At 48.6% G+C, this 57,671-nt stretch carries 43 protein-coding genes, 2 pseudogenes and 1 riboswitch (1 of these 46 running past the window's edge); of the genes and pseudogenes, 29 read left to right on the plus strand and 16 right to left on the minus strand.

The window, feature by feature from the left end; all coding sequences use genetic code 11:
• Both FKW31_RS06390 and FKW31_RS06395 read right to left on the minus strand, forming a co-directional pair.
• Positions 1-618, minus strand: a 618-nt coding sequence (locus tag FKW31_RS06390; RefSeq protein ID WP_150178090.1) for an energy transducer TonB, incomplete at its 3' end; no start/stop codon positions are given.
• A gap of 579 nt (positions 619-1,197) precedes the next feature.
• Positions 1,198-1,473 carry a SelT/SelW/SelH family protein gene (locus tag FKW31_RS06395; RefSeq protein WP_035353756.1) on the minus strand — a complete coding sequence of 92 codons (276 nt, stop codon included), beginning with the start codon at positions 1,471-1,473 and terminating at the stop codon, positions 1,198-1,200.
• A 415-nt stretch (positions 1,474-1,888) separates the two neighbouring features.
• Here FKW31_RS06395 and FKW31_RS06400 point away from each other — a divergent pair, with 415 nt between their 5' ends.
• From FKW31_RS06400 to FKW31_RS06420, 5 genes are read left to right on the plus strand one after another with little or no spacing between them, the layout of a single operon-like run.
• Positions 1,889-2,872, plus strand: a complete 984-nt coding sequence (locus FKW31_RS06400; RefSeq protein WP_150178092.1) for an HlyD family secretion protein — start codon at positions 1,889-1,891, stop codon at positions 2,870-2,872.
• Entirely contained in the window at positions 2,872-5,607 is a 2,736-nt protein-coding gene (rbbA, locus tag FKW31_RS06405) for a ribosome-associated ATPase/putative transporter RbbA (RefSeq protein ID WP_150178093.1), read from the plus strand. Before FKW31_RS06400 ends, rbbA begins: the two co-directional genes overlap by 1 nt.
• Positions 5,607-6,734 carry an ABC transporter permease gene (locus FKW31_RS06410; protein WP_089178997.1) on the plus strand — a complete coding sequence of 376 codons (1,128 nt, stop codon included), beginning with the start codon at positions 5,607-5,609 and terminating at the stop codon, positions 6,732-6,734. Before rbbA ends, FKW31_RS06410 begins: the two co-directional genes overlap by 1 nt.
• On the plus strand, positions 6,735-8,186 hold the full coding sequence (locus FKW31_RS06415; protein WP_150178094.1) for a TolC family protein: 1,452 nt from the start codon (positions 6,735-6,737) through the stop codon (positions 8,184-8,186).
• Positions 8,187-8,239: 53 nt separating this feature from the next.
• Positions 8,240-8,488: a hypothetical protein gene (locus FKW31_RS06420; protein ID WP_238332752.1), complete on the plus strand. Its 249-nt coding sequence runs from the start codon at positions 8,240-8,242 to the stop codon at positions 8,486-8,488.
• Between the two features lie 118 nt (positions 8,489-8,606).
• Here the strand turns inward: FKW31_RS06420 and shc are convergent, their stop codons facing one another.
• The 3 genes from shc to FKW31_RS06435 form a co-directional block, all read right to left on the minus strand.
• Entirely contained in the window at positions 8,607-10,769 is a 2,163-nt protein-coding gene (gene shc, locus FKW31_RS06425) for a squalene--hopene cyclase (protein WP_006115473.1), read from the minus strand.
• A 55-nt stretch (positions 10,770-10,824) separates the two neighbouring features.
• Entirely contained in the window at positions 10,825-11,379 is a 555-nt protein-coding gene (locus FKW31_RS06430; protein ID WP_006115474.1) for a TetR/AcrR family transcriptional regulator, read from the minus strand.
• A gap of 168 nt (positions 11,380-11,547) precedes the next feature.
• The gene (locus FKW31_RS06435; protein WP_150178095.1) at positions 11,548-12,129 is read right to left on the minus strand and encodes a TetR/AcrR family transcriptional regulator; all 582 of its coding nucleotides are present in this window, start codon (positions 12,127-12,129) and stop codon (positions 11,548-11,550) included.
• A gap of 136 nt (positions 12,130-12,265) precedes the next feature.
• Between FKW31_RS06435 and FKW31_RS06440 the strand changes: the two genes are divergently transcribed.
• Together FKW31_RS06440 and nhaA are read left to right on the plus strand one after the other, a co-directional pair.
• Complete coding sequence (locus tag FKW31_RS06440) at positions 12,266-13,450, plus strand: lipase family protein (RefSeq protein ID WP_150178096.1); 1,185 nt, start codon at positions 12,266-12,268, stop codon at positions 13,448-13,450.
• 100 nt (positions 13,451-13,550) lie between these two features.
• The gene (nhaA, locus tag FKW31_RS06445; RefSeq protein ID WP_150178097.1) at positions 13,551-14,786 is read left to right on the plus strand and encodes a Na+/H+ antiporter NhaA; all 1,236 of its coding nucleotides are present in this window, start codon (positions 13,551-13,553) and stop codon (positions 14,784-14,786) included.
• A gap of 64 nt (positions 14,787-14,850) precedes the next feature.
• Here the strand turns inward: nhaA and FKW31_RS06450 are convergent, their stop codons facing one another.
• A complete protein-coding gene (locus FKW31_RS06450) occupies positions 14,851-16,986 on the minus strand; it encodes a catalase (protein WP_150178098.1) in 2,136 nt (711 codons plus the stop codon).
• 180 nt (positions 16,987-17,166) lie between these two features.
• On the opposite strand from FKW31_RS06450, the gene arfB reads away from it, so the two are divergent.
• From arfB to FKW31_RS06470, 4 genes and pseudogenes are all read left to right on the plus strand, one after another.
• Complete coding sequence (arfB, locus tag FKW31_RS06455) at positions 17,167-17,589, plus strand: alternative ribosome rescue aminoacyl-tRNA hydrolase ArfB (protein ID WP_150178099.1); 423 nt, start codon at positions 17,167-17,169, stop codon at positions 17,587-17,589.
• 242 nt (positions 17,590-17,831) lie between these two features.
• A complete protein-coding gene (locus tag FKW31_RS06460) occupies positions 17,832-18,050 on the plus strand; it encodes a hypothetical protein (RefSeq protein ID WP_150178100.1) in 219 nt (72 codons plus the stop codon).
• A 52-nt stretch (positions 18,051-18,102) separates the two neighbouring features.
• Positions 18,103-26,662, plus strand: a pseudogene (locus FKW31_RS06465) (GH36-type glycosyl hydrolase domain-containing protein).
• Positions 26,663-26,727: 65 nt separating this feature from the next.
• Positions 26,728-28,068 carry an amidohydrolase family protein gene (locus FKW31_RS06470; protein ID WP_150178101.1) on the plus strand — a complete coding sequence of 447 codons (1,341 nt, stop codon included), beginning with the start codon at positions 26,728-26,730 and terminating at the stop codon, positions 28,066-28,068.
• Between the two features lie 101 nt (positions 28,069-28,169).
• Here the strand turns inward: FKW31_RS06470 and FKW31_RS06475 are convergent, their stop codons facing one another.
• Positions 28,170-28,703 (minus strand): GNAT family N-acetyltransferase, encoded by a 534-nt coding sequence (locus tag FKW31_RS06475; RefSeq protein ID WP_150178102.1) that lies wholly within the window; start codon positions 28,701-28,703, stop codon positions 28,170-28,172.
• Between the two features lie 178 nt (positions 28,704-28,881).
• Positions 28,882-29,001: riboswitch (TPP riboswitch) on the plus strand.
• A gap of 62 nt (positions 29,002-29,063) precedes the next feature.
• Here FKW31_RS06475 and thiD point away from each other — a divergent pair.
• A complete protein-coding gene (gene thiD / locus FKW31_RS06480) occupies positions 29,064-29,867 on the plus strand; it encodes a bifunctional hydroxymethylpyrimidine kinase/phosphomethylpyrimidine kinase (RefSeq protein WP_150178103.1) in 804 nt (267 codons plus the stop codon).
• 73 nt (positions 29,868-29,940) lie between these two features.
• Here the strand turns inward: thiD and FKW31_RS06485 are convergent, their stop codons facing one another.
• Positions 29,941-30,243 (minus strand): hypothetical protein, encoded by a 303-nt coding sequence (locus FKW31_RS06485; protein WP_150178104.1) that lies wholly within the window; start codon positions 30,241-30,243, stop codon positions 29,941-29,943.
• A 326-nt stretch (positions 30,244-30,569) separates the two neighbouring features.
• On the opposite strand from FKW31_RS06485, the gene FKW31_RS06490 reads away from it, so the two are divergent.
• The 6 genes from FKW31_RS06490 to FKW31_RS06515 are packed head-to-tail and all read left to right on the plus strand — an operon-like array spanning position 30,570 to position 37,895.
• Positions 30,570-31,007 carry a DUF2946 domain-containing protein gene (locus FKW31_RS06490; RefSeq protein ID WP_035353767.1) on the plus strand — a complete coding sequence of 146 codons (438 nt, stop codon included), beginning with the start codon at positions 30,570-30,572 and terminating at the stop codon, positions 31,005-31,007.
• A gap of 57 nt (positions 31,008-31,064) precedes the next feature.
• Complete coding sequence (locus tag FKW31_RS06495) at positions 31,065-33,392, plus strand: TonB-dependent siderophore receptor (RefSeq protein ID WP_150178105.1); 2,328 nt, start codon at positions 31,065-31,067, stop codon at positions 33,390-33,392.
• Positions 33,322-35,082, plus strand: a complete 1,761-nt coding sequence (locus FKW31_RS06500) for an ABC transporter ATP-binding protein/permease (protein ID WP_150178106.1) — start codon at positions 33,322-33,324, stop codon at positions 35,080-35,082. The genes FKW31_RS06495 and FKW31_RS06500 overlap by 71 nt, the downstream gene beginning before the upstream one ends.
• Before the next feature lie 25 nt (positions 35,083-35,107).
• Entirely contained in the window at positions 35,108-35,854 is a 747-nt protein-coding gene (locus FKW31_RS06505) for a DUF72 domain-containing protein (protein ID WP_089179919.1), read from the plus strand.
• Positions 35,855-35,874: 20 nt separating this feature from the next.
• Positions 35,875-36,522: an SOS response-associated peptidase gene (locus FKW31_RS06510; RefSeq protein ID WP_150178107.1), complete on the plus strand. Its 648-nt coding sequence runs from the start codon at positions 35,875-35,877 to the stop codon at positions 36,520-36,522.
• A gap of 56 nt (positions 36,523-36,578) precedes the next feature.
• Entirely contained in the window at positions 36,579-37,895 is a 1,317-nt protein-coding gene (locus tag FKW31_RS06515; protein WP_150178108.1) for an Hsp70 family protein, read from the plus strand.
• A gap of 19 nt (positions 37,896-37,914) precedes the next feature.
• On the opposite strand, the gene FKW31_RS06520 is transcribed toward FKW31_RS06515, so the two are convergent.
• The 7 genes from FKW31_RS06520 to FKW31_RS16360 all read right to left on the minus strand — a co-directional run bounded on the left by FKW31_RS06520 (position 37,915) and on the right by FKW31_RS16360 (position 45,312).
• Positions 37,915-39,366 carry an efflux transporter outer membrane subunit gene (locus tag FKW31_RS06520; RefSeq protein WP_238332754.1) on the minus strand — a complete coding sequence of 484 codons (1,452 nt, stop codon included), beginning with the start codon at positions 39,364-39,366 and terminating at the stop codon, positions 37,915-37,917.
• Positions 39,363-42,407, minus strand: a complete 3,045-nt coding sequence (locus FKW31_RS06525) for an efflux RND transporter permease subunit (protein WP_150178109.1) — start codon at positions 42,405-42,407, stop codon at positions 39,363-39,365. Before FKW31_RS06525 ends, FKW31_RS06520 begins: the two co-directional genes overlap by 4 nt.
• Positions 42,404-43,498 (minus strand): efflux RND transporter periplasmic adaptor subunit, encoded by a 1,095-nt coding sequence (locus FKW31_RS06530; RefSeq protein ID WP_150178110.1) that lies wholly within the window; start codon positions 43,496-43,498, stop codon positions 42,404-42,406. Before FKW31_RS06530 ends, FKW31_RS06525 begins: the two co-directional genes overlap by 4 nt.
• A 47-nt stretch (positions 43,499-43,545) precedes the next feature.
• Complete coding sequence (locus tag FKW31_RS06535) at positions 43,546-43,875, minus strand: multidrug efflux SMR transporter (RefSeq protein WP_006115494.1); 330 nt, start codon at positions 43,873-43,875, stop codon at positions 43,546-43,548.
• On the minus strand, positions 43,872-44,453 hold the full coding sequence (locus tag FKW31_RS06540) for a TetR/AcrR family transcriptional regulator (RefSeq protein ID WP_063354076.1): 582 nt from the start codon (positions 44,451-44,453) through the stop codon (positions 43,872-43,874). The genes FKW31_RS06535 and FKW31_RS06540 overlap by 4 nt, the downstream gene beginning before the upstream one ends.
• A gap of 175 nt (positions 44,454-44,628) precedes the next feature.
• Positions 44,629-44,946, minus strand: a complete 318-nt coding sequence (locus FKW31_RS16355) for a DUF2252 family protein (RefSeq protein WP_238332755.1) — start codon at positions 44,944-44,946, stop codon at positions 44,629-44,631.
• Positions 44,947-45,033: 87 nt separating this feature from the next.
• The gene (locus FKW31_RS16360) at positions 45,034-45,312 is read right to left on the minus strand and encodes a DUF2252 family protein (RefSeq protein ID WP_150178111.1); all 279 of its coding nucleotides are present in this window, start codon (positions 45,310-45,312) and stop codon (positions 45,034-45,036) included.
• 303 nt (positions 45,313-45,615) lie between these two features.
• Here FKW31_RS16360 and FKW31_RS06555 point away from each other — a divergent pair, with 303 nt between their 5' ends.
• Positions 45,616-47,763 (plus strand): AsmA family protein, encoded by a 2,148-nt coding sequence (locus tag FKW31_RS06555; protein WP_150178112.1) that lies wholly within the window; start codon positions 45,616-45,618, stop codon positions 47,761-47,763.
• Positions 47,764-48,034: 271 nt separating this feature from the next.
• Here FKW31_RS06555 and FKW31_RS06560 read toward each other — a convergent pair whose 3' ends face one another.
• Positions 48,035-48,340: a nuclear transport factor 2 family protein gene (locus FKW31_RS06560; RefSeq protein ID WP_150178113.1), complete on the minus strand. Its 306-nt coding sequence runs from the start codon at positions 48,338-48,340 to the stop codon at positions 48,035-48,037.
• Here FKW31_RS06560 and FKW31_RS06565 point away from each other — a divergent pair.
• The 10 genes and pseudogenes from FKW31_RS06565 to FKW31_RS06610 all read left to right on the plus strand — a co-directional run.
• Positions 48,294-48,503, plus strand: a pseudogene (locus FKW31_RS06565) (helix-turn-helix domain-containing protein); the annotation flags it as partial. The gene FKW31_RS06560 and the pseudogene FKW31_RS06565 overlap by 47 nt on opposite strands.
• A gap of 244 nt (positions 48,504-48,747) precedes the next feature.
• Complete coding sequence (locus tag FKW31_RS06570) at positions 48,748-49,932, plus strand: MFS transporter (protein WP_150178114.1); 1,185 nt, start codon at positions 48,748-48,750, stop codon at positions 49,930-49,932.
• A gap of 164 nt (positions 49,933-50,096) precedes the next feature.
• Positions 50,097-51,986: an amidohydrolase family protein gene (locus FKW31_RS06575; protein ID WP_150178115.1), complete on the plus strand. Its 1,890-nt coding sequence runs from the start codon at positions 50,097-50,099 to the stop codon at positions 51,984-51,986.
• A 218-nt stretch (positions 51,987-52,204) separates the two neighbouring features.
• On the plus strand, positions 52,205-53,194 hold the full coding sequence (locus tag FKW31_RS06580) for an ABC transporter substrate-binding protein (RefSeq protein WP_089179024.1): 990 nt from the start codon (positions 52,205-52,207) through the stop codon (positions 53,192-53,194).
• A gap of 20 nt (positions 53,195-53,214) precedes the next feature.
• Positions 53,215-54,177: an ABC transporter permease gene (locus FKW31_RS06585; protein WP_150178116.1), complete on the plus strand. Its 963-nt coding sequence runs from the start codon at positions 53,215-53,217 to the stop codon at positions 54,175-54,177.
• Entirely contained in the window at positions 54,177-55,091 is a 915-nt protein-coding gene (locus FKW31_RS06590; protein ID WP_150178117.1) for an ABC transporter ATP-binding protein, read from the plus strand. Before FKW31_RS06585 ends, FKW31_RS06590 begins: the two co-directional genes overlap by 1 nt.
• 11 nt (positions 55,092-55,102) lie before the next feature.
• Complete coding sequence (locus FKW31_RS06595; RefSeq protein ID WP_006115504.1) at positions 55,103-55,582, plus strand: CopG family ribbon-helix-helix protein; 480 nt, start codon at positions 55,103-55,105, stop codon at positions 55,580-55,582.
• Between the two features lie 41 nt (positions 55,583-55,623).
• On the plus strand, positions 55,624-56,427 hold the full coding sequence (locus FKW31_RS06600) for an urea amidolyase associated protein UAAP1 (protein ID WP_063354084.1): 804 nt from the start codon (positions 55,624-55,626) through the stop codon (positions 56,425-56,427).
• A gap of 16 nt (positions 56,428-56,443) precedes the next feature.
• Positions 56,444-57,088 carry an urea amidolyase associated protein UAAP2 gene (locus tag FKW31_RS06605; protein WP_063354085.1) on the plus strand — a complete coding sequence of 215 codons (645 nt, stop codon included), beginning with the start codon at positions 56,444-56,446 and terminating at the stop codon, positions 57,086-57,088.
• A gap of 18 nt (positions 57,089-57,106) precedes the next feature.
• A protein-coding gene (locus FKW31_RS06610; protein ID WP_150178118.1) for a 5-oxoprolinase/urea amidolyase family protein crosses the window boundary here: on the plus strand, positions 57,107-57,671 show its 5' end (the start). 2,975 nt of this gene lie beyond the right edge of the window; the window shows 565 of its 3,540 coding nt (coding positions 1-565); its start codon is at positions 57,107-57,109; its stop codon lies beyond the right edge, outside the window.

The following is a 57,671-nucleotide window of genomic DNA, read 5'->3' on the forward strand; positions in this document are numbered from 1 at the left end:
CACGTAATCCAACGCAGACTGAGCAAAGGCCTGCCCCCCAGAAACCGACTGCACATGGCAGTTGCTGGTCATGCCCGAAGGTTCCACATCACATGCCACTGTCACACGGCCTTCAATATTGTCTTCCTCCATTTCTGGCGGATAGACCGGCTGCACATGGTTCAGCGGCGCCGTGCCAGCCGTGGTGTCCGGCGCATCGGATGGCGGTGCGCTGGTTGCAGGCTCGGTGGTGGCTGGTGGCGCCTTGGCCGTTTTGGTTTGCGGTGGCGCCGGGTGTTTGGGCGGCGCCTTGGCCACATGCTTGATGGGCGGCTTGGGCGGTGGCGGCACCTTGATCTTGGGCGGCGGAATGAACGGTGGTGGTGGCTCGGCCATTACCGGCGGTGGCGGCGGCGGTGGAGGTGGCGGCGGGGGCGGCTGAGGGGGTGGCAGCATCTCAGCCTTAATCGGCGGATGCTCAACAGGCACGCTTGCTGTGGTGCCCATCCCATACATCAGACCCCACACACCAGCTCCATGCAAAAGAAGAACCGCTATAAGCGCACCAGCTCCAACCGCACCACCAGCGCGAAGAACATAACGCTCCTTCCCCTCCGATTGTTGAGAGTTATCCTGCATTACGCCAGTTTCCCTCCGTTGCTTTTTGAGAAAATTTTGAAAAAGCAACTCTAGAAAAATATTATTCCTGATAAATTGTTACTTTTCGAAGGTAAGATAAATTTTCGTTTCTTACCAAAAACAAAAAATGCACTTCCTCGTTGCCAAATAGTGATCGGGAAGGCTGTGCCTGTCAGAATCATAGCAGCGCATGTCTGTTTCCACTCAAAATAACGAAACCATAAGGTTTTTATGTAGATATAACATTCAAAATGAGTCAATTGGGAAAAGACTATTTTTTATAGTTATTTTATAAGGGCCCACGATATTCTGGCAAAGCATGAGCCTTTCCGTACGGCGCAATTTTGTAAAAAAGCGTGTCAAGACGCACGGCTAGATACGCGTTTAGCAAACGCGATTTAAAAAACTTTGACAATGAAAGTTTATTTGCCTGCGTTAGTTAAAATGAGGTTTTTTAAATTGTTTCATACGACTGAATTTTAAAAGCTTAACGATGTCTTCAATATTTTGATGAGAGGGATTTAATATGGACTGGAAAGATAAAAACATCTCTCCAGCCTTGCCTCTGATGCACCAATTTTATCGATCTATGTGACCGAGGTCTTTTTCTGGATCGATGATGTTTCTTACCCTTTGTTTGAGTTCTTTAGGGTTGGGGAAGCCTCCGTCCCGCTTGCGCTCCCATATCATTTCGTGATCTACACGGATTTCAAACTTTCCGCCTGTATCAGGGCAAAGAGCGACCTCGCCAAGTTGATTTCCAAAAGTAGAAAGAAGCTCTTGCGCCATCCATGCGGCACGCAAAAGCCAATTACACTGCGTGCAGTAGTGAATAGAAACGCGGGGCAAAGGCATAAGTGTGTCTTCCACTTTTTGAGTGAGCAATATCATAAAGCGAATGAACGCATTATAGAATGGCCACAGTAGGATCTATTTTTAAATCCATATAGACGCTTTGATGTAATAACTTTGTTATAGTTTATAAGAATTACGCGCTGGGAAATCAGATTTATAAAAATGAACATAATGTCAAATTATATTTTGCACGATTTCATCTGTTTTCCCCGCCTTCTTGATCAAGATCATTGAGGTATTTTTACACTTCTCTTATTTTACATGGCCAAAAAATTATAGGTCTATAGATTTTACGGTAAGGGTTCATATGTATAAAATAATAACTTGACTGACGTGTCATTATTTAATCATATTGCCTTGTCTGCATGCTGCGCTTTAACGCATTGTGATCCGCTTTTTTTCAGCAAGGTTTATTGTGAAAGCTCCTGCCAAAATTACAATTATCGCCATTTCTCTCTTTGCGGTCGCGGGTGGAGCCTTCGCGTGGCATGAGCATCAAGTGGCTCAAAGTGTTCCTGATGGCATTATTTACGGCAATGGGCGGCTGGAATTTACCCGTGTGGATGTGGCCGCAAAATACCCCGGACGCATTACGCAATTGCTGGTGCAGGAAGGTGATAATGTAACCTCTGGCCAAATTCTTGCGCAGGAAGATAAAGCCACCATTCAGGCACAATACGACCAGACAAGAGCGCAGGAAAACCGCGCCACAAGTGCGGCTGGTCGGGCCTCGGCTGAGCTTGTAGCGCGGCAGGCCGCATTGCAACTTGCGCATGATGAACTGCGCCATGCCCAAAAGATGCGGCAACAGAACCTGATTTCCGATATGGAAGTGACACAAAGGCGCACACAGGTTGAAACAGCACAAGCAGCGGTAAATGCAGCCTCTCAGGCTGTGCAGGAAGCCTTGCATGCCAAGGAGGGAGCCGTAGCGCAGGTTAATCAGGTTCAGACCGTGCTGGATGATATGACTATCCGTGCCCCTGTTTCTGGCCGTATCGAATACCGCGTTATTGAAACAGGTAGTGTTTTACCGCCAGGTGGGCGCGTGTATTCCATGCTGGATCCAGTTGACCCTTACATGACGTTGTTTTTCCCCACTGCATCCATTAATAATCTTAAAGTAGGTGATGAAGCGCGTATCCGGTTTGATGGGATGGATATGCCTGTTTCTGCAACCGTTTCCTTTATTGATAGTCAGGCTCAGTTTACGCCAAAATATGTGGAAACAGCCACCGAGCGTGAACAGCTTGTATACCGTGTAAAACTGCGTGTAACCGCGGATGAACAGAAACGTCTTGGCGCATTGTTAAAAGCTGGAATGACGGGTGAAGGCTATATCAAGCAACGGCCAGATGCAGCATGGCCTAAAGCTGCACTGTCTGGCGATGCCAGATAATGGAGGTATCTGCTGCTGGAATTCGTGTTGAAGGCGTAAGCCATGCCTATAATGGGCGTAATGTTCTGCACGATATTTCTCTCACCCTTCCCGCAGGGCAAACCATTGCGTTTATTGGGCCAGATGGTGTTGGTAAATCAACACTTCTAGGGCTGATTGCAGGCGTTCGGCATCTTCAGCAGGGGTCTATTCACACGCTTGGGGTGGATATCAGCAATAGAGCCGAGCGGGAGGCTTTTCTTTCACGCCTCGCTTTTATGCCGCAAGGGTTGGGCAAGAACCTCTACCCTACCCTTTCCGTGCGCGAGAATATCGATTTTTTTGGTCGGCTATTTGCGTTGGATGCCACAACCCGCGCCAACCGTATTACGCATCTGCTGGATGCCACGGGCCTTGCCCCTTTTCCCGATAGGCCTGCAGGCCATCTTTCTGGCGGTATGAAGCAAAAGGTCAGCCTGTGTTGCTCTTTGGTGCATGAGCCAGATCTGCTTATTCTGGATGAACCCACAACGGGGGTGGACCCACTTTCTCGGCGTCAGTTCTGGGCGTTGGTGGAACAAATGCGGGCTGAACGGCCCTCCATGACGGTTATTGTTTCTACCGCGTATATGGATGAAGCCGAGCGCTTTTCATGGCTGGTGGCCATGAATGATGGGCGTATTCTGGCTTCTGGCCCTACGGAGGAAGTTAAAAAGCAGACCCACACCACAACGGTGGAAGCAGCTTATATCTCTCTTCTACCTGCGGCAGACCAAAAAGAAATTTCGGATTTTACAATTCCGCCTTATCAGGATGATGGCAGCTCTCCCGTTATTGATGCAGAAAACCTGACACGCAAATTTGGATCTTTCACAGCGGTAGATCACGTTAGCTTCCGTATCCGTCGGGGTGAGATTTTTGGCTTTCTGGGTTCTAACGGGTGCGGTAAATCCACTACCATGAAAATGCTGACAGGGCTGCTGGATATTACCAGTGGCACGGCAACCCTGTTTGGCCGCCCGATAACACCGGGAGATATGAAAACGCGCATGCGTATTGGCTACATGTCTCAAGGTTTTTCTTTGTATGAAGAATTGACGGTACGCCAGAACCTTATGTTGCAGGCAGAGCTTTTTCAGCTTCCGCCAGCCGAGGCCAAACAGCGTGTTGACAACATGCTCCAGAGCTTTCAGTTGGGGGCAGAGGCCGATAGTCGCCCAACAGGCCTGCCCTTGGGGTTTCGGCAACGGCTGCAACTTGCGGCTGCCTGCATTAACAACCCCGATATCCTTATTTTGGATGAGCCAACGTCTGGCGTAGACCCGGCTGCGCGGGACATGTTCTGGAAGCATCTTGTAGCGCTTTCACGCCAGAAACATGTGACCATTTTTGTTTCTACGCACTTCATGAATGAAGCCGCCCGGTGTGACCGCATTTCCCTTATGGATAAGGGCAAAGTGCTGGCCATGGGCACCCCGGCAGAAATTACGCAGGAGGAAGGTGCTTCCACTCTGGAAGATGCTTTTATTGCTTGCCTAGAAAAAGCGGGCAATTCCATAGCTGTTGCCAAGCCTCAACAGGCCGCTTCAGAATCAACTGCTGCAATGCGGACAATACCGCCTTATATACGCTGGTTTTCACGCTGCTGGGCTTTTGCGCGGCGTGAGGCTGTGGAACTGATGCGTGATCGCCTGCGGCTGATGTTTGCCATTCTTGGCCCGACTATTTTGCTGTTGATTTCAGCTTACAGTATTTCGTTCGACATCAATACCATTCGCTACACCGTGGTAGATTACGATCATACCCACGCCAGCCGTGAACTTGTGGAGCAGTTTCGGGGCTCCCGCTATTTTCAGGAAACTGCGTTCTCGCCAGATCGCGAAACACTGGAAACGCGCATACAGCATGGACAGGTTGCAATGGGGCTGGATATTCCCCCCGGTTTTGGGCGTGATGTTGCTGCACGCCGTAACCCTGCCATTGGTGTGGTGATTGATGGCTCCATGCCCTTTTTAAGCGCCAATGTGCGTTCTTATACAGATGCCGTGCTGTTAACCTATATGGCCAATATGCAGAAAACCCTGCCGACATCCGTAACATCTGGGTTGATACCCGTCAGCATTGTGCCGCGCTTTGTGTACAATCAGGAATTTCGCAGTATTTACGCCATGACTCCCGGCACTATCATGCTGGCGCTTATTCTTGTTCCCACCATGCTTACAGCCCTTGGTGTTGTGCGGGAAAAGGAGATTGGTTCTATTATGAACCTGTATGCCTCCCCCGCCAGTTCCGGGCAGTATCTGGTGGGCAAGCAACTGCCCTATGTGGCCCTGGCTGTTATGGCTTATCTGGTGCTGGTAGCACTTTCTGTTACCGTTCTGGGTGTGCCTCTTAAGGGCTCTTTTATCGGGCTGAGTATTGGGGCTACGCTGTATATTTTGGCCAGCACCGGGCTGGGGCTGCTGATTTCTACTTTTGTAAGTTCTCAGGTGGCTGCCATTTTTGGCACGGCCATTATCTGTCTGATTATGTCTGCCAATTTTTCGGGTTTGCTTTATCCGGTTTCAACACTTACGGGCTTCACCTACTATCTTGGTAAAGCTTTTCCGGCTTCGTGGTTTCAGCTTATCAGCCTTGGCAGTTTTACAAAGGGGCTGGGCGTTCAATCCTTTCTTGGCATGTATCTGGCGTTGGGTGGTTTTGCGGCCCTTTACATGGTGGGGGCGCGCCTTTTCTTGAAAAAGCAGGATACGTGATGCTGCGCTGGCTTATGAATGTCGGCCTTCTGTGCCGCAAGGAATTTCATAGCCTGATGCGCGATTTTGTGCTGATGGGTCTGATTGTTTTTGCATTTTCTGCGGCTATTGTTCTTGTGGCGCATGGGGTGCGCGTAGATGTTGCAAACGCAACAGTTGCGTTTATTGATGAAGACCACTCAGCCCTTTCCCGCCAATTGCGGTCTGTTGTGCTACCGCCTTACTTCAAACCCCCTACCCTAACCAACCGTATTGACGGCAAAACGGGTATGGATAACGGCACGTACAATTTTGTTATTGATATTCCGCCCCGTTTTGAGGCCGATGTTCTGGCAGGTCGCACGCCGCAGATACAGGAACTGATTGATGCCACAGCCATGACACAGGCTGGACTGGGCAGTGTTTATCTGCAACAGATTTTTCTGGGTGAAGTACAGGCACAGCTTCATTCCCCCGATATCAATAAGCTGATGCCATTTCACCCTGAAAGCCGTATCCGTTTTAACCCGAATAGTGAATCTGCATGGTTTACATCTGTTATGCAGGTTGTCACCAATGCAACAATTCTTTCCATTGTGCTGGTTGGGGCAGCTGTTATTCGTGAGCGCGAGCATGGCACCATTGAGCATCTGCTTGTTTTGCCTGTTTCTGCCAGCCAGATTGCTATTGGGAAAATTCTGGCAAATGGTGCTGTTATCTTTGTAGCCAGTATGCTTTCCCTTTGGATTATCGTGCATATTGGGTTGGCCGTGCCTATTTCTGGCTCGCCGTTATTGTTTGCTGCCTGCCTTATTCTATACCTGTTTTCTGTAACTTCGCTGGGGATGATGCTGGCCACCATTGCGCCCACCATGCCGCAATTTGGGCTTTTGGTGGTGCCTGTTTATGCTGTGGCCTATCTGCTTTCTGGCGCAGCTACGCCGGTAGAAAGCATGCCAGAGGCTGTGCAATCTCTGGTGCGGTTTTTTCCGACCACGCAATTCGTCAAAATTTCACAATCCATTTTATATCGCGGTGCTGGGCTGGAAAGTATCTGGCCTTCGCTGCTGGCTATTGTGTTCTCTTCTACTCTTTTTCTTGCCATGGCGCTGCTTCGCTTCCGCTCCATGCTTGCCCGTCAGGATTGAATGCTGATGTCTCTTTCCTCATTTTCTGCGCGCCTATTGCTCAGCACTTTTCTCTGCGCTGGTTTGGTAGCGTGCTCTCCTTTCCATACCACGCTACCACCTTCGCATGTGGCTATTCCGGCTCAGTTCAATGCCGCGCCACAGGATGCACAGCCTACGGACTTAACAAACTGGTGGACAGCGTGGCAGGATCCGTTGCTTGATCAACTTGTGCAGAATGCGCTGGCTGCTAACCCCGAAATACGGATGGCGCAGGAGCGCGTGCAGGAATCTCGCGCCTATACACAAATGGCCAAATCTGCCTTGTATCCCACCATTGGGGCCACAGGCGGCATGATGGGCGGTGGTGTGGATTGGCGGCATCCGGTGCCTCCGCTCATGAAGATGGCAGATCCGGATATTCAGGACCCAGCAACAGATGGGCATTTGGCTGGCATAACCATGGCGTGGGAGCCAGATATCTGGGGCCGCAACCGTGCGCGTAAACGGGCTGCGCAACATATGGCTCTGGCAGCGGCAGACGTGCTACATGGCACGCATATGGCTATTGCAGCAGATGTGGCTGCCAACTATCTGACAGCCCGTGGGCTGCAACAACGCATTGTGTTGCTGGATCAATCTGCCCGCACGTTGCAGGAGCTTGTGCGGTATGCCACGGCCCGGTTTGATGCAGGCCAGACCACACGGGCTGATCTGGAAACCATAACAGCGCAGGTTCAGCAAGTGCAGGCGCAAAGGCCATTATTAGTTGCCGCATTGGATGCGTGCCGCCATCGGTTGGCTATTCTATCCGGCTTACCCCCAGAACAAGCGCCAGATCTCACCGCACCGGCTCAATACCGAGTGCCCGCGCCGCCTGCTACGGAACTGCCTTCTACAGTATTAGACCGCAGGCCCGATGTATTGCTGCAAAAAAACATTGTGCAGGCCAATCTAGAACGGTTGATTAGCACTAAAACAGACCTTTTGCCGCGGTTTGGGTTAGAGTTTTTTGGTGGTGATGGGCGTTTGCGGTTTGATGGCATTCCGGGTGTATCTGGTTCTGGTGGGCTTATGGCTGTGAATGCCTATCTGCCTCTTTTTACGGCTGGGCGCATACAGGCCAAGATACGCGCGGCGGACTCTCAGCTTAAACAGGCTGTGGCATCGTATGATCAAACTGTGCTGACAGCTTTGGCAGAAGTAGAAGATGCTTATGAAAGCCGTTCCAGCGCAGACCAGAATATTGCCAGCCTGAGCAAAGAAGTTTCATCCCTCACCCTCGCCACAACTCAGGCGCAGGGGCTTTATGAGGGCGGACAGTTTACCATGCAGGATATTCTGACAACCCGGATAAAAAAGATTTCTGCACAAGATGAACTGGTAAGTGCGCAAACTCGGCAGGCCCTCTCAACAGTGCGTCTTGCCCGTGCTCTTGGTGGCGGTTGGGATACGCAAACAACCAAACGGTAAGGCCAGCACCTGATTGTTGTATTTTTAGGTATACTGTTTGCCGGATTGTATCCTTGCGCAATTTTGTAAGGCAGGCGCTGGATCTTGCCCCCATTCCATCTGATCTGAGTATTCCCACACAAGGGCCAACCCGCGTGCAGGCATCTGGCGGCAAAGGGAAAGATGGCGGATCAGAAAAAGCTGGTGGCGGTGGTGGTAATGGAGGAGGTGGTGGAGGCAGTATGCAAGGCGGCAGTGATATGGCTATGACAAGTAGCCAAGCTGCGGAGCATCAGGACCAGATAACGCCCTCTGGCCATTAAAGCCAAGATTTGTAGCTGCAACATCTTACCCGCGCTGCGCAGTGTTATGTGTGCAGCATTTCACGCAATAAGGATACAGGAGAGTAATCCTGTATCCTTATGGGCCAGCATTGCAGCATCAGTTCCCGATTTTGATTAAACGGGAAGCACGACTAAGTGCAATAATCGGGAAAAGCTGCCGGTAAAGATCATAACGCAGCATAAAGGCGCGTGAGAGTTCGGCCCCCTGCATCAGGCGCTTTGAAATGGCTGGATCATCCAGTTTGATGGTTTGGCCCACGCCGTAGCCGGGAAAGCCCGTGCCAGTGAATTCCTTTTCATTCCAGCTTCCGTCTTCTTCTTGCAAATCAATCAAATAACGGCAGCCTTTGGCGATGGCATCATAATCCTGGGGTCGGTTGGCGGCTATCAGCCCCATAAGCGCCCATGCCGTTTGAGATGGTGTTGTGGTGCCGCGGCCAATGGATTCCACTTCCATGTAGGAAGCGCAGCTTTCGCCCCAGCCACCATTTTCTTGCTGGGAGTTAATCAGCCAATCGCACGCCTTGGAAATGTAGGGCTGTGTCATGTCCTCACCCAAGGCAGCCAGAGCGGGCAGAACGGCCCCTGTGCCATACAGGTAATTCACACCCCAACGGCCAAACCACGGCCCTGTGGGGTCTTGCTCCTTGCGGATATACGCAAGCCCACGCTGAATACACGGCAGATCACGCGGAAGGCCCAACAAGCCAAACGCTTCCAGAACATGCGCTGTTACGTCTACCGATGGCGGGTCTAGAGCTTCCCCAAAATCGCAGAACGGAATTTTGGCAAGAATGCCCTTATTGTTGTCTTTGTCAAAAGCACCCCAACCACCGCAAGAACTCTGCATAGCTACCAGCCACCGAACACCACGGCCAATGGCTTCTTCTACGCCTTTGGCTTTCCATTCTGGCCTGTTGCGGCAGGATGCAAGGGCAATGAGTGCAACGGCGGTATCATCTGTATCGGGGTATCTGTCATTGGCGTATTCAAACGCCCAACCGCCGGGTTCTGTGTTGGGGAGCTTAACAGACCAATCCCCTTTTACGCGCACTTGGCGGGATAGCAGCCAATCCAGAGCTTTATCCATTTCTGGGGTAAAGCGTTCTTCGGCATTGGCATCATGCAGCGCCATAAGGGAGAGCATAGTATCCCACACCGGGCTGTTTGTGGCCTGAATCCAGCTGGCATCTCCTTTATCATGCCGCCAACCGGGATCATTTAGCGCATCAAGGGCCTTGGCCATAACAGGATGATGGAATTGGTAACCCTCACCATGCAGGGCCATCAGACCATACACCCACGGCGGCTGAATGCCCCCCCATCCGCCATCTGCATCCTGATGCCAGATAATCCATTCCAGCACGTCTTTAATGGCGGCTTCCCGCGAAGGAGCGCGCTTGAGGAAAGAGGTTTGGAGCCAATGCAGCCCTTTGTCAGCCATACGGAAGAAATCGGCAATAACATCCCTGCCCTCTTTGGTGGGCAGTTCGTAATCAAAGTTTTCCCGGCCACCAGGGAAAAGGGCATCCAGCCGATCCTGCGGACGCAATGGACGGGATGGACGACGCGCAGACAAAATAGCCAGCGGCATCATGGTAGCACGGGCCCACTGCGCAAAGTTGTAAATGGAAAACACAAAATTATTGGGGAACCAGATAATTTCTGGCGGAAGATTAGGTGTTTTCTCCCACGGCCATTCCCCAATCAGGGCCAGCCAGTAACGGGTGAATACACGCACATTCTTCAGGCCACCTTTGCTGATAATCCACGCTGCGGCTTTACTAACTGTTGGGTCATCTTCTGCGTAACCCAAAGATCTGAGTGCTGCATAGGCTTCCACCGTTGCGTTGATATCACCACTACCAGCGCCATAATATGTGCCCCAAGATCCATCCGGACGCTGCATTTCAAGTAGCGCCTTACCCAGACGTGGCCGCAAAGGGTGGTCTTCCAGCCCCAAAAACCACAGGGCCAAACACCATTCAGCTTCCATGGAGGCATTGGAACCAACAGATCCAACCCAATGTCCATCGGGCTTTTGCTGTTTCATCAGCCATTCACAGGCAGAAGAGAGCGTATGGGTCAGGCTGTTTCCCATTGCCTTAAGGGCGGACAGATCTGCCGGAACCTGTGGAGCAGGTTTTTGACGCACAATATCCGAGCTTCCAGACTGAATAAGGGTGTTAACGTTTGTTCCCTGAGTGTCTGAACCAGAACGCAAAATCTTCTTTAATGAAAAACGGCTTGCCATATTCATTGTGTCATACCTGCGCGAAATATCATGAAAGACTCATTGGTTCCTGTTTTAAAGATCACGGTGTTTCTGCTTGGGGCGTAATAAGCCGCAGGCAATCTGTAAACACTGTATCCCATCCAGACTGATCCATAGCGATAAAGCCGAAGCTTCTGAGAAGAAAAGCCCCTTCCGCGGCAAAAATTGCCGTACGCGCCTGATGCGCATCTTCCGAGGTGGCGTTACAATCCCCAAACCATCCGGCGTACCATTCCCGTATCCGGTTGAGGTATTTGGGAGATTGCAACAAGGTAATGAGCATTCCCACCATTCTGGCTTGCGTGGCGGCATCTATCTGGCGGCAGGCCATAACATAGGCGCGTGCCCGCTCTGCCAGAGAAGCCTTGGGCCCCACATATTTTGCTATTTCCAGATCAAACGCTGCTATCCAGCGATCAATCATGGCGGTAATCAGATCATCCTTATTGCCAAAGCAATACTGTAGGCCGCCTTTGGTAATTCCTGCGGCCTTGGCTACGGCATCAAGCGTTAAAGCAGTTGCCCCGCCCTTCTGAACAAGCTGTTCCGCGCTGTCCAGAACGCTCTCCCGATCAATGGTTCTGCGGCGGCCCATGCACCGTCCTTTATTATTTCAATCCGTCTGGATGGAATTAAAATGGGAGCGATGATTGTGCAACCGCATTATTGGAATGCACGGATGCATTTTTAGAATAGCAGAAAGCTATTCATTCCAAATGAAGAATCATTCATAACTATATGATAATAAATATAAAAACAAAATTTACAGTCTAAGAGCATCTTCAATAAGCGCATCCGGAGTCATGCCCTCGCCTTCTCGCGTCAGCAAGGCTTCCAAAAGGCCGTCTATCGCCAATACAGCTAGGCCATGCACCTTGGCCCACAAGGCTGCGCGTGCGCCAGCACGTGTATGGGCGGAATGCTTGCCTTTTAGGTCTCCTACACATTGAGTGAGCATGGCGGATGTTTTGGCCGCAGCCGCAGCCAGATGCGGGTCTTTTCTATCAATTACATCGCTACGGAACATAAGGGTAAACAGGCCCGGATGTTGCATGGCGAATTGTACATAGGCCACGCCAACAGCGTGTGGCCCTTTATTAAGCAGCGGTGTAAGCGTTGCCGCCAGTTCTTCATATCCTATTGTTGCCAGCGCACTGAGCAAGCCTGTTAAATTTCCAAAATGCGGAATTGCGGCTGTTTGTGAGACACCCGTATGGCGCGTAATGGCCCGCAGCCCTAGGGCTGTAATGCCTTGTTCCTCTAGAATGGCGCGCGCAGAACGCAAAAGAGCGGTTGGCAGATCTCCATGATGGTAAGCTTTTTTAGGCTGAACAGGCTGGGCCATGATGTATTTTCCGGAATATTCGCGATAGCCATTAGAACACTTGACTTTCTTTTCTCATGCTCCATTCTTAACGTTGTTAAGTTGCAGCGTATCGGGCGGTCAAACACAAGACCAATAGCCTGAAGAAGGATATCTCTTGCGTTTTCTCCCCTCTGTTTATCATGTTTCTCGTTTGGTTGCTGGTCTTTGCCTTATGGGTGCAAGTTCCGGCGCCATTGCTGCATCGGCAACTCCATCTGGTGCGGCTGGTACGTTGACATCGTCTCAATCTTTGCCTGTGGCTTTTACATTGCCTGATGCTGGGCGATCCTTGCGCATCACCTACCTTTCCACCAATGGTATTACGGGCAAAGGGCTGGTGCCGGTTACGGCAGAAGTTATTCTACCACAAGGCAAGCCGCCTGTTGGTGGGTGGCCCATTGTTGCCTGGGCGCATGGTACGGTAGGTGTTGCAGGCCACTGCGCGCCCTCTAACAATCCGTGGAGTGCACGTAACAAGCGTTATCTCTCTGAATGGATGAAACGTGGCTTTGCCGTAGTAGGTACGGATTATCAGGGTTTGGGAACCTCCGGTATTCATCCGTATCTTAACGCGCGCGTGGAAGCCTATAACCTGCTGGACAGTGTGAAGGCGGCCTTGGCCTCGGTGCCAGATTTGCAGAACAAAATCATGATTGTTGGGCAATCTCAGGGTGGTGGGGCAGCGTTTGCCTCTGCTGCGTTTGCACCAACATATGCGCCAGATTTGAATATCCGAGGCACTGTGGCCACGGGTGCGCCGTATATTACGCCAGAACTGCTTAAGCAAATAGCAACCGCGCCGGATAATGCGCCGTATAATCCTGTTATGGTTTATACGCTTTATCTGGCGCAGGGGCTTTCTGGGTATGATACAGCCTTTAAGCCAGAAAGCGTTTTTACAGCTAAAGCCATGCCAGCCTACCGTGCCGCAGCCAATTTATGTGTGCATGAGCTGACAGATAAGGTGAAGGCAGATGGGTTGAATTTTAGCAATTCACTTCAGCCTGACTTTGCAAAAAATCTCGCTCCAGCCTTAAAGGCCATGCAATATCCTACCATGCATCTGGCGCAACCACTGTTTATGGGCACAGGAGAGCTGGATAAGGATGTGCCACCACAGCTTCAGCTCGGGCTGGTAAAAGCTGCCTGTGCTGCTGGCACAGTGGTGCAGGCACATATTTACAAAAGCCTGAACCATGATCAGACGGTAAATGCCTCGTTGCCAGATTCAGCTTCTTTCACGCAGGATGTTATGAACGGGCAAGCTGTTACGCCGCAATGCACCCCAACCCCGGAATAAAATTACCCAGACATATTGGGGTTTGCTGATAGGAAGAGAAGTGGCGGTTTTACGCTTTTCTTCCCTTGTGTGGGGTATGTAACGCTTTCAATATGCACGCATGACAGATACTTCTGCTGCGTGTGTTCACCGTATCCAACGTTTTTTGCAATCTCCCGCAGGAGGTGCAACAGCCCTACTTCTAGCCTCGCTTGCAGGATTTGCCCTAGCAAACTCGGCTTGGTCTGATGGTTATGAAACCCTGATTACAATGCCTATGCGGCTGCCTTTTTTAGAGCAGCATATGCCAGATACACTCACGACATGGGTATCTGATGGGTTGATGACGCTGTTTTTTCTGCTGATTATTCTGGAAATCAAGAAAGAGATGGTTTCGGGCCATCTTTCATCCATGCGCCAGATTGCCTTGCCATTAATTGGCGCGTTGGGGGGTATGGTTGTGCCAGCGCTTACCTACCTTTTGGTAACGCATGGGCATGCAGAAGCATTTCATGGATGGGCCATTCCTGTAGCCACTGATGCTGCATTTACACTGCCCGTTATTATGGCGCTGGGGGCGCGTGTTTCTGCGGGGGCGCGTGCGTGGCTTATGGCTCTTGCCATTTTTGATGATGTGTTGGGCATTGTTGTTATTGCCCTGTTTTACGGTTCTGCCCTTTATTGGCCCGCGCTGGCAGGTGTGCTTTTTGTAACCATGGCCATGATTGCTGCAAATCGGTTGTTGGATTGCAGATCTGTGTGGGTTTACGCCCTTGGGTGCTTGCTGCTTTGGGGCATGCTTTTATCTTCTGGCCTGCACCCAACGCTTGCCGGGGTTATTACTGGTCTTTGCCTGCCCGCCCAACCATGTGCAAAAAATACAGAACAAATAACACCGCTTGAAAAAGTATCCTCCGCACTAACACCTTTTGTTACGTGGTTGGTGCTTCCCCTATTTGGCTTTATGAATGTTGGGGTTTCTCTTGCTGGCGTGCATCTGAGCAGGCTTCTTGCTCCTGTTCCCCTTGGCATCATATTGGGGTTGGTGGTGGGAAAGCCCGTTGGTGTGTTTGGAGCAACCATATTGTCATTCCAGTTGCGCATAGCCCCTGCCCCAGCGGCAACATCGGTGAAAATGCTTTTTGGGCTTTCCTTGCTATGTGGCATTGGTTTTACCATCAGCTTGTTTATTGCCGGTCTGGCATTTCAGGATATGGATACGGTAGTATCAGCAAAACTGGGGATTTTTGCCGGGTCTGTTATTGCGGCCTTGGCGGGCTGGTGCTGGTTGCGCTGTTCACCCGTTACACAGCGCAGCCAGTATCCTGCAAATTATGAGGCTATGAGTAACAAATAGCTTTTGGAAAAATGGGCAGCCCTCACCCACGTTTATAAACGCGTGTGAGGGCTGATGTGTATTCTTAATCCAGCTTTTCACGTTGCCAGAAGCGGAGTGCGCCGCAGGTTTTTACAAATGCAGTGGCATCGTTTTTGCTCTCAAGTTTGATGCAGCCTTTATCAACATCTTCTGCCAGACCTGCCTTTTTAAACAACGTGCCAGCTTCTGCAGAATAGCCAATAAATTTGTTATGCGTGAAAGCATCGCTCAGGAAATCTTTGGCTGCTGGATTACCGGCCAGCACTTTTGTACCTTCCTTGGAAGCAAGAATGGCTACGGCATCGTAGAGTACAGATGGGCCGCCATCTATTTTCTGTTGCGCCGTTATCTTGGTGCCATCCGATAATGTAATGCCGCCAATTTTGGGAGCAACGACTTCATAATCGGCTTTTTCTGCCTGAAGGGCGGCAATAAGTGCAGCAAAAAGCTCTGCATCTATACCATCTGTCACCAAAATACCCATTTTTCGGCCAGCAAATGTTTTTGGCCCATTCTTAAGGATGCTGAGCGCATCAGATGGCGGAAGATCTGTGCGTGTAGGCTGTGTTCCCTGTGCGGGTTCTGGCAATGGTAAGCCCAGCCCGTCTGCTACCGTTATTGCCAGTTCCTCATCAATATGCAGCAGATGCGACACAACGCGAGAGCGGATATCTGGCCGTTCCACCTTGCTCAGCTCAAACGTAATGGCGTCTGCTATATGCTTCTGCTCAATGGGTGTCTGGCTGATGTAAAACTGCCGGGCCTGGCTGTAATGGTCTGAAAAACTTTCAGGCCGCAGGCGCCGTTTGGGGCCAGTTTCCTCGCTCGCAAAACTGCGAAAGCCCTGTTTGGGGTTTTCACGCGGGCCACCTGCTGCCCCCCAGCTATTCGGCTCATAATTGGCGCGGCCTACGGGATTGTGCATGGCCATATGCCCATCTTGCTGAAAATGCGCCATGGGGCATTTAGGAGCATTAATGGGGATATGCGTAAAATTGGGGCTACCAAGCCGTTTGACCTGTGTATCCAGATACGAGAAATTTCGGCCCTGCAGCAGGGGGTCGTTTGAGAAATCAATGCCGGGTGGCACATTCTGTGTGCAGAAGGCCACCTGCTCTGTTTCGGCAAAAAAGTTATCAACAACGCGGTTCAGTACCAGGCGGCCCACTATTCTGACAGGCACCAGTTCCTCTGGAATAAGTTTGGTGGGGTCCAGCACATCGAAATCAAACTTTTCGGCAAATTCTTCATCAAAGAGCTGTACACCAAGTTCCCATTCGGGAAAGTCTCCGCTGGAAATTGCGCTCCAGAGGTCTCGCCGATGGAAATCAGGGTCCGCCCCGTTGATCTTAACGGCTTCGTTCCACACAACAGACTGCAAGCCCTGCTTGGGCTTCCAATGAAACTTCACAAAGGTTGAGCGGTCATTGCTGTCTAAAAAGCGGAATGTATGCACCCCAAATCCTTCCATAAAACGGAAGGAACGCGGGATACCCCGATCAGACATCACCCACATGATCATATGAAAGCTTTCTGGGCTTAGCGAAATGAAATCCCAGAAGTTGTCATGGGCAGACTGCGCCTGCGGAAAATCACGGTCTGGCGCTGGTTTTACAGAATGCACCATATCCGGGAACTTGATGGCATCCTGAATGAAAAATACCGGAATATTATTGCCAACCAGATCCCAGTTGCCTTCCTTGGTATAAAGCTTGACAGCAAACCCACGGACATCCCGCGCGACATCAAATGAACCTTTAGAGCCTGCAACCGTAGAAAATCGGACAAAGGCAGGCGTGCGTTCCCCCACATTCTGAAAAATGGCGGCCCGCGTAACGTCTGCAAGGCTGTCTGTCAGTTCAAAATACCCATGTGCGCCATAGCCACGAGCATGCACAACGCGTTCGGGAATACGCTCGTGGTCAAAATGAAAAATCTTTTCCCGAAAATGGAAATCCTCCATTAACGCCGGGCCACGTGCACCGTAACGCAGAGTGTTCTGATCATCCGCTATAGGAATACCCTGAGCAGAGGTAAGTGTTGCCACATCACCACCAGCTTGCTGGTGTGTTTCTCCCCCATTACCTTGTTGCTCGGTATAGCTTGGTTCAATTTTATTTTTATCTGTTTTTAAACCATGTTTAGCAGTCTTGCTTGGCGTATTTTTTTTGACAACCATGATCTTCTCCTCGCCCGTGTTTCGGCGGGAGCGTCGTCCCTTTACATAATCTTAAATCGCGCGTTTCTAAGGTTTCGTCGCTCCCCGTGTTCTTAATTTTACGCATGAGATGCAAAATGGTTCCAACGGCAGATTTTGGGCACACAAGCATAACAACACAAAACGTGTTATGCTGACCTTATGGCAATCTCTATCCTCCCCAACATTTCTCTGGCCGATTCCGAATTGGAGGTCACTTATATTTTAGCGTCTGGCCCTGGCGGGCAAAATGTAAACAAGGTTGCTACGGCTGCCCAATTACGGTTCGATGCGGCACATTCTGCTTCTTTGCCAGATCGCGTGCGTACGCGCTTGCTGGAACTGGCCGGAAGTCGGGCCACGCGTGATGGGGTTATTGTTATTACAGCACGACGGTTTCGCACTCAGCAGCGCAACCGTGAAGACGCAGTGGAACGTTTAGCCGTTTTAATACGTGAGGCTGCACATCGTCCGGCTTTTCGTGTTGCCACCCGGCCTAGTCGCGCAGCGCGCCAACGGCGGTTGCAGGGAAAAGCGCATCGCGCACGTATTAAACAGGGGCGCACAGTGCGGTTTGATGATTGATATTGTAAAATAAGCCAATGTGGATGGGCTGGCATTTCCTTTGAAAATTATTTTTAGCTCTGCCTTACATAGAGCCCAATCCGTTCTGGAACGTTTCATCCGTTCCTGCGTTGAATAACGGCTCAATACTTGGCGGTTAGAATTATATTCTATCTGTCTGGTTACATGATTTTCTTTCTCGAAATCTACCTAAAGTACAATCGAAACATCTGCGGCTGACTTCTCTTGGATGGAGAAAGAATATGCGCACTCACTTTGTAAACAATCAGGCTCCTTCTGCTCCTTCAAAAACAAAAAAGAAGGTGGAGCAGAATATAACTGATGGTGGCAACGCAGCCAGTAAAAATGTTTTGCCAAATTCCACTAATACAGAAAACAAAATGGTGAAAAACCATACTTTGTTAGAAGAAAAAGTGCCTTTTCCCAGCGTAAAAACAAGAAAAAGCCTGTTCCGTAAATAACGAATAAAGGCCGCATTACAGCTTTGTACGGCCCTTATCAGGGAGTTGGTACATGCATACAGAACAACTATCAGATACTGGCCCCAAAAATGCCCGACGTTCATTTTTGCGCCGTTTGTTTGGGGGGCATATTCACGTTCACATACAGGCTGACCTCTTCCCGATAAAAAGCGAAATTTTTGGTATTGAACGCTTGGAGGCTCATGCCAGAAGCCTGGCGGCCGCACAGGCTGTTGTACCCGCCAAGCATAACCGGCGCGGACAACCCCTTAAACGCAGGTTAGCTGAAAATGCCGCCCTGCTTGCAGCGGCCAATGAAACTGTTACCAAGGCTAGCCAAAGGGGCCGACTGTTACCGCCAGCAGCCCAGTGGTTGGCAGATAACTATGCCCTTATTGATATGCAGATTAGAGAGACCAGTCTGGATCTGCCGAGTGGGTATTATACGCGCCTTCCCAAACTTGCGAATGGCCCTTTTGTTGGTTTGCCGCGCGTTTTTGGCATTACGTGGGCTTTTGTTGCGCATACAGACAGTTACTTACAGCCAGATTTTCTGCGTAAGTTTCTGCTTGCCTATCAAACGGTTGCCCCGCTTACGATAGGTGAGCTTTGGGCTGTTCCCATTACCTTGCGCATTGTTTTAATAGAAAACCTGCGCCGCATTGTAAGTGCCATTATAGATAGCCACGCAAGCCAGCAAGCGGCTGATCTGTTGGCAGATCAGCTTGCATCCACCCGAAAGAACGATGCTGCTGCATTGTCTGCCATATTATCCCAAATAGACCCACGCATTATTACGCCAGCATTTACGGCGCAGCTTGCGCATCGTTCACGCGGTATAGATCCAGAAAAAAACCCTGTTCTTGTGTGGTTAGAACAGCGCTTGGCAGATAAAAAAACAGATATTGAGCAAGGAATTCAAGAGTATTTACAAACGCAGGGCGCTTTTAACGCCACTATTCGAAATATTATTACCAGTCTGCGACATATTGCAGAATCTGATTGGGCAGAGATTTTTGAACAAGTTTGCTTGGTTGATACAGTATTTGCAGAATATGCAAGTTTTACATGCGCAGATTTTGCCAGCCGAGATCTCTACCGCAAAGCTATTGAGGATTTGGCTTATGGCAGCACTGTTGATGAAATTGATATTGCCAAGAAGGCTGTTTTTTTAGCGCAAGAAGCTGCTGCTTCCAATGCGTTTGATCAACGCAAGAATGATCCCGGTTATTATCTTGTGATGGAAGGGCGTTCCATTCTGGAAGCCTCTATAGGTTTTCGTCCTAATCTTTCCAGAAAACTGGCCCAAACATTCTGCCAAAGCGGCATTACAGGCTATGCCGTGGTTGTGTTTATGCTGGCGCTTATTTTTCTGACTGGGCCAGTGTGGCTTTCTTTTCAGGAAAATGTTTGGTCCCCGTGGATTTTGTTGGTGGCTGTTCTGGCCTTTTCACCCGCATTGGAAGCAGCCGTTGCATGCATCAACTGGCTGGCTTTGCGTGTTACCAAGGTAACGGCATTGCCGGGGTTGGAGCTTTTAGATGGTATTCCCGTAAAATTGCGTACAATGGTGGTTATTCCTGCCCTTCTTACCAACGTCAAAACGGTGGATGAACTTTTATCCCGCTTGGAAGTCCACTATCTGGCCACTCATGATAGCGGTGTTTACTTTGCGCTTTTAACAGATTGGTCTGATCATTCAGAGGCATCTGCACCAGAAGATGATGCACTTTTCCAGTTAGCTTCTGCCGGTATTCACCATCTTAACGAAAAATACGGATCTGTGCCTGATGGCAACAGGTTCCTCCTTCTACATCGCCACAGGGTTTGGAGTGAGAGTGAAGGTGTATGGATGGGGTGGGAACGTAAGCGCGGAAAACTGCATGAACTAAACCGCCTGTTGCGCGGTGCGTCTGACACCACTTTTTTGGCAGAATGCTGCCAGAATATTCCACAAGCTGTAAAATATATCGTCACGCTGGATGCCGATACACGTCTGCCCCTTGAAACAGTAAAAAAACTGGTGGGTAAACTGGCGCATCCCCTTAATGCGCCGCAATTTAATGCAACAACCGGGCGTGTGCAGCAAGGTTATGCCGTTTTGCAGCCTCGTGTTACGCCATCTTTGCCTATCGGGCATCAAAGCACTTTGTTCCAGCGTATTTTCTCCGCGTCTAGCGGTATAGATGCCTATTCATCTGCAATATCAGACCTGTATCAGGATATGTTTGGAGAAGGGTCTTATGCAGGCAAAGGTATTTACGAAATTGATGCGTTTGAAGCCGCTTTGGCTGGGCGTGTGCCAGAAGCAACCCTTTTAAGCCATGATTTGTTTGAAGGTATTTTTGCGCGCGCCGGATTGGCTTCTGACATTGAGGTGATAGAGGAATTTCCAACAGACTATTTGGTTGCAGCCCAAAGGCTCCATCGTTGGACACGAGGAGACTGGCAGCTACTTCCCTGGATTGTTTCAGGCATATTTCGCACCCCTTCCCCACGCAACAGTTTATCTGGAATTGCGCGTTGGAAAATGGTGGACAATCTGCGCCGCACCTTATGCGCACCCTTTACGCTTTTGGCTTTGATTATCTGCTGGGTTTTGTTGCCAGAAAACGCTGGTATCTGGACACTGTTTATCCTTCTGATTATGGCGATACCTGCTTTTTTGCCAGTTATTCCCGATATTGTGCCACGCCGGGAGTGGATCAGTTTCCGTAGTTATTTTAATGTTTTGGGGGCATCCATTTCCAATGCCGTTGTTATGACGGCACTTAACATCACGTTTCTGGTGCATCAGGCTTGTTTGTTAGGTGATGCCATTATCCGTACCCTTGGGCGTGTTTTTGTAACAAGGCGCTATTTGCTGCAATGGGTGCCAGCAGCGCAAACGGCGGATCTTCTACAGTCCGGATTGCAACAATATTACCTGAAAATGCTCTCTGGCCCACTTATTGCGGTTATTCTTGTTCTACAAGTTACCATGCAGGATGTGGGAAACCTGATTTTTATTGGTCCTCTGGCTATTCTGTGGGCGTTTTCTCCTGCTATTGGGTTATGGACAAGTCGCGCAGCCGTTTTAACGGCCCAATCGCGCCCTTCCCGCACAGATATTCGCACTTTACGTCTTACAGCCCGCAATACATGGCGCTTTTTTGAAGAATTTGTAACGGCGGATGACCACATGCTTCCGCCAGACAACTTTCAGGAAGTTCCTTCTCCTGTTATCGCCAGACGTACATCGCCTACCAATATAGGGCTTTATCTTTTATGCACAGTTAGCGCCTATGATTTTGGCTGGAACGGCTTGGCTGATACAATAGATCGGCTTGAAAATACTTTTAAAAACACTAGACAAATTAGAAAAATATAAAGGGCATTTATATAACTGGTACAGTACGGCTGATCTGGAGCCGTTGGCTCCTTTATATGTTTCTACTGTAGATAGCGGTAATTTTGCTGGTCACCTTGTCGCGCTGGCACGTGCTTGTTGTGAGTGGACTGCATATACAGCCCAACCCTCCATGTGGCGCGAAGGTATAGCAGATGCCATTACCCTTGCCATTACAGATCTTACCTTCCGCAATGGAGAACGGCTGCAGAATACAAAACAGCAAAAAGTTCTTATCCGAGCCCTCGCGCGGTTAAAAACATCTGTTCTGGCAGCCCCTGAAGTCAAAACAGAGGAGAGTTTGCAAGCATTATTGAAACAGGCGCAAACTATAGCAGAACACGCAGCCCATCTTTATGCAGAAACCAATGCAGCCGAAGAACAAACAACGTCAGGCCCACTTTTCTGGTGTGTGGCGCCATTAAAAGCGCTTGAAAGCCATTTGCGTGATTTGGACTATACGCATAACACAACCTTTGAAACCCGGCTGAAAGCATTGCAGAGCAAAGCAACCATGCTGGCGTACGGCATGGACTTTGCTTTTTTGCGTGATCCTGCACGCAAACTTTTGTCTATCGGGTTTGTTGTTACTGAAGATATCTCCGATAGTAACTGTTATGATCTGTTGGCCTCTGAATCTCGGCTCGCAGTCTTTTTTGCCATTGCAAAAGGAGACATTCCTGCGCGGGATTGGTTCCGTCTAGGTCGTGCCCTAACCTCTGCTGGCAGCGGAGCAGCATTGGTCTCATGGTCGGGTTCCATGTTCGAATATCTTATGCCCTCTCTGGTTATGCGTGCGCCTATAGGTAGCCTGCTCCAGCAAACCAACGCGCTTATTGTGCAGCGCCAGATTGCTTATGGGCAATCTCACAATATTCCATGGGGGATTTCGGAATCCGCCTATAATGTGCGGGATGTTGATTACACCTATCAATACTCAAACTTTGGCGTTCCGGGGCTGGGGTTAAAACGTGGCCTTGGGCAGGATAGAGTTGTAGCCCCCTATGCCACCTTGCTGGCCGCTATGGTTGATCCGCAAAAAGCTGTTGCCAATCTTTTTGTTCTGGAAAAAACAGGGGCACACGGTCGTTACGGTTTTTACGAAGCGCTGGATTATACTCCGGAGCGTGTGCCGGATGGGCAGGAAATGGCTATTGTGCAGGCTTACATGGCACACCATCAGGGCATGTCCATTCTTGCCGTGGCAGATGCAGTTCTGGACGGTATCATGAGAAAGCGCTTCCATGATGACCCCGTGATTGCCTCGGCCGAACTGTTATTGCAAGAACGTGCGCCACGCACAGGCGCTGTGGCTCATCCTCTGCCAATAGAAGAATATCCTCTGCCGCGCTCGGAATTACCACAAGCGGCATCTGGTAGGTACTACGGCACGGATTATACGCCCGCACCCATTACGCACCTTCTTTCCAATGGTCGTTATACCGTCATGCTCACAGCAGCGGGGTCTGGCTACACAATGTGGCAGGGACAAGCCGTTACTCGGTGGCGGGAAGATCCAACGCTGGATAACTTTGGGTCTTATCTTTACCTGAAAAACGTAAAGACCGGGAAAGTATGGTCTGCTGGCATTCAGCCCTGCGGAGAGGAGCCGGATGATTACGTAAGTGTTTTCCATGAAGATCGCGCCGAATTCACCCGGCGCGATGGCTCTCTAACAACAACTGTGGAGGTCATGGTTTCTGCTGAAGATGATGCTGATGGACGCTATCTGAGCGTTTTTAATGCTGGCTATGATAGTGTTGAAATAGATATCACATCCTATGCAGAACTGGCTTTGCTTGCCCCAGATTCAGATCTCGCGCATCCGGCCTTCACCAAACTATTTGTAGAAACAGATTACCTGCCGGAAGCCAAAACCCTTATAGCAACCCGTAGGAGGCGTACCCCCGATGAGCCTGAAATCTGGGCTGCGCATGTAGCCGTGTGCTCTACCCCCATCACGGTGGAAACAAACCGTGCGCAGTTTATTGGACGCGGCCGCACAGCGCGATCTCCTGCGGCTTTAACGGGTAAAACACAACTATCTGGGCAAACCGGCACGGTGCTGGACCCCTGCTTTGCTATTCGTAGCCGCGTAAGCATCAAGCCCGGTGCTACAGCACGGATAACGTTTTGGACAATGGTTGCTTCATCCCGTCAGGAACTGGAGCGCTTGATTGAGGTGCATCAGGATGATACCGCGCTGGATCGCGCACGCACACTGGCCTGGACACAAGCGCAGATTCAGTTCCGACATTTTGATATTACCCCAGCAGAAGCAGATCTGTTCCAGCGTTTGGCGGGCCATATTCTGTTTGCAAATGCTGCTTTGCGCGCATCATCCGCAGTTATCATGCAAGGGATGGCTGCCCAGCCAATACTATGGGAACAAGGTATTTCTGGTGATCTGCCTTTAATGGTTTTGCGTGTAAAAGATACGCCAGATACAGATATTATCCGGCAGGTTTTGCTGGCGCATGAATACTTGCGGCTCAAACAGGTTGCTGTTGATCTTGTGCTGATGAATGAGCACCCATCGTCCTACTTACAAGATCTACAGAACACGCTTGAAAATCTTGTGCGCTCTATGCCCAAAAGGGCAACTGTCGCGGGCTCTATCTGCATTTTGCGAGCAGATCTGATTTCCGTACCGGTAAAGAATCTTTTATTGGCGGCTGCCCGCGTTGTTCTTTCGGCAGATAAGGGGCTGGCAGAACAGCTTGATCAGGCCAATGCGGCCGAAGCTCCTAAATCTGTTCTGTTTCAAACACCGCATGTGTTTACACCCAGTGCGTTCAAGGTGCCCGATATTCCTGAGCTTGAATTTTTCAATGGTCACGGTGGGTTTGCCCAGAATGGACAGGAATATGTGGTTGTACTCGCTTCCGGTCGCACAACGCCAGCCCCATGGATTAATGTTATTGCCAATGATACTGCGGGCTTTCAGGCTTCTGCCGAAGGAAGTGGCTATACATGGGCGCTAAACAGCCGTGAGCACCAGATTACTCCGTGGTCTAATGATCCTGTCAGTAACCAACCGGGCGAAGTTTTTTACTTGCGGGATGAAGATACAAAAGTATTATGGAGCCCAACGGCTGCTATCCGCCGAGATATAGATGCCACCTATGTCAGCCGGCATGGGTATGGCTATACGCAGTATGATCGTATTGCACACGGCATAGCCAGCACGCTTTTGCAATATACGCCGGTAAAAGACCCTATAAAGATTTCTCGCATTCAACTGCACAACCTATCAGGCCATGCTCGCACGCTTTCTCTTACCGGATATGTTGAGTGGGTGCTTGGGACGGCACGCGCCAAAACAGCATCTTTCATTACAACGCAAATAGATGACGCTACGGGAGCACTATTTGCTTACAATCGCTGGAGTGCCGTTTACGGAGGCCGCGTTGCCTTTGCTGATATTGGTGGCTACGTAACCGCCATTTCGGGAGACCGCACAACCTTTGTTGGCAGAAATGGCACGCTTGATAGCCCGTATGCCTTAACACTAGCCGATACCGTGCAGGGAAGCACCGGTGCTGGGCTTGATCCATGTGGTGTTTTGCAAACCATAGTTACCTTGCCTGCAGATGGCCGCGTAGAAATTGTTTTTCTGTTAGGAGAAGCGGAAAACGAGGCAGAAGCCAGGCAGATGATTGCCCGTTATCGGACGGTTGATCTGGATACCGTTCTGGATGATGTCAAACAGCAGTGGCGCAGCATTTGCGGTTCTGTTCAGGTTAAAACCCCAGATCGCAGCATGGATATCATGCTGAATGGCTGGTTGTTGTACCAAACACTTTCCAGCCGCGTGCGCGCACGCGCAGGCTTTTATCAGGCCAGCGGCGCTTATGGTTTCAGAGACCAGTTACAAGATGGCATGGCCCTTGCGGTTTCGTGCCCTGCTCTGGTGCGAGAGCATCTGATACGGGCCGCTTCCCGCCAGTTTGTGGAAGGCGATGTACAGCATTGGTGGCTCCCGCAGACAGGAGCAGGCGTGCGCACCCATATTTCGGATGATTGCACATGGCTTGGTTACACGGTTGCGCATTACGTTAACACAACGGGGGATCTTGCTGTTCTGGATGAAACTATTGGTTTTCTGGAAGCCCCTCCGCTGCCCATAACCGAGCATGATAACTTTATGGTGCCAGCACACTCGGCACAAAGTGCTACACTGTTTGAGCATTGTGCCCGTGCGCTTGATCGGAGCCTTGCTGTAGGCGTTCATGGCCTTCCCCTCATGGGCACGGGAGACTGGAACGATGGCATGAACCGTGTAGGAGAACAGGGCCGAGGGGAAAGTGTGTGGCTTGGCTGGTTCCTCTACACCACACTTGAGATATTTATCCCCATTGCCCGTGCTCGGAATGAAGATATGCGGGCTGATAAATGGCAGCAGCATACCCGCAAACTGGCCAAGGCGCTGGAACACACATGGGATGGAGATTGGTACCTGCGAGCCTATTTTGATGATGGCACGCCGCTGGGCTCTCACACCATGCCGGAATGTCAGATAGATGCCATTTCTCAATCTTGGTCTGTACTTTCTGGTGCAGCCACGCCAGAACGGGCCAACCATGCCATGCGCTCTGCCGTTCATCGGTTGGTACGGGAGCAGGACGGACTTATTCTTGTGCTTACGCCACCGTTTGATAAAGCCATGCCAGACCCCGGTTATATTCGAGGATACCCACCCGGCATACGTGAAAACGGCGGCCAGTACACCCATGCAGCGTTATGGACAGTTATGGCCATTGTAGCTTTAGACGATGGCAATCTGGCCCAAACATTATTCCATATGCTTAACCCCATCACCCATAGCCAAACACCGGAACAAGCAGCACGTTACAGGCTGGAACCCTACGTTATTGCGGCTGATGTATATTCTGAAGCCCCGCATGTTGGGCGTGGTGGGTGGTCTTGGTACACAGGCTCTGCCGGTTGGATGCAACGGGTGGGAACCGAAACCATTCTTGGTGTACGCATTCAGGGGGACAAGCTTTTGATAGATCCCTGCATTCCGCAGCATTGGCCAGAGTTTGAGGTAACATTGCAGTGGAAAACAGCGCGTTACAGTATTCTGGTAAAAAACCCGGATCATGTTTGCCGTGGTGTAAGAAAGATCACCATAGATGGCATGCAAAGCTACATGACGCATCAAATAAATATGAAAGATGATGGGCTTTTACATAAAGTAGAAGTGATCCTTGGTTCATGAATATCTGATAAACATAGAACGAATATCACTTTCTTGCCGTTTATGACGCTATTAGGGAGATCAATATGCGCCGTATGCTTTTCATCACAACTGCTCTTTTTATAACAACGCCGGTGCTTGCTGCCTCATCTCCCCCTATTGCGCTTACGCATGTGCGTATTGTGGATGGCACCGGAGCAGCCCCCATAGAAGATGGAACGCTTGTGATGCAGGGAGAGCATATTCTTGCGGTGGGCAAGAATGTGGATATTCCCAAAGATGCCAAAGTGCTGGATCGTGCAGGAGATACCGTTCTGCCCGGTATTATTTCCGATCACAGCCACGTTGGGCAGTATGAGGGCGTTACCACGGGTTCTCAATTTTATACACGCGCCAATATTATGGCGGCGCTTGGTCAGTATCGTCGTTATGGTATTACCACGGTTACGGCGCTGGGTAATAACGTGCCAGATGTGTTTGATCCGCTCCGTAAGGAAGCACATGCGGGTAAAACCCCGGCTGATCTGTTCGGTGTTGATCAAGGTATTGGTGTTCCCAATGGTGCGCCGCCTGTGAATGTGGCACCCAACCAGCTTTTCCGCCCGAAAACCGCCAATGAAGCCCGAGAAGCCGTGGACACAATGGCAGATGAAGGCACGGATCTGGTTAAAATCTGGGTTGATGATTTTGATGGCACACTGCCTGTTAAAATGAGCCCAGATGTTATTGCTGCCGTTGTAGAGGAATCCCATAAACGCAAGCTACGTGTGGCGGCGCATATTCATGATCTGGAAGATGCTCAGCATGTTGTGGCCGCCGGAGTGGATATTTTGGCCCACGGCATACGAGACAAACCCGTTACACCGGATTTGATTGCAACGCTTAAAGCCCGCGGGATCTGGTATATTGCCACCCTTCAGCTTGATGAAGCCACCACAGCTTGGGCTGATCGCGCACCGTGGACGCAAACACCCTTTGCAACAGCCGGTCTTTCTGGCCCTCTACAAAAACAGATTAACGATCCAGCATGGCAGGCGCAGCACAAAACGGGCAAACAGGCCGATTTTGCCCGCACATCTTTGGCAATGAACCTACAAAACCTGAAAACATTGCATGATGCGGGCGTAAAAATCGGCTTTGGCACAGATAGCGGCGCCACCCCTTTACGAGTGCCCGGCGTAGCAGAACATCGGGAACTGGCCCTTACAGTGCAGGCCGGCCTGACACCTTTAGAGACTATTCATATCGCCACACAGAACGCAGCAGATCTGCTGGATCTTTCTGACCGTGGCGTATTGGCGCCGGGCAAACGGGCTGATGTGTTAGTTGTTACCGGTAACCCCGCAACCAACATTGCAAATGCCGACAAAATTATTGAAACATGGGAAAATGGCGTCGCCATTTCTGCGCCTGTACTGCAAAAATAAAAATCTGTGTGAATATCCCAGCCATTTCAATATATAAGGCTGGGATATTACGCTTTGCGGCTGCTTGATTGCCATTTGTGCTATAATAGGCTTGTAGCAGATTATGCGGGCTTAAAGTGGCTCAGGTTCAATTGCATAGCGCAGCGGGTTTGTTTGGAAAAACCACTTTTTACCTCATCCTGTAATATAGCAGCTAACCTTGGGCTTATTAAGCCTTCTGGAAGTATCTTGAAACCGAGACGCGCATAAAAAGGCGCATTCCACGGTAGATCACGAAAAGTCGTCAGAGTGACGGCTCTAAGGCCATATGCTTTTGCCCAACTACATGCCGTGTAAAGCAGCGCGGTGCCTATGCCCCGCCCCTGCTCTTTTTTGCAAACGGATATTTCAAGAATATGCAATTCCTGCGCGTATATTTGCGCACAAAGAAAAGCAATTGGGTGGCCCTGCTTATCAATAGCAACCCAGCTTGTGCCTGCGGTTATGGCAGCAAGATGCGTATCCACCGGCAAAACCGCGTGATCGGCTATCCAGCTTAATGAAGGAATTTGCCGAAAAATCTGCGCGGCGGATTTTTCAATGAGCGGAAGAACAGGCGCATCCTTAATACACGCCGTACGTATGCTAAAAGTCATGGATAGTCATTATTCCGTAAAAAGCCTGTTCTAACCTCTTTTATACCGTAATTCTAAGAACACCTGCCTCTCATGGTGTCAAAGATACGGATATCACGCAGGCCGCTGTAAAACTGAAGACGCCCTCCAAACCTACCGTTAATATTACGTGCATAAAGCCCCTTGCCCTGATACGTTGCGTGTTACCGAGGGGGGCTCCGACATGGAGCTGAGATATTGCAGGGCCAAAAGGCAGCGCAATGACCCTTTGAACCTGATCCGGGTTATGCCGGCGAAGGGACAGGTTTGGCCACCCTATCCTTTTTTGCTGGAGTTTCGCGGCAGGAAGCTACGTTCTTGCGAAAAGGGAATTGCCTGACCATGATCGCCAATGTTTTGAGTATTGCCGGCACCGACCCCACAGGAGGCGCTGGAATTCATGCTGATATTAAAGCATTTTCGGCTATGGGGGCGTATGGCATGGCGGCCATTACGGCTGTGGTGGCCCAGAATACTCAAGGCGTACGTTCTTTTGTGGCCCTAGACCCACAATTTGTGGGCGAACAGATTGATAGCGTGTTTGATGACGTGCGGGTGGATGCGGTTAAGATAGGGATGGTTCCTAACAGCAGCATTGCTGAGGTTATTGCAGACCGCCTGCATTATCATGGTGCAAAAAATATTGTGCTTGATCCTGTTATGGTGGCCAAAAGTGGAGATCACCTGCTGGAAGGCAACGCGGTAAGTGCTATCAGAGACTTTTTGGTGCCGCTTGCAACGCTTATTACCCCCAACCTGCCAGAAGCAGGTGTTTTGCTGAATGCTCACCCCGTATGGACGCTGGATGAAATGCGCTTACGGGTAAAAGAGTTGGCCAAGCTGGGTTCGGAATGGGTTTTGTTAAAGGGGGGACATCTTGAAGGATCAACGCAGAGTGTTGATCTGCTTTATGGTTCTGCTGGAAAAATTATTGAGTTTGCAGCACCACGCATCTGCACACGTAATGACCACGGTACTGGCTGCACGCTTTCTGCTGCAATAGCGGCTCTTCTCCCTTCTAAATCGGTTGAAGAGAGCGTGCGAGGGGCAAAAGCATATTTGCATGGTGCGCTTGCAGAGAGTGATATGCTTGATGTCGGGCATGGGCACGGTCCCCTGCACCATTTCCATCATCTGTGGAAATAATGTTTAGTCATCTGGTAACTGTATAAGGGTTTTATCGGCATCAAATTAAGTGATGCCGATAAACAGGGCGATCTTAAAGTTCGATATCCACTTCACGAATACCAGCGCGCTGTGTGGCATCCGGGTGGCCTTGGTGAAACGGCTCGTCAGCAAGCAGCTTCACATCGTTCAGGTCAGATACGGCAAGGCAATCCCACTGCCCTTGGGCAGGTACACGCTTTTCGTGTGCATCTACACCACGATACATCAGCACCTTTTCTACGCCATCCCCTTTCCCCAGAGCATGAGGTGAGCCTAGCTGCGGCTTGTCATGAAGCGTAAAAGCAACGGCTTTTTTCTGTTCAATGGCAGTCCGTAAAATGCTGTAAGCTGACATGGTTTGTTTCCTCTTTGTAGGAATAACAATCAGGCCTGAATTCGGTTTCGAAATACAGGAAGCCGATAAAAGCCTCATGCAGGCCTTTTATTGGGTTACGCTCCTTCATTCGCAAAAGCGATAGACTTGATATAGGAGCAGCTATACCTGCCCACACAACAGAACAGCCCTGCTGACCCCTGGCTTGTGCCAGATTATACCGTGCTTTTTACGTGTAACATGATCACGCCAACCACTCTTCCTTGACAAAAGGCAAATTATCTTCCTTTAACAAGTACACAATTTGGAGAGGATTTTTGTCTAGATCAGCCACCATGCACGCAAAAATGCGCCTGTTTGCCAGCCGATGGCTGGTGGCCATTTGTGTAATGGTGGGGCTTGTCGGGCAACTTTTTCTTCAAAGCCATGCGCAGCTTGGGGAAATGCCCCGTGTTACGCTTGAACGCCTTACTGGCCTTCATATTGGCCCTGCACTTAAAAGCCCGGCATGTCCTGATATGGATGATGCCATGGTAATGCCTGCGGATGATGAAGGGCATGATCCCGCACACCATTCGCATGATGATAACGGGTTCTGCCCTCTTTGCCCCTTACTGCAACTGCCCGATATTGTCTTTATTGGCGTTTTTGTTGCTTTAAGCATTATGCTGTTGGCAAAGCGGCAGATCTATCATGATCGTGCACCACGGGCCCCGCCTGCTGGTGTTTTTACGGGTCTTCCTCATACACGTGGGCCGCCTCTGCTCCTGTCATGTCTTTACTGACAGGAACACGTTTTTGCGGCTGCTATTTGTAATATAGCAACTGTTATTCCCGCCTTAATGCGGGAACCAGCCTTATGTGCTGGATACATCAACCTGCCCTGTCAGCCTTTATGTATGACGCTGTCAGGACAGATATGTATGTCTCGTATTTTTCGAATACTCCCATGTTTTGGGGTTATGGTAGGCAGTCTTTCGCTTATTTGTGCGCCAGCCTCGGCTGCTTCCCTGCCTACTTCTTGCAAGCCAACCTCAGCCAATGCGCCTAAAAAGTGTAGTGCTTCTGGGTCTTCATGCGCGTGTTCATCTTCGGTAAATCATGCGTCTGCTGAAACAACCCATCAGAATATTACCGTATATGGATCTGGCACCCGGCATTCCTACACCGTGCCAACAATAGAAGCATGGGGGAAAACGCCAGTTGCGCTGAAGGATATTCCGCAGTCTGTATCTGTTATTACACAGCAGCGTATGGAAGATTCCAACATGCTGACAATGACAGACGCCATGCGCCAGATTAACGGTATTCGCGTTATGCCAGCGTCTACGGCCAATTCAAATTTCTACTCACGCGGGTACCAGCTTACAACTTCTGTGGACGGCACGCCAAATGCTTCCGGAACGCTGAATAACGCTAGTTTTGATCTTTCCATGTATGATCGTATCGAGGTGTTGCGTGGGTCTTCGGGCCTTTTGCAGGGGGCTGGTGGCGCGGGTGGTGTTGTAAATGAAGTTACTAAAAAACCGGGGCAGGATTTTGCGCTAACCGGCGCTGCCAGTGTTGGAAGTTTTAACAACTACCGTGCAGATGTGGATATGACGGTAGCGCTCAACAAATCCAAAACCCTTCGTTTCCGCACGGCGGATCTGTTTGAAGATAATAATTACTTTTACAAATACGCCCATACCCGCAAATGGCAAACCTATGGGGTGTTGGAGTGGGATATAACCCCGCGCACTACCTTTATGGTTTCTCACGCTGCGCAACAGCAGGATAATCAGACCCCTTATTACGGTTTACCGCTTACAACGGCCAATACGTTATGGTCTGGCAGCCGCTCTGCAAACCCCAGCCAGCGCTGGGGATATTCCAATTACATGACGCAGCAGACCATTGCCTCACTTAACCAGAAACTCTGGGGGGATTGGTCTGCAACCGCGCGTGGCACGTTTTATGATCAAAGCTATAATACGCTTTATAATGAACCATGGAACCAGATAGACCCCACCACAGGAACCCTACAGTATCGGGATCAAGGTATTTCCGCTTTTAAGGGTACGAACGCATCACGCTCTGCAGATATTTATGCTCAAGGCAGTTTCCATTTTCTAAACCGCATGCATCATGCGCTTTTCGGCTTCAATTATAATTCGTACGAACAGGTTACGCAGTATGCCAACAACAACTGTAACGCCATCTATAACGATGTGAGCATAAACAACACGGATGTTGTTAAAAAACCTGCGGCAAGCTGTTTTAACTATGCCACAAACGCCAATGGCTGGGGTACGGATGATTACGCCTATCAATGGGGATTTTATGGCCAACTGCGGTTTGAGCTGACTAAAAAGCTCTCTCTTATTCTGGGCGGGCGTGCCTCACGCTATTACGAGAAACTCCGCGATATTGCTCCTGCACCAGCCACACAATGGCAGACAACATCCAATATACATGGAGAGCTGACACCTTACCTAGGATCTGTTTACCAAATTACGCCCCATATCTCTTGGTATGCCAGTTACTCCAGTATTTTCACTCCTTCTGTGGGGAAGGAAACCTATCGCGGTGGCGGGCTAACGCCCCAGCGTGGCAACCAGATTGAAACGGGCTTTAAGGCAGAATATTTTCATGGCCGGTTGAATGTTTCTTCTGCACTGTTCCGGATGGAGAGCGTAAACCAACCGGTGCAAGATCCGCTGCATTCGCAATTTTACGTCACTACCGGGCCTATTCGCCGCCAAGGGTGGGAAATGCAGATTGATGGGCAAATCCTGCCTAATCTGGATGTGTCTATTGGTTATACGTACCTGGACACCAAAGTTTCCAATTCCCGCGTAAGCGATTTTGGCGGTGTTTATTCCCCACATCACATGTTCAAATCTTGGGTGCATTACACTGTGCCAGATGGACGACTGAAAGACCTGAACATAGGGGTTGGAATAGATGCCAACAGCAATCTACGCGGAAGTTACGCCACAACCGTACAGGGCGGATACATGACAATGGACGGCATGATTGGTTATAAAATCAACCGTAACCTGCGCCTGCAACTAAATGCGTATAACCTGACAAACCGCCATTATTACGAACGCGCCAGTGGTATATGGCAGTTCAACTTTCCCGCAGCCCCTCGTAATTTTATGGCAACGCTTCGTGCTACGTACTGATAAACCTTCTCCTTCCCACTCTCTTTCGGACTGGAAAATCCTGTTTCCTTTTTGGATGTCCGCAGAAAAGTGGAAAGCATGGGGCCTGCTGGGCCTGATTATTGGGCTTTCTCTGCTTTATGTGCGTACGGCCGTATGGTTTGGTATTTGGGATCAGAAATTTTTTGATGCCTTTTTTGCGTTCCATGTGCGCAACGCCTTGGGCATGTTACCGATTTATATTGCGGCTTGCGCTCTTTCTGCTGGCATTTACGTGCTGCAAACTTACCTGACACAGATCCTTTCCATGCGTTGGCGCTTATGGAACACAAAGGTCTATCTTCAACGCTACCTAAAAAATGCCACCTATTACCGTTTGGAGCATGATGCCACGCAGGCAGATAACCCAGACCAGCGTATTGCAGATGACCTTGCGCAAATGACAACCCTTGTCCTCAAACTGGGGTTGGATGCTATTCAGGCGGTTATGACGCTGCTGTCATTCTCTATTGTTTTATGGGAAATCGGCGGCGCGTTATCTGTGCCGCTTTGGGGGCATGTTTATCATATTCCCGGTTATCTGTTTTTTGGAACAGTTATTGTTACCGTATTGGTTTCTTTGCTTATAGAAAAAGTAGGTGGCCCCTTAGTTCATGCCGATTATCAGCAACAACATTATGATGCTGATTTGCGTGCAAGCCTGCTTGATTTGCGGCGTAATTCTGAGCAGGTTGCTTTTTATAAAGGGGAAGACGCTGAACATCTGCGGTTTTCTACCCATCTTGCACACATCGCCAAAAATTGGCGCAAGGTTGTGCATTACACATGGCGCGCTAATTTTGTAGGAACGTTTTATAATCAAACAGCTTCCATTATTTTATGGGTTTTGCTTGTGCCCAAAATTATGGCGCATGCACTTACGTTTGGCACTTATGCGCGTATTAATGCCGCATTCATGCAGGTTCGAAGAAGTTTGCAATGGTTTATTGATAATTACACGGATCTGGCCGGTTTACGTTCTACATTGCAACGTCTTGCTGAATTTGAACGCATAATACAGCAGAAGCCTACTCAAGGCATTGTGTGCAAACCCACAAATGAAAATACAGTTTCAACCCATAATCTGGTTCTTAATCTGCCTTCCGGGCAAACATTGCTGGACTTTGGCAGCCTAACATTTCAAGCGGGTGAGCGATGGGCTATTTATGGTGCATCAGGCAGCGGAAAAAGCACGTTTTTACGCAGCTTAGCCGGATTATGGCCTTATGGCAGTGGAGATGTGTGCCTTAACAGCGCAAAGGCTATGTTTGTTCCACAGCAAAGCTACGTACCAACGGGCTCTTTACGGCAAGCCCTTTCCTACCCCTTACCTCTAGAGCAACATAATCTGCACGCCTATGAGGCCGCCCTTCATGCGGTTAATCTGGGGGAATACGTGTCTCGTCTGGATGAAGAGCAAGTATGGGAGAATATTTTGTCTGGTGGCGAACAGCAGCGCTTGGCCTTGGCACGGGCCTTTCTATTTCGTCCTTCCATTCTGTTTCTGGATGAAGCCACGTCTGCCATGGATACTGCCAATGAACGCTGCCTTTACGATGCGCTGCTAACCCTCTTGCCGCAGTGTACAATTATCAGCGTAACTCATCACAGAGCACTGCAAGATTATCACCAGAAACAAATTATTTTGCAAAATGGCAGGGCCTTCTTTTAACCTTAGGACATTAAGGCAGATTATTATGCCTATTCGCATCGGTGTTGCGGGCTGGTCGGTTCCAAGCAAACTTGCCGCAGAATTTCCTTCAGCCGGCACGCATCTTGAACGCTACGGTACGCGTTTTTCTGCTGTGGAAATTAACAGCAGTTTCTATCGTCCTCATCAGCAAAAAACTTACGTGCGCTGGGCAGCAAGCGTACCGCCAGATTTCCGCTTTTCCATCAAACTCCCCAAGGCAATTACGCATGAGCAGCGTTTTGTGGGATGTCAGGATCTTGTTACACGTTTTGCTGAGGAAACCAGTGGTTTAGGCAATAAGCGCGGCCCCATTCTAGTTCAGCTACCTCCAAATTTTGCTTATCCTGGAGAGATTGCAGAACAGTTTCTTCATGATTTGAAAGCTATAATCAACGGCCCTGTTGTGCTGGAACCAAGGCATGAGAGCTGGTTTCAGCCAGAAGTTGATAAAATGCTGAAAAGGCAGCATGTCTCACGGGTTGCGGCAGATCCGGCCAGATTTGCTTCTGCCGCACTGCCCGGAGGTTGGAATGGGATCGCCTATTTTCGGCTACACGGTTCTCCGCGCATTTATGAGTCACTGTATAGTGTAGAAACTGTGCAGGCGCATGCAAACAGCGTTGCTACGTTGAACGCAGATGGCGCAGATGTGTGGACAATTTATGATAATACCACATTTGGTGCAGCCACACAGAATGCACTTGAACTGATAGAAGCGTTAAAGCAGCCGCATGGTCATCTTATGGATTAATGCGCCTTTGGAGCAAGCAGATGTGTAATCTCTATTCCATGACATCCAACCCACAGGCCATTCGCAAGGTTGCAAAGGTGGCGGTAGATCTCACGGGCAATCTTCAGCCTTTGCCAGATATTTACCCCAACACAATGGCGCCAATTGTGCGCAATACTGCGCAAGGGCGAGAATTGATGATGGCACGCTGGGGTATGCCTACGCCTCCAAATTATCTTAAGGGACATAAGGTAGACCGGGGTGTGACCAACATTCGTCACCCAGCCTCTCTGTGGTGGAAACGTTGGGAGCATGTAGCGCATCGCTGTCTTGTGCCACTTACAGCTTTTTCTGAACCCACGCGCCTGCCAGATGGTAAATCACAACCCATATGGTTTGCTCGTAATGATGATGAGCCTTTGGCATTTTTTGCAGGTATCTGGTGCCAGTGGACATCCGTGCGCAAATTGGCGGACGGAGAAACAACGGATGACCTCTTTGGGTTTTTGACCACAGAAGCCAACCGAGAAGTTGGGGCAATCCATCCCAAGGCTATGCCAGTTATTCTCACACAGCCGGAAGAATTGGATATATGGATGAATGCGCCAGCAGAAGAAGCCCTTCAACTGCAACGGCCCCTGCCGGATGGTGTGTTGAAGGTGATTGTTCCAACTCATGCCCTGAACTAATATCCCGTTCTCTATCGAGAAAACGCAGATATCTGGCGCAGTAGCGCATCAGAGGCATAGACAGTATGCCAAGTGGGCACTATTTTCCGCCAGCCATGACTATTTCAGCCCGCCCCATCCAGATCGGCATTGATTTCGGTACGACCAATAGCGTCATCGTTATCGCACGTCCTGATCGTACCATCCAGACCATTTCATTCCCCACACCGGATGGTGGTTCCTCTGAAACCTGCCCCACACTCCTTGCTTTGTGGCAAGAAATGGAAGGTGGCAGGCGGCTTCTCCAACGTGCCGTAGGCTCTTATGCTGTTGAGGCGCATCTTGATGATCCGTCCGAAACGCGCCTTATCATGTCCATGAAGTCCTACCTGGCTCAATCCAGCTTCCGTGAGACACAGGTATTTAGCCAGCGCCTTTCGTTGGAAAATCTGATTGCTACTTTCCTGCGGGAATTGATGGCACTTACAGATATTACCCCGGCAGAATGCCATGTTACGGTTGGGCGGCCAGTCCATTTTGTGGGCGAAAACGCAGATAATGCTTTGGGTGAAGCTCGGTTGCGGGCGGCATTTGCGCAAGCAGGCTTTGCCGATGTTAGCGTTATGATGGAGCCAGAAGCGGCTGGCTGGCGCTTTATGCAGCGGTTGGATCGGCCCGCAACAGTGCTTGTGGGAGACTTTGGCGGCGGCACGAGTGACTTTTCGATCATGCGTTTTGACCCCGCCAGCAACCAACGGGCGCAACCTCTTGGCCATACAGGTGTGGGGTTGGCTGGGGATCAGTTTGATTTCCGTATTATTGATAATGTTGTGGCCCCTTACCTTGGACGTGACTGCACGTTCCGCATCATGGGCGGCGAGCCTCTTCCGGTGCCTATTGAGTGGTATCATTCTCTAGCACGCTGGCACCGTCTCTCTCTTATGCGCACACCGCGTATTCTTAACGAGATTGCAGATGTTGCCCGAACAGCTTCTGAACCGGAAAAGTTAAAAAGCCTGATCGAGCTTATTCGTGAACAGCATGGGCAGGAACTTTACAATGCAGTTTCCGCTACCAAACGCGCTTTGTCCTCTGCTGAAAGTGCTGAGCTTTCTTTCTCGCAGCCCGGTCTAGATATTAAAACAACCGTTTCTCGTGCAGATTTTGACCGCTGGATTGCCCCAGATATTGCCAAACTGGGTGAAGGTATTGACCAAGCGCTTCGTCAAGCCTCTCTGGCTCCAGAGCAGATTGACCGGGTGTTTCTAACTGGGGGCACATCTTTTGTGCCAGCAGTTAGGCAACTCTTTACCTCTCGGTTTGGAGAAGATCGGGTTGAATTGGGTGGGGAGTTTGTTTCTGTTGCTGAAGGGTTGGCGTTGGCTTCTGTGTAGCTCTTGATAGAGCTACACTTTACCCGCCTGAAACGACATATAGGCGGATGTAATTTTCCATCAAACGTTGCTGCATGTTCAAAAGCTCGATCTCACAATCTAGGCTTGCGAGCTGGCTGACAAGAAATTCTACTTTGGATTCATCTCCTCGACGGTAAGAAGCCCCTACCCTTTTTTCACTTATTTTTGCATTTTCAGCCATCTGCGCAGCATCGCCGTACTGTGCGCGTGTCATATTGTAATTGGCGAGTGCATCTTCTGTTTCTTTCCATGCGTTCAGCACTGTTCGTTTATATTCCAGCCCAGCGTTTTTGAGTTCGGATTGGCGCAATTCCACTTGCCGCGCAATTTTGCCACCTTCAAAAATAGGTAAAGTCAGCGTTGGGCCAAATTGGGTATTTCGTGCCCCCCACCCGAACTCGGTTAATGTTAACGCATCTATCGACAATTCGCCGGAAAACGTAATGCGAGGGTAAAAGTCTGCCCTAGCGATACCAACCATAGCCGAAGCCGCGTGCAATCTTTGCTCAGCCGCACGAATATCTGGCCGACTTTGCACCAATACGGACGGAATTTTTAAAGGTGCTGGTGTAATCTGAGTATAATCAATAGGTGAGAAACTCTGATCATTCACAGATAAAGCATCAGGGCGATTGTATACCAGCGCGGAAAGCGCCCGACGTACAGCCTGTTGCGCATTATCCAGTTCCTGATACTTCATAAAAACCTTATGAAATTGATTGCTTTGTTCAAGAAGAACTGTTTGTGATATCAAGCCCCTTTGGTACGAGGCGTGATTTATGGTCTCTATTTCTTTTAAAATATTCGATGCTTTTTTTTCAACCTCTACCATTTGGGTAAGGTTGACCCAAAGAAAATAAAGACGGCAGATTTCTGCCTCAAATGAAAGAGACACAGCCTCAATATCATCTTGAAAGGCCTGACGGTTGGCATCAGCCACCTTTCGCATCAATTTATAGCGGCCCCATAAATCTAGTTCCCATGATGCAAACATACCCGTATTAAAATTACTATAAGAAACTCCTTTAGGTTCTAGGTAAGAATCACCTTGATCTAGCCCTAATAAAGGCCGCAATACATCTCCTATGCCTGCTGTAGATGTATAATTTCTGCTATACCCTGCTGTGCCGTTAATTTCGGGCATATTTGCTGCATAGGCTATTTTTGTTTCAATACGAGATGCTTGCAGTTTTTCATACGCAATATTGATATCAATATTTTCCTGCAACCCAATACTTACAAGGTTATTCAATTTTGGCTGATGAAAGTTCTGCCACCAGCCTTTTTGTGCTTTGCCATAAAACTGTTGGGCCGGTGTATTCTCCCAAGCTTGTGGTAATGTTACTTTTGGGAGTGATGTTTTAGGCTGTAAGGAGCATGCCTCCAGAAATGCGACTGGCAATAACAATGCAATTTTATTTTTCTGGGATTTAGAAAACATAAAAATCATTGTGCAGCCTTATCTTTTTGTTTGTCACTAAATATAACCAAGTAAAAAGCTGGCAAGGAAAGAAGAGTAAGAAATGTAGCAACACTCAATCCCCCAATCATGACAATGGCCATAGGCCCCCAAAAAATATTAAATGCTAACGGAATGAAGGCAAAAACAGAGGCCAGAGCTGTAAGTATAACAGGGCGTGCACGCAATATTGTTGCATCAATAACAGATGCGTTTAGCGTTAAACCATTGTGTTTGTTATATTCTATTTGATCTACCAGTAAGATGGTATTGCGCATAATCATTCCGGCCAAAGCAATTAAGCCTAACAAGGCAACAAAACCAAATGGTGCTTTAAAGATAAGTAAAGCCAATACGGCACCTATCAGCCCCAAAAAGCTGGAGCATAAAACCAGCACAACACGGCTGAATTTTTGCAATTGCAGCATTAAAACAAGCAGCATGATACCAATTGTGGGGGGCAATAAAGCAAATATGGCATCATTTGCTGTTTGAGAAAGTTCGGCGTCTCCCCCTACTTCTACCCTATAACCATATGGAAGATGCTTTTTTATGTTATCTATTTTCTGTTTTATCTGCTCTACAATTTCCAAGGGCTCAACACCCGGCATAACATCAGATTGAACTGTTATGCATGGTTCTCCATTTCTTCTCCATATCACAGGGAAAATCTGTTTAATTTCCAAAGACCCTAATTGGCCTAGAAATACATTTCCCATTTGCGTTTGTATTGGAAGCAGCCCCCATAATTGTGGATTATGACGGAATTTTTCTTCTGCACGGATAACTAGGCTGCGATGATTATCCGCATTAAAAATTTTACCTACCTCTTCTCCAGAAAGAAAAGCCTGCATTTGTTGTGCAATAGCAATACGGTTACTTCCAAAATGAGCTACTTTTTCTGCATCCAGTTGAAATGATTCAGAGAGTGTACGATTGCCCCAATCAATCTGTACATCAGATGTGCCGGATGTATTTTTAAGGATATCTCTTATTTCATGCGATATATTTATAATTTTATCTATGTTTGAACCAATAATGCGATATTGCACGGGAAAATCAGCCGTTGGCCCCAAAGAAAGCCTTTGCACATGAAGGCTTGCGGGAATAGCATTCGCGAAATTTTTTATACTTTTGAAGAGCTCTTCCCGAGCATTTAAATCTTTAGCAACTAAAAGCAATGTTGCATGTGAAGCACTTGGGCTGGCTGGTATATAAGGCAGGTAAAATCTGGGGGCGCCATCTCCGATATGTGTTTCAATATGAGCCAAAGATGGCAAGTATAATATCTTGCTTTCAATATCGCTTACAATTTTATTGGTTTTACTAAGTGAACTTCCGGGGGGTAATGCAACATCAACAATCAGTTCTGGGCGATCAGATAGAGGAAAAAACTGCTGATTAACCAAAGATGTGCCCAATATTGCCATAACAAGAAGGGTAAGAGTTACAGCGCAAACGGTTTTTTTTCTAACAACAACCCATTCAAGAATTTTACGTAAAGCAAGAATGCTTTTTGTTTCTAAAGACGGTGTATTTTCTAATGTATTTTGCGGTTGTGGTAAAAACCATACTCCAAGCAAAGGTATAAAAATTACGGCTACAACCCAGCTACAAAGCAATGCAGCAGCACTTACCCAGAAAATCTCACCAGCATATTCACCTGTTGTAGATTTGGCTATTCCAACAGGTAAAAAGCTTATAATTGTTATTAAAGTGCCTGTAAGCATAGGAAAAGCCGTGTGTTCCCACGCGTAGGATGCAGCATCCTCTCTGCTAGCACCGTTGGATAACTGCACAATCATGGCTTCTATACTAATAATAGCATCATCAACCAATAGGCCGAGGGACAGTATTAAAGCACCCAGAGAAATGCGCTCTAAACCAATTCCAGATATTTTCATGTATAGTGCGACAAAAGATAAGGTAAGCGGCACTGAAAATGCCACAACCATTCCGCTTCGAAATCCGAGTGTTCCAAATGCCACTACCAGTACAACCAGAAGCGCAAAAAAGAATTTTAACAGGAATGTATTTACGGCTTCCTTAATAACCTTACTTTGGTCTTCAACTTGAACAAATTTCAAACCTGTTGGCAGTTCACTATTTATTTTATCTAGCTCGGTATTTAGTTTTTTACCTAAGGTAAGGCCATCACCATCTTTTGCCATTGCCACGGCGATAATGAGTGCTGGTTTGCCATGATACCGCACAATACTGGATGGCGGATCAATATAGCCCCGACTAACAGTTGCAATGTCTTTGACGTGCAAGTTGCCAGATTTTGAAGGCAACATGATCTGTTCTATGGATTCCTGATTATAAACGGCACCAGAAACATCAATAGGCATGTCAATGCCAAAATCCAGCATACCGCCTGATGCAATAAGGCTATGTTGCTGTATGGTCTCAGAAAACTGCGCCAGGCCCATACCTACATTTTTTAGCCGAACAGGATCTATATCTATATTAAATGTTGCTGGAATTTCCCCAATAATTTGCACCTTTGCAACATCGGGAATTCTCTGAAAACCAGTTTTTATTTTCTTGGCGATCGGAGAAAGACTGGAGACTTCTGGCCCTGTTAGCGCAAAGGTATAACCATAAACATCTGCAAAATCATCATTTACAGATAATGTTCCTCCTTCTGGTAAAGTAGGAGAAACGTCAGCTACTTTGTTACGAACTTTTTGCCAGATTTGTGGAACCTGCTCTTTGGGCGCATTATCATTTAAAGAAACCTGCGTAACACAAAAAGACTGATTACAGTATGTGGAAAGAGTATCTAAAAAATCTATACCACGTAATTCTTGTTCCAATGGATTTATTATTTGTGCCTGCAATGCATCGGGGCTTGCCCCAGCCCATTGGGCCGAAATTGTCATACTCTTTAATGTAAAATTAGGATCTTCAGCACGCCCCAGATTGATAAACTGCCATCCCCCGGCAATGACGGAGATAATCATCAGAAAAGCAATAAGTTGAGGATGTTCCACAGCCCAACGAGATGGATTGAATTTTTGAGACATCATGAATGCTCATCCATCTGCACAATTTTTACGAGGTCTTCATGCTGAAGAAGGTCTGGGCCACTTGAAACCACAAGCTGTTCGGGTAAAAGGCCTGTTACAATAGCATCTTGCCCTTTCAAGCTTACAATTGTGATGTTTTGCTCCTCAATATGCTGTTTATTTTCACTCACCACCCAAACAAGGGGCGTATTTTTTGTGTAAAAAATTGCAGTAAGAGGCACACGAACAAAATTTTTTACTTGTTCTGATAAGAGTGTAACAAAAACAGAAGTGTTCAATGGTATTGGTAACGGATTTTTTAATGCTAGCCGTGCATGTCTTACTTTTGTATCAGGATCAAAATATGGGCTGATACGCACAACCTCCCCTTTCACAACAATGGGGTGTGTATCTCCTATAATCGTAATTTTGGCTTGCTTACCAATGTTTACGGACTTTGAATCATATAATTCTACGTCAATTTCGGGGTTGCCTGCTGCCATTACAATAATCTCGCTTCCAACCCCGGCTAATGCACCGGGTTGGGCTGAAACTTTTATGATAATTCCATCCTCTGGAGCCCGCACCATGCTTTGTTGTTCTTGGCTTTCAGCCAGTTTTTCGGCTTCTTTTGCAATTTTTTCCTTTGCACGGGCCATAGAAAGAGCTGATTGTCGGTCTTTTATTGTGCTTGTCGATAAAGCGCCAATAGTATCCAAACCGTTACTACGTTTTACAAGATCAGAAAGCTGAAGCGTATTGGCGTGCGCTGCTTCAAACTCACTCTGCGCTTGTGCCAGAAGAAGTTTTGAATTTGTATTGTGCATAATAGCTAAAATATCATTTTTATGTACAAATTCTCCTTCGCTGACAGAAATACTTTTAATTTTTCCTTCTCGTAGCGTAGAGACAGATATTATATGCTGAGCAGTATAAAAACCTACATATTGTGATAAATTATTATCAGCAGGGACAACCTGAACGGCCTCAACTGGTTTTGGTTGTGGTGCCACAGGTTTACTGTATTTCTCTTTACAAGCACTCATAGATATAAGAGTGGTAATTAAGAAAGCCTTATAGAGCACTTTTGTTTTTTTGATCTGATACCACATAATACTTACAACTATGCACTTGCACTATTTTGAGAGTTTCAGAAATTTTACGTATTGTGAACATTGGTGCCGTTTGACAACAAGACACCAAAAAATATAAGAATAATACCTAATATTTGCGAGTAATCCAAACTTTGATTGAAATAGAACCGGCTAATAAGACAAGAAAAAATAATACCCAACCCAGAAGATACACTATAAACAACACTCATAGGCGTAACTTTTAAGGCAAGGGATAGAAAGAGAAACGATAGCACATACCCAACACTCATTACGCAAATTGGGAGAGGTTTTGTAAAATTCTGTGCTTCTTTCAGTGCAGCCGTGCCGATTACTTCGGAAACCACCGTAAAGAAGATGTACAAAAATCCCTTCATTGGTCTATCCGTTTAGAATATGTAATTTTTTCAATAATGCTCTGAATATCTTCGTAATTAATGCTATTCAGTTTGTCAGCACCTAATATTTCCCATAATGACAACCCATCTGCTGCTAAGCAGCATAAAATCATTAACGGCGAACTTTCTTCAAAAAGTCCGGTAGATTTTATTGTTTGCCAATAAATGCGCGTCCATTCTTGAGACAATGTATTGTCTGACAGCATGATAGATAGCAACTGGCGCAGAATAATATAGCTTTTATCCTGCGGGTTAGATGCATTACCCAAGCCAATATAGGCACGCGCTGCCCGCCCTGTTTCAACAGGATCTTTTTCCATAGCAGCCTGTATTTCATCCCGAAAAAGATTGAGTTCTCGATGGAACAACCCATCAAGAAGTTTCTCTTTAGAGGGAAAATGATGGAGCAAGCCGCCTTTGCTAACACCCGCCTTTTGCGCAACCAAATTTAGTGTCAGTTTTTGTGCGCTTTCATGAATCAGTATTTCAGCAGCAGCATCCAAAAGATTGCTTTTTACAGATTCCGGATTGTTTGTACGTGTCTTATGGCTTGTCATGAGCAAAACATACCGTCTGGACGGTTTCTTGTAAAGCCCAAACCTATAGCCCTAAAAAATGGCTAAAAAGCCGAACTTATGATGTGTTGGGTAAAAGGCACTCCTATTTAATGTGCTCTTCTTGGTAAGAGATGCACATAAGTCCTACACCCTCTCACCAGAAAACATTGTGAAATTAAGATTTCTTCTTTGAAGATACGTTTTCTTTGGATGATAAGGCAGAAGGGAGAGTAGAAATGCGCCCTGCTTTAATGGCTGCACAGAAGGTTTTCCAATCAGCTTTTGTCTGATCTGCATAAGCAACAGAAAAACCCGCAATGGCATCTGCAAAAGCACGTCCTCCACCCAGATAGCCCGCCAAAGTGGCAACATCACCAGAACGCGCATGAGCGCGTGCAAGCGTGCGACCACATAAAAGCGCATAATCTGGCAGACCAATCTGTGCAAATTCTGCCCCAATTGCAGCCAAACGCTGATCTTTCAGTCGGCACACATAAAACTGACGCTGCCCAACAGGAAGGCTTCTCGTTTCGCCATCTACTTCATCTGTGCGCTACTATGCGTCCAGCCTAAAAACGCGTCAGATGCTGTTTGCATAATACGTCGCCATAACAGCAGACGCGCCGCGTAAAAAGGCAAAGGGAGAAACGGCCATGCGTGCATAACGCGCTGGTAATAATGCGCTGATTCGATGCTCCCCTTGCGTAACAAGGATAGACACCGGATCTATCCTTGTTTTTGGGGGATGCCATTCTGCCTGTTGGGTACGTGGCGCAACCTTGCGCAGTTTTATGCCATTGGCATGGCGAAGGGCGCGAGGAATAAGGCTGGCGGTCTGTGCTGGAAGAGCTGATGTCATAGAACATTTTTAGGCATAGCTCTTAGAGTAAACCAACAACTCAAACGAAAAGCGTTGCAGGTATGCAGTATTCTCGTATCTCTGGCCATATTTAGAGCCAGTGTCTTTTTTAGGAACATACCTTCTCTTTCTGCCGTTCTCTGACAGGCGCATCGTGCCAGACTGGTAACGGGCAGGAACTTCGCAACCAAACATAACGTTTGCCTTGTTATATAAATGCAATACCGGGATAACCCTTTCTATCCCTGATATATTTTAAGTTTTTATCTGTTTGTGGCCTTATGCCTTCAAGGAGCACGCTTTATGACTGAAACACCCCCTCAGACACCCGCAAAATCGCACCCGGTGCTGATAGGGTTAGGTTGTTTTCTGCTGGCCATTATGCTGTTGATTGTATTCTGGTCATGGGATTGGTTTGTACCTTTGGTCAATTCCCGTGCCACGGCAATACTCCACCGCAAGACCACTATTGAGCATCTGCACGTTGCGCTTGGACGTGTGACAACTATTCGGGTGGAAAACCTTAGGATAGAACAGCCCAAGACCTTTGATCAGGAAAAAGATCTGTTTGCTCAATCTAAGGAGCTAACCGTTTCAGTTGATGTCTGGTCCTACCTATGGCATCGCGCGCTTCATATCCCGCTGATAGCGCTTACTGAGCCCAAAGCAGACATTCTTGCTCGCAAGAATGGTGAAAATAATTACACCTTTACGGAAGACGGAAAACCCGCCCCAGCAAATAAGAACAAGACGGAGCAGGCCAGCAGCCTTCCTGATATTGGAGAACTGCGTATTACCAATGGTGCACTGCATGTCCGGCATGATCCGCTACAGGCTGATATGCAGATGGGAGTGGAAACCACGCCTCCGCAAGGCAACAACCGCGGATCTTTGCGTCTTACAGCTAAAGGACGTTATGCGCAGCAACCTATTACAGCCCGCTTTGTAGGGGGCACTGTTCTCTCCTTTGTTGCTGATAAGGAGCCTTATCCGGTTGATTTGTTCGTGCAAAATGGCCCTACCACAGCCACGCTGAAAGGGGATGTTGTGCATCCGCTCACACTCAGTGGGGCGCATCTCAAACTGCACTTTGCCGGGCCTGATATGTCTTTGCTGTATCCGCTTACCGGTGTACCCATTCCACGCACACCTGCGTACAGCATTACGGGAGCCCTAAACTATACGCGCGAACATGTTGTTTTTAAAGATTTTGAAGGCAAGATGGGCACCAGTGATATTGGTGGCACCATTGAAATCAACCCACATGAAAAGCCCATATTCGTACAGGCAGACCTCCATTCCAAACAAGTAAACCTTGTTGATCTGGGAGGTTTTATTGGTGCAAAACCTGACAAGACAAAGGCAGAAGAAAAAGCGGAAGCTAAAAGCAACACGGTGCTGCCAGATACCCCTATCAACATTCCCAAACTGAATGCTGTAAATGCACATGTTACGTATCATGGTGCGCACATCGAAAATCAGAAAGTACCGCTTGATAATATTGACGCCGAATTTTTTGTGACCGATGGCGCCATTGATCTGAAACGCCTGAATTTTGCAGTGGGGAATGGCACTCTGGCCAGCTCTGCTACCCTCAAGCCAGACGGCAAGTTATTTGATACAACCGCGCGTATCGATTTTGCCCGCATTGACCTTTCACGCATTATGCAGGCTACCGCAAATTCAAAAGCCCAAGGTATTATTGGCGGGCATATGACACTCAAGACGAAAGGTAATTCCATTGCCTCTCTGATGGCCGCAGGTAATGGGGGCCTTACGCTGGTTCTGGATCAAGGGGGGGATATTACAGCCATCTTGCCGAGTGTATTGGGTCTGCAACTGGCTAATGCTGTTCTCAGTGCGATTGGTCTCCCATCCCATACAGATATTCGCTGCTTTATTGCGGATATGCCGCTCAAGAATGGTATTGTCTCAACCAATACCTTGCTGCTTGAAACGGGCGAAGCCCGCACATTGGGTAAAGGCACTATCAATTTCCGCACAAACAAGCTGGATTATGAACTCACCACGCGTTCACAACATCCCACAATTGCTTCGCTACCAGGTGCATTCCATATTACCGGGCCTATCAAATCCCCCATGGTTCTTCCCGGTGCCGAAATTATTGGCCGCGCAGCCGCAGCTACCGGGCTTGGATTTGTTTTTCCGCCGCTTGCCTTGCTTCCAACCATTCAGTTCGGTGTAGGTGACAAATCTCTGTGCAGCCGCGCTGTTCAGGAAGTGAACAGCAATCCTGCCGCCGGGATTGCACCTGGAGCACTCTCTCATGCACGCGCTTCAGTAGGAAAACAAAAGCCTTCCTCCACGCAAGCCCGCACAACAAACGGCAAGAAACCTGCGCCTGCTGAAAGGCCAAAAAAGGGACAACAAAAGCAAATGACACCTGCCGAAGTGCGGGCCGCATGGGAGGCAAAACTTAAGAACAAGTGATAGGAAACCGCTGTTTATGCAGGGCTCTTCTTCCTGTACGAGCAAGACTTATTGATTTTTATTAGTGGCTACGGATCCAAGCAAGCAGCTTGCCCGTAGCCATCGGCAGCACAATCTGTCTTGCGCTCAAAAATTTTGCAAAATTTTACCTTTTGTTTCTGGTAAGCAAAATACAATCAGTAATGCCGAACCATAAGTAAACCCCTGCCCGTTTGCCCGTAATGCCTTAAGCTCTGTCTGCGATGAAGGCTGTACGAATAGAGCTTGTTTTTCATTGTAATGCTCCAAGGTTTTGGTCTTTCTCGTTGCCTTTCAAAAGATGGGTTAGTTCATCAACAAGACAGATGCGGCCTTCTCTGAACTGATAAAAGGCAACAACTTTGATCAGACTTTCCTCACCAGAGAGGTGTGTAATACGTGCTACGTGCACTGTGGCCGCTTTATTACCCTCACACACTATGTGCTGGATATCGATTTCCAGCCGACTAAGGTTGGCACGCAAAGCACGTGTGTGAGTTTGAAAGGCGCTTACGGGAATGCAGTTTTCAGCATGGTGCCAGCGCTTACGTATTCTCAATGCTCAGGAAAAACTGGCACGAGGTGATCATGTTACCCATGTTGCCGCTGCTGTGGGTTACGAAAGCCTGGGGGCATTTGCCGCAGCTTTTAAAAAGAACACAGGATATAGCCCCAGTGCCTATGCACAACGCTGCCGTGCTAAAGCTACTCCCCCAATGTGAATAGAAGCTGCATGAGATGAAGTACGTCTGGATCTCATTATAGCCCCATCATCATGTTTACAAAACAGTTTGCGTGCGTTCATCACAATATCGCGCAAGGAAAACCGGCTCTTGCGTTTACTCTTTAATTCATAAATCTGTTGTACTGAATAATAGCAATGACACGTCTTAGAACGTGCGCCCAAGGCCCTGTCTGCATGGATATTTTTACGAGGTCGATCATGAACTGTTGCGGGGGCATGTAATGAGGAATGAAACGGGCGCAACCACACAGATCCCTCTTCGTAAAATAATAGCTCTTTTTGCTTTAGGTAGTTGTGCGCTTCTGAATATTTATGCCACTCAGCCTATCCTGCCCGATATTGCACGGCAATTTGGCGTGAGCCTGGGGGCCAGCACCTGGACAATCAGTGCCTCCACGCTAGGCGTTGCAGTTGCTGCCCCGCTGGCGGGTGCTATCTCGGATCGCTTTGGGCGCAAACACATTATGGTAATTGCGCTTATCGGGCTGATTGTCACAACCGCTAGCTGCGCTCTGGCATGGAACTTTGCTGCTCTTTTTTCCCTACGGTTTGCACAAGGGTTACTGGTTCCGTTTATCTTTACCGCCGCCCTTGCTTATATTGCCGAGGAATGGTCGGGGCGTGCCGCAACCATCATAAACGGTGTGTATGTTGCGGGTACGGCGTTCGGTGGGTTCTGTGGCCGATTTCTTGCAGGTGCAGCCGCTGCATTAACGGGATGGCTTTCTACATTTCTTGTCTTTGCTGTTTTGCTTTCTTTCGTGCTTGCTCTTGCCGTGTTTTGTTTACCTACAGAGCGCCATTTCAAACCCAGCCCTTCCCTTTCTGAAAGTTTAAAAAGTGTCATAAAAGGTGCGCAGGACTGGCGGCTACTAGCCACCTGTTTTATCGGTGCCAGCTTGCTGTTTCAGCAGGTCACCTCCTTCACCTATCTGAGCCTACGTTTGGGGGCGCCACCGTTCAGCCTGACCTCTCTGGAGGTTGGCGCCCTATTTGTGGTCTTTCTATTGCCAGTCTTGGTTACACCTTTCTTTGGGCGCCTTATTGGCAGGATTGGACGCACACAGGCTTTTCTGCTCTCACAAATAGCCGGAATTGTAGGAATTGTTCTCACACTTCCCCTCTATCTCCCTTCTATCGTGGTTGGGTTGGCTCTTTCCTGCATGGCCGTTTTTGCCGGACAATCCTGTGCTACTGGTTACACGGCGCGTCATGCCAAAACGGGCCGGTCTGCGGCAACTGGCCTCTATCTTACCTGCTATTATCTAGGTGGGAGTGTTGGGGCTGTTGCTCCCGCTCCTTTTTTCGCGCGTTATGGATGGCTTGGTTGCGCAGCCCTGATTTGTCTGGTTGCCCTTGCCAGTGCTGCACTCGCACGCGCAGCATGGCAAGAAATGGTTAATTGATTAATATGTAAAATCCACGATTATTTACTCATATATAAATTTATTTATTCAGAAACTAATTTTCTTCAAACCTGTTGTTATTAGATAAGTGGTGGCTGGCAAAACGACCATTATACGCAGAGCTCTGTTCTTCATGTCTCCCTGCGCCGCTTTCGGAGATATATATGGTTGATATTATTTGCCGAAACAGCATTTTGTTCGATGGCCGTGGAAAATCTCCCGTCATTGCAGACGTTGCCATAACCGATGGCAAAATTACTGCAATCGGCACTCATCTTGAAGCCATACACGGTGCTATCGAGATGGAATGTCAGGGTTTGTGGTTAATGCCAGGATTACTGGATATTCATACACATCTTGATCTGGAAATCGAACTTGCCCCTGAATTGCCAGAAGTAGTATGCCACGGAACCACAACTGTTGTTATAAGCAATTGCTCCATTGGCGTGACGTATGGTCATCAGCGCCGCAATGGTGAAGACCCTATTGTTGATTGCTTCGCAAGGGTTGAGAATATGCCAAAGTCTGTTCTAAGCCGGGTTGCGGATGCCTGCTCATGGTCAGATTCACAAGGTTATCTTCACCATCTGGAAAGCCTGCCACTGGGGCCTAATGTGGTGCCGCTCATACCTCATTCCATGCTCAGGATTGAAGTCATGGGGTTAACCGCATCTATCAGCAGAGAACCAACAAAGCAGGAGCTTGCCCAAATGGCGCAACTTCTGGAAGCCGGTATGTCTCAAGGTTATGCTGGTTTCTCAACCGATGCACTGCCTTTTCATTTCCTTGCCAACACACCAAACACAAAGAAAAAAATCCCGACCCAGTATGCGCGCTTTCCAGAATTATCCCGGCTTACAAATATTGTAAGACGTTATAATCGCGTTTGGCAGGCCACTCCCCCCAAAGACGATATTTTTGCCGCAGTACGCAGTTTTATGCTGACCAGCGGACGCCTTTACAAACAACCGCTTAAAACAACAGTATTGGCAGCGATTGACCTACAAACCAATCGTTCCGCCATGTACCTTTGCCTTCTACTATCTTCCATTCTGAATTCCCCAATGCTGAAAGGAAATTTACGCTTTCAGGCTTTATCATCATCATTTCGTATCTGGAGTGATGGTGCCATCAATCCGATAGCGGATGAAGTGCCAGAGTTTCGGGTTCTCAACGAACTGGAACTTGATGACCGTCAAGGACGTGGCCACATTCTCAATGCCCCCGCATGGGTCAAAGCATTCCGAAAAATGTGGCTTAAGGGAAAAAACGGTTGGTCTCTTGCCAGAATGTTGCGGAGGCTCCGTTTGGAAGATGTTGTGCTAACTCGGCAACTCAATGACATGATTGTAGCAGAATGCCCACTGACCGATTGGGTTGGAGACGCGCTGGAAGCCCCTTATCGCAGGCTTCTCAAGTATCAAGCTTCAAATGGTCATGATGTTTTTCAGCATGATGAAGAAACGGAATTTTTCGCAAGCTTTCCAAACCCAATCAAAGATGATGCAGCATTTTTCCTCCATTTGCTGCGGGCATGGGATACAGATTTACGTTGGGAAACAACTTTTGCAAACCGTAATGCCAAAACACTCAGAAAGCTCCTGTTTCACAATCAAACCCTACCGGGTTTTAATGACAGTGGCGCACATCTTGCCAATATTGGTTTTTATGACGGAAACCTGCGTGCATTAAAAATTGCACAGCAAGAAGGATTGCAGCAGGTTTCTTGCATGGTTCATCGCCTGACAGAACTTCCTGCAAAATTTTTCGGAATCAATGCAGGATTGGTGTGCCTCGGTGCACAAGCTGATCTTTGTATTATTGACCCTGTCGCTCTTGCACAATGGAACCCAGAAAAAACCTACCACTTCATGTACCGCCCTGAATTCGGATGCAGGCAAATTGTTAATCGTCCAGATGCCGTTGTACGGAGCGTTATTATCGGCGGGAAAGTAGCATGGGATAACGGCACGTATTCAGAAGAATTCGGGAAAACTGCATACGGACGGGTAATCAGGGCAAAAGACCATGCGCAGGAAGGAGGATCTAGGTAACTATTTGATTATGTAGTATTTATTCAGGAATTTTCTTTCTAGAACTGATACTGACAGCAGTTCTGAGCATGTGGCTAAGAAAAAATAAATAAAATCAATACGTTAGTGCATATAAAAAAATAGTTCCGGATTAGGAACATTTTTATGTTGCAACCAAAGCAGATACGCTAGAGAATGAGTAATACGATTTTACATATTCGTATTACTGGAGTTCTCACATGCATCTGCTCTCGCCTCTCCGGAAAGCTCTCTTGGCTGGTGTTTGTGCTGCGGCAACTTTTGTCTCGGCCTCCGCATCTGCTGCAACACTGAAAGTTGGTTATAGCGACTGGCCCGGTTGGGTTGCATGGCAAGTTGCCATTGATAAAGGCTGGCTGAAGGAAGCTGGCGTGGATGCCGACTTCCAGTGGTTTGATTACAGTGCCTCTCTGGATGCCTTTTCTGCACACAAGCTTGATGCTGTTATGGCAACAAATGGTGATGCACTGGTAACAGGCGCAAATGGCCACAAGGGGGAGATGATCCTTGTAACAGACTATTCCGATGGCAATGATATGGTGGTGGCCCAGCCGGGAATTACCGATATGCAGGGCCTTAAGGGCAAATCTGTTGCGGTTGAAGAAGGATTGGTAGATCATCTCCTTTTGCTCAAAGGTTTGGAAAAAGCCGGTATGAGCGAGAAAGATGTCAAGCTAGTTAATACCAAAACCAATGAAACCCCTCAGGTTCTGGCTTCTGGCGAAGTTGCAGCCGTGGCTGCTTGGCAGCCTAATGCAGGCCAAGCCTTACATATGGTGCCCGGAGCGCGCCCTGTGTTTACATCGCATGAAGTGCCCGGATTGATTTATGATACTATCGTTGTTGATCCACAGTCCTTGCATGATAACCGTGATCAATGGCAGCGGTTGGTTGGTGTGTGGGATCGTGTTGTTACTTACATTCAGGATCCCAAAACGCAGCCTGATGCCCTACGCATTATGGCAACCCGCACAGGGGTTTCTCCAAACACTTACAAACGCTTCCTAAAAGGCACGCATCTTCTGACACTTTCAGATGATAAAACTGTCTTTACAAAAAAGGATGGTTTGGACTCTCTCTACGGTTCTTCTGCCATCTCTGATGCCTTCAATGTACGTTACGGCGTGTATAAAACGCCGCAAAATGTGGGCAGCTACATTGATCCATCCTTTGTAAACGCCGTGAAATAAGGCTGAGGTAGGAGACCGCGATGCAAGGCCTTGCCGCCTCATGGAGATTGTATGGCCGGACAGACCGAACGGCACGTGGAGTGTTCGGTATTCTGGCGGTTCTCCTACCTTTACTAACATGGAGTGCTGTAAGCTACCTGCCTTTTATATGGCATCCGCAGGTGCTCATCACTGATCCCGGTGGAGAAGATTATCTTGAATCCGGCATGAGGATGAAGCGCGCAGACTTCAACCGCGCTGTGGATGAGATGCGAGCAAAACAACTGCCCGCTCCACAAGGAATTGCAACAAACCCTGTTTATTTCCCATCCCCTGGAGAGGTGCTGTCAGCCTTCATGCATGCGTTTACCTCTGCGGCTCCAACTGGTGCAGAGCATTCCATCACGCAGGCTTTCGGGCACAGTATTCGGATTATTTTCTGGGGTTTTGTTATCTCGTCACTCATCGGGGTGCCGTTGGGTGTGTTGTGTGGCGCTTTGCCAGCCATGGCGCGCCTTATTGAGCCATCGGTAGATTTTTTTCGCTACCTGCCTGCCCCTGCCTTTGGCGCACTCGCTGTTGCTATTCTTGGTATTTATGATGCGCCCAAGATTGCTATTATTGTTATTGGCACGCTGTTCCAGCAAATACTTGTTATTGCCAACACAACCCGCAAACTGGATTTTGCCCTTATTGAGGCGGCACGCACACTTGGTGCACGCGGATTAAGACTGCTTTTTCGTGTGGTGATACCGGGGATTCTGCCTGATCTGTACCGTGATCAACGCATCCTGCTGGGTTGGGCTTGGACGTATTTGATCGTAGCGGAGCTGATTGGCACATCATCTGGTATTACGTGGTTTATTACACAACAAGCCCGCTACCAGCATTTTGATAATGTGTACGCGGCTATGGCTCTTATCGGAATTGTCGGGCTGGGCACAGATATGGTTCTGGGCCTGCTGGCACGTAAGTTCTTTACATGGAAAAGGGAGAATGCCTGATGACCCAAAATTCTCTCCCTGACTATCGCATTTTACCGCCAGATGTGGCTGAACGCATGGCGCACATCAAACAGCGTGAATGTGTATTGAAAATTGACCATGTTGGAAAAGTATTCACCCAAAAGCGTAACCAGACCATAGCGCTGGAAGACATCAAATTAGACATCCATCGGCGTGAATTTGTATGTGTTGTTGGCCCATCCGGTTGCGGTAAATCTACACTTATCCGCATTCTTGCCGGGCTGGAAGACACGACCACAGGGCGTATCCTTGTGGATGGAAAACCAGTAAATGGCCCCGGCCCTGATCGCGGCATGGTGTTTCAGAAATACACGCTCTTTCCATGGATGGATGTATGCCGCAATGTAATGTTTGGCATTGAAATGGGCGGAACTTCCAAGGTGGAAGCGCGCCGAGAAGCCATGCAATGGCTCCAGATTGTGGGGCTGGAACAATTTGCATCTTCTTTCCCGCATCAGCTTTCAGGCGGCATGCAACAACGCGTTGCCATTGTGCGCGCATTAGCTGCACGCCCACGCGTGCTGCTGATGGATGAATCCTTCAGCGCGCTGGATGCCCAGACACGCCTGAAAATGCAGAATTATCTGATGGAGATCTGGCGCAAAATAGACATTACCATTGTTTTTATCACCCATGATCTGGATGAAGCCATTTATCTGGCAGACCGGATACTTGTGCTTAAGCCACGTCCGGGCCGGGTAGAGGAAGTTATCGAAGTACCGCTTTCCCGCCCCCGCCGGGCTACACAGATGACCTCAGACGAATTCCTCGCGACAAAAGCCCATCTGGAGGCACTCATTCGCTCCTTTGGTGATAACACCGAGGAAACGGATGAAGGAGCGGAAGATTTCAACATCCCCCTCCTCACCCTCGTAACAGATAAGGCGGAATAGGACGAACACTCATGAGCAGCCGGGAAACAAAAGAACAGGTCAGCCGTATCAGCGTTTCTCTGCCACCGGGGATCTTGCACGAACTGGATGCCATGGTGGCCGAAAAAGGTTATGCCAGTCGTTCACAAGCCATACAGAACATCCTGCATCAGGAGCTTATGGCATCACGGAAAGACTGTGCTGAAGAGTTGATGGCTGGTGTCATCATTCTCTTTTACAACAACGCCGCAACGGGTCTTTCCCAAAAACTGGCTGAACTGCAATACGAAAATCTGGCTGAAGTTATCAGCTCCCTGCATGTCAACCTCGTACGCCGTCAGACACTTGAGGTGCTTCTGGTGCAAGGGCAGGTCAAAAAGCTTCAGGAAATTGCAGATCAGTTTATGACGCAATCTGGGGTTATTTCGGGAAAACTCCATCTTATTGCGTCTCTTATTCCGCCTGTTCATGAAAAAGGCCGTCCCCCACAGCTCGACACTGTGCCGTGCTGAATATCATTTTTTCAATTCACTCCACAACACAGGAGCGTTCCATGCAGATAGATCAACAGACCCCCGAATGGTATCGCGCCCGCTACAACCAGCTTCGCGATCAAGCATTGCTCAAGGAAAATAGTGCACGCCCTGCTGCTGCGCCTATTGAAATGGCAGAAGGCAGCGTTCTGCACCGTGAAACCATACCGGGAGGTTGGTACTGGAGCACACTTTTACCACGTGGGCAGGCGCTGCGGCTGATCAATACCCATGGCAATAATGGTGTTTCCGTAGGCATTTGGAACGCAGATGATCATAGTGAACGTTACAACGCGGGTGACACCATCAAACTGCAATGGACCACATGCCTGACAACAGGGCGTGTTCTGTTCTCTGATATGGGGCGTGTACTTGCTTCCATTATCAATGATTCCTGCGGCTTTAGTGATACACTCATGGGTGGCAGCACGCCGCAAAGCAATGCGCGCAATTTTGGTAATGCGGGCTTGCGTAATACCCGGAACAATCTGCGCTTGATTGCTGGCAAGCATGATATGGCCCAGCATGATGTTACATCCTGCATCAGTTTTTTCTCTCATATCAGCACGCAAGCAGATGGCAGCTTCCGCTGGGTTGAAGGCGATGTGCAGCCGGGGGACTATGTAGATCTGCGTGCAGAAATGAATCTGCTTGTTGCTGTCTCCAACTGTCCGCACCCATTGGCACCAGATAAAACCTTTGCCCCTGCCCCAATTGATGCCGTGCGCTGGCAAGCTCCTGCTTTTAAGCCAGATGATCTTTGCCGGACATTTTGCGAAGAAGCCCGCCGTGGCTTCGAAAACACAGATCCCCTCTTTGCCTGATCCAGGAACCAGACCCATGCCAGAATATGATATCAGCAAAGTTTTCTCTGCCATCACTCTAGATCAGGTTGTGCCTGCCCGCGTGCCGTGGTCTGGCGTTGTGCGCAAGGGGCAGGTTTTGCGCATTATTGACCTTGAAAGCCAGCAGGCGGTGGATGCCCTGTTCTATAATGCACATGCTTATTACGAACGTTACAGCGCGCAAGACACTCTTCTGAATCAGGGATCTGCCTATATTGGTAAAGGTGGACGCCTGTTTTCTAACGAAGGCAATGTGCTCATGACAGTTGTGGAAGATACTTGCGGGCGCCATGATACGCTGGCCGGTGCCTGTAGCTGTGAATCCAATACTGTACGCTTTGGGCACGAAACAAAATATATGCATGCATGCCGTGAAAACTTCCTTCTGGAAGTAGAAAAATACGGCATGGGCAAGCGTGATATCGTCAATAATGTCAATTTCTTCATGAATGTTCCCATTATGCAAAATGGTGAACTGGTTATTGACGATGGGCTTTCCATCCCCGGTGGTTTTGTTGATTTGCGTGCCGAAATGGATACGCTTGTTGTGCTGTCAAACTGCCCACAGGTCAACAATCCCTGCAACGGTTTCACACCCACGCCTATCCGCGTGGTTATTGGTGACCCCGCTTCTATTTGACACACCGAAAGATTAGCTATGTTCACTAAGGTTCTCATTGCCAATCGTGGAGAAATTGTCCGGCGTGTCAGTCGCACACTCCAGCGCATGAACATCGCTTCTGTAGCGGTATGCTCGGAAGCAGATCGCTTTACGCCCCCTGTTCTGGAAGCAGATGAAGCCGTGCTGCTTGGTCCGGCTGCAGTAACAGATAGTTATCTGAACATGGATGCTATTCTGGATGCTTGTTCCAACACGGGCGCACAGGCTGTTCATCCCGGTTATGGGTTCCTTAGCGAACGTGCGGAATTTGCTGAAAAACTGGCCGAACGCGGTATTCGCTTCATGGGGCCACGCCCTGAACATATGCGTATGTTCGGCCTTAAGCATACAGCGCGTGAGCTGGCCAAACAGAACAACGTGCCGCTCCTGCCCGGTTCTGATATCCTGAACTCAGCCGATGAAGCCGCAATTGAAGCCGCGCGTATTGGTTATCCCGTCATGCTTAAAAGTACGGCAGGTGGTGGTGGCATTGGCATGCAAGTGTGCCATAACGAGACAGAATTGCGAGATTGCTTTGCTGCGGTCTCTCGTATGGGCGGCA

The sequence above is a fragment of the Acetobacter sp. DmW_136 genome (assembly GCF_008690365.1).
Classification (GTDB): domain Bacteria; phylum Pseudomonadota; class Alphaproteobacteria; order Acetobacterales; family Acetobacteraceae; genus Acetobacter; species Acetobacter oryzifermentans.

Coding starts and splice junctions, on each gene's coding strand:
- FKW31_RS06395 (WP_035353756.1), bottom strand. CDS start 1,473: ATGCCTTTGCCCCGCGTTTCTATTCACTACTGCACGCAGTGTAATTGG.
- rbbA (WP_150178093.1), top strand. CDS start 2,872: ATGGAGGTATCTGCTGCTGGAATTCGTGTTGAAGGCGTAAGCCATGCC.
- FKW31_RS06410 (WP_089178997.1), top strand. CDS start 5,607: ATGCTGCGCTGGCTTATGAATGTCGGCCTTCTGTGCCGCAAGGAATTT.
- FKW31_RS06415 (WP_150178094.1), top strand. CDS start 6,735: ATGCTGATGTCTCTTTCCTCATTTTCTGCGCGCCTATTGCTCAGCACT.
- shc (WP_006115473.1), bottom strand. CDS start 10,769: ATGAATATGGCAAGCCGTTTTTCATTAAAGAAGATTTTGCGTTCTGGT.
- FKW31_RS06430 (WP_006115474.1), bottom strand. CDS start 11,379: ATGGGCCGCCGCAGAACCATTGATCGGGAGAGCGTTCTGGACAGCGCG.
- FKW31_RS06435 (WP_150178095.1), bottom strand. CDS start 12,129: ATGGCCCAGCCTGTTCAGCCTAAAAAAGCTTACCATCATGGAGATCTG.
- nhaA (WP_150178097.1), top strand. CDS start 13,551: ATGACAGATACTTCTGCTGCGTGTGTTCACCGTATCCAACGTTTTTTG.
- FKW31_RS06450 (WP_150178098.1), bottom strand. CDS start 16,986: ATGGTTGTCAAAAAAAATACGCCAAGCAAGACTGCTAAACATGGTTTA.
- arfB (WP_150178099.1), top strand. CDS start 17,167: ATGGCAATCTCTATCCTCCCCAACATTTCTCTGGCCGATTCCGAATTG.
- FKW31_RS06460 (WP_150178100.1), top strand. CDS start 17,832: ATGCGCACTCACTTTGTAAACAATCAGGCTCCTTCTGCTCCTTCAAAA.
- FKW31_RS06470 (WP_150178101.1), top strand. CDS start 26,728: ATGCGCCGTATGCTTTTCATCACAACTGCTCTTTTTATAACAACGCCG.
- FKW31_RS06475 (WP_150178102.1), bottom strand. CDS start 28,703: ATGACTTTTAGCATACGTACGGCGTGTATTAAGGATGCGCCTGTTCTT.
- thiD (WP_150178103.1), top strand. CDS start 29,064: ATGATCGCCAATGTTTTGAGTATTGCCGGCACCGACCCCACAGGAGGC.
- FKW31_RS06485 (WP_150178104.1), bottom strand. CDS start 30,243: ATGTCAGCTTACAGCATTTTACGGACTGCCATTGAACAGAAAAAAGCC.
- FKW31_RS06490 (WP_035353767.1), top strand. CDS start 30,570: ATGCGCCTGTTTGCCAGCCGATGGCTGGTGGCCATTTGTGTAATGGTG.
- FKW31_RS06495 (WP_150178105.1), top strand. CDS start 31,065: ATGCGGGAACCAGCCTTATGTGCTGGATACATCAACCTGCCCTGTCAG.
- FKW31_RS06505 (WP_089179919.1), top strand. CDS start 35,108: ATGCCTATTCGCATCGGTGTTGCGGGCTGGTCGGTTCCAAGCAAACTT.
- FKW31_RS06510 (WP_150178107.1), top strand. CDS start 35,875: ATGTGTAATCTCTATTCCATGACATCCAACCCACAGGCCATTCGCAAG.
- FKW31_RS06520 (WP_238332754.1), bottom strand. CDS start 39,366: ATGATTTTTATGTTTTCTAAATCCCAGAAAAATAAAATTGCATTGTTA.
- FKW31_RS06525 (WP_150178109.1), bottom strand. CDS start 42,407: ATGATGTCTCAAAAATTCAATCCATCTCGTTGGGCTGTGGAACATCCT.
- FKW31_RS06530 (WP_150178110.1), bottom strand. CDS start 43,498: ATGTGGTATCAGATCAAAAAAACAAAAGTGCTCTATAAGGCTTTCTTA.
- FKW31_RS06535 (WP_006115494.1), bottom strand. CDS start 43,875: ATGAAGGGATTTTTGTACATCTTCTTTACGGTGGTTTCCGAAGTAATC.
- FKW31_RS06540 (WP_063354076.1), bottom strand. CDS start 44,453: ATGACAAGCCATAAGACACGTACAAACAATCCGGAATCTGTAAAAAGC.
- FKW31_RS16360 (WP_150178111.1), bottom strand. CDS start 45,312: ATGACATCAGCTCTTCCAGCACAGACCGCCAGCCTTATTCCTCGCGCC.
- FKW31_RS06555 (WP_150178112.1), top strand. CDS start 45,616: ATGACTGAAACACCCCCTCAGACACCCGCAAAATCGCACCCGGTGCTG.
- FKW31_RS06570 (WP_150178114.1), top strand. CDS start 48,748: ATGAGGAATGAAACGGGCGCAACCACACAGATCCCTCTTCGTAAAATA.
- FKW31_RS06575 (WP_150178115.1), top strand. CDS start 50,097: ATGGTTGATATTATTTGCCGAAACAGCATTTTGTTCGATGGCCGTGGA.
- FKW31_RS06580 (WP_089179024.1), top strand. CDS start 52,205: ATGCATCTGCTCTCGCCTCTCCGGAAAGCTCTCTTGGCTGGTGTTTGT.
- FKW31_RS06585 (WP_150178116.1), top strand. CDS start 53,215: ATGCAAGGCCTTGCCGCCTCATGGAGATTGTATGGCCGGACAGACCGA.
- FKW31_RS06590 (WP_150178117.1), top strand. CDS start 54,177: ATGACCCAAAATTCTCTCCCTGACTATCGCATTTTACCGCCAGATGTG.
- FKW31_RS06595 (WP_006115504.1), top strand. CDS start 55,103: ATGAGCAGCCGGGAAACAAAAGAACAGGTCAGCCGTATCAGCGTTTCT.
- FKW31_RS06600 (WP_063354084.1), top strand. CDS start 55,624: ATGCAGATAGATCAACAGACCCCCGAATGGTATCGCGCCCGCTACAAC.
- FKW31_RS06605 (WP_063354085.1), top strand. CDS start 56,444: ATGCCAGAATATGATATCAGCAAAGTTTTCTCTGCCATCACTCTAGAT.